The 57,091-nt window shown below is 75.3% G+C and carries 51 protein-coding genes (1 of these 51 cut by a window edge); 24 read left to right on the top strand and 27 right to left on the bottom strand.

Annotated elements, in window-relative coordinates; all coding sequences use genetic code 11:
• Window positions 1-126: 126 nt before the first annotated feature.
• Genes ACI789_RS20030 through ACI789_RS20060 form a run of 7 tightly spaced genes read left to right on the top strand, consistent with a single transcriptional unit; the run spans window position 127 to window position 7,603 of the window.
• Window positions 127-1,692, top strand: a complete 1,566-nt coding sequence (locus tag ACI789_RS20030) for a sugar ABC transporter ATP-binding protein (protein WP_457011115.1) — start codon at window positions 127-129, stop codon at window positions 1,690-1,692.
• Complete coding sequence (locus ACI789_RS20035) at window positions 1,689-2,720, top strand: ABC transporter permease (protein ID WP_457011116.1); 1,032 nt, start codon at window positions 1,689-1,691, stop codon at window positions 2,718-2,720. The genes ACI789_RS20030 and ACI789_RS20035 overlap by 4 nt, the downstream gene beginning before the upstream one ends.
• On the top strand, window positions 2,717-3,832 hold the full coding sequence (locus ACI789_RS20040) for an ABC transporter permease (protein WP_457011117.1): 1,116 nt from the start codon (window positions 2,717-2,719) through the stop codon (window positions 3,830-3,832). The genes ACI789_RS20035 and ACI789_RS20040 overlap by 4 nt, the downstream gene beginning before the upstream one ends.
• A complete protein-coding gene (locus tag ACI789_RS20045; protein WP_457011118.1) occupies window positions 3,829-4,605 on the top strand; it encodes a class II aldolase/adducin family protein in 777 nt (258 codons plus the stop codon). The genes ACI789_RS20040 and ACI789_RS20045 overlap by 4 nt, the downstream gene beginning before the upstream one ends.
• Window positions 4,602-5,306 (top strand): HAD family hydrolase, encoded by a 705-nt coding sequence (locus tag ACI789_RS20050; protein ID WP_457011119.1) that lies wholly within the window; start codon window positions 4,602-4,604, stop codon window positions 5,304-5,306. Before ACI789_RS20045 ends, ACI789_RS20050 begins: the two co-directional genes overlap by 4 nt.
• Before the next feature lie 2 nt (window positions 5,307-5,308).
• Window positions 5,309-6,703, top strand: coding sequence for an FGGY-family carbohydrate kinase (locus tag ACI789_RS20055; RefSeq protein ID WP_457011120.1), 1,395 nt, complete (start codon window positions 5,309-5,311; stop codon window positions 6,701-6,703).
• 24 nt (window positions 6,704-6,727) lie between these two features.
• A complete protein-coding gene (locus tag ACI789_RS20060; protein WP_457011121.1) occupies window positions 6,728-7,603 on the top strand; it encodes a sugar phosphate isomerase/epimerase family protein in 876 nt (291 codons plus the stop codon).
• A 245-nt stretch (window positions 7,604-7,848) separates the two neighbouring features.
• Here ACI789_RS20060 and ACI789_RS20065 read toward each other — a convergent pair whose 3' ends face one another.
• On the bottom strand, window positions 7,849-8,076 hold the full coding sequence (locus tag ACI789_RS20065) for a hypothetical protein (RefSeq protein WP_457011122.1): 228 nt from the start codon (window positions 8,074-8,076) through the stop codon (window positions 7,849-7,851).
• Window positions 8,077-8,328: 252 nt separating this feature from the next.
• Between ACI789_RS20065 and ACI789_RS20070 the strand changes: the two genes are divergently transcribed.
• Window positions 8,329-8,988, top strand: a complete 660-nt coding sequence (locus ACI789_RS20070; RefSeq protein ID WP_457011123.1) for a class I SAM-dependent methyltransferase — start codon at window positions 8,329-8,331, stop codon at window positions 8,986-8,988.
• A gap of 27 nt (window positions 8,989-9,015) precedes the next feature.
• Here the strand turns inward: ACI789_RS20070 and ACI789_RS20075 are convergent, their stop codons facing one another.
• The 5 genes from ACI789_RS20075 to rhaI form a co-directional block, all read right to left on the bottom strand.
• Window positions 9,016-9,774 (bottom strand): ABC transporter permease, encoded by a 759-nt coding sequence (locus tag ACI789_RS20075; protein ID WP_457011124.1) that lies wholly within the window; start codon window positions 9,772-9,774, stop codon window positions 9,016-9,018.
• Window positions 9,771-10,820, bottom strand: a complete 1,050-nt coding sequence (locus ACI789_RS20080) for an ATP-binding cassette domain-containing protein (RefSeq protein ID WP_457011126.1) — start codon at window positions 10,818-10,820, stop codon at window positions 9,771-9,773. Before ACI789_RS20080 ends, ACI789_RS20075 begins: the two co-directional genes overlap by 4 nt.
• 154 nt (window positions 10,821-10,974) lie before the next feature.
• A complete protein-coding gene (locus ACI789_RS20085; RefSeq protein WP_457011127.1) occupies window positions 10,975-12,456 on the bottom strand; it encodes a rhamnulokinase in 1,482 nt (493 codons plus the stop codon).
• Window positions 12,453-14,489, bottom strand: coding sequence for a bifunctional aldolase/short-chain dehydrogenase (locus ACI789_RS20090; protein ID WP_457011129.1), 2,037 nt, complete (start codon window positions 14,487-14,489; stop codon window positions 12,453-12,455). Before ACI789_RS20090 ends, ACI789_RS20085 begins: the two co-directional genes overlap by 4 nt.
• A gap of 106 nt (window positions 14,490-14,595) precedes the next feature.
• Window positions 14,596-15,753 carry an L-rhamnose isomerase gene (gene rhaI, locus ACI789_RS20095; protein WP_457011131.1) on the bottom strand — a complete coding sequence of 386 codons (1,158 nt, stop codon included), beginning with the start codon at window positions 15,751-15,753 and terminating at the stop codon, window positions 14,596-14,598.
• A 383-nt stretch (window positions 15,754-16,136) separates the two neighbouring features.
• Between rhaI and ACI789_RS20100 the strand changes: the two genes are divergently transcribed.
• The 5 genes from ACI789_RS20100 (at window position 16,137) to ACI789_RS20120 (ending at window position 21,529) form a co-directional block, all read left to right on the top strand.
• The gene (locus tag ACI789_RS20100) at window positions 16,137-17,465 is read left to right on the top strand and encodes an MFS transporter (protein WP_457011133.1); all 1,329 of its coding nucleotides are present in this window, start codon (window positions 16,137-16,139) and stop codon (window positions 17,463-17,465) included.
• A gap of 110 nt (window positions 17,466-17,575) precedes the next feature.
• A complete protein-coding gene (locus ACI789_RS20105) occupies window positions 17,576-18,619 on the top strand; it encodes a LacI family DNA-binding transcriptional regulator (protein ID WP_457011135.1) in 1,044 nt (347 codons plus the stop codon).
• Window positions 18,616-19,389 carry a (Fe-S)-binding protein gene (locus ACI789_RS20110; RefSeq protein WP_457011137.1) on the top strand — a complete coding sequence of 258 codons (774 nt, stop codon included), beginning with the start codon at window positions 18,616-18,618 and terminating at the stop codon, window positions 19,387-19,389. The genes ACI789_RS20105 and ACI789_RS20110 overlap by 4 nt, the downstream gene beginning before the upstream one ends.
• Window positions 19,386-20,909, top strand: a complete 1,524-nt coding sequence (locus ACI789_RS20115) for a LutB/LldF family L-lactate oxidation iron-sulfur protein (RefSeq protein ID WP_457011139.1) — start codon at window positions 19,386-19,388, stop codon at window positions 20,907-20,909. The genes ACI789_RS20110 and ACI789_RS20115 overlap by 4 nt, the downstream gene beginning before the upstream one ends.
• A complete protein-coding gene (locus tag ACI789_RS20120) occupies window positions 20,906-21,529 on the top strand; it encodes a LutC/YkgG family protein (protein WP_457011140.1) in 624 nt (207 codons plus the stop codon). Before ACI789_RS20115 ends, ACI789_RS20120 begins: the two co-directional genes overlap by 4 nt.
• A 4-nt stretch (window positions 21,530-21,533) precedes the next feature.
• Here ACI789_RS20120 and ACI789_RS20125 read toward each other — a convergent pair whose 3' ends face one another.
• Window positions 21,534-22,007, bottom strand: a complete 474-nt coding sequence (locus ACI789_RS20125) for a response regulator (protein ID WP_457011142.1) — start codon at window positions 22,005-22,007, stop codon at window positions 21,534-21,536.
• 229 nt (window positions 22,008-22,236) lie between these two features.
• Here ACI789_RS20125 and ACI789_RS20130 point away from each other — a divergent pair, with 229 nt between their 5' ends.
• Window positions 22,237-22,959 carry a hypothetical protein gene (locus ACI789_RS20130; protein ID WP_457011144.1) on the top strand — a complete coding sequence of 241 codons (723 nt, stop codon included), beginning with the start codon at window positions 22,237-22,239 and terminating at the stop codon, window positions 22,957-22,959.
• The gene (locus tag ACI789_RS20135; RefSeq protein WP_457011145.1) at window positions 22,956-26,177 is read left to right on the top strand and encodes a bifunctional cytochrome P450/NADPH--P450 reductase; all 3,222 of its coding nucleotides are present in this window, start codon (window positions 22,956-22,958) and stop codon (window positions 26,175-26,177) included. The genes ACI789_RS20130 and ACI789_RS20135 overlap by 4 nt, the downstream gene beginning before the upstream one ends.
• A gap of 9 nt (window positions 26,178-26,186) precedes the next feature.
• Here the strand turns inward: ACI789_RS20135 and ACI789_RS20140 are convergent, their stop codons facing one another.
• The 3 genes from ACI789_RS20140 to ACI789_RS20150 all read right to left on the bottom strand — a co-directional run bounded on the left by ACI789_RS20140 (window position 26,187) and on the right by ACI789_RS20150 (window position 30,086).
• On the bottom strand, window positions 26,187-26,774 hold the full coding sequence (locus ACI789_RS20140; protein ID WP_457011147.1) for an MFS transporter: 588 nt from the start codon (window positions 26,772-26,774) through the stop codon (window positions 26,187-26,189).
• 146 nt (window positions 26,775-26,920) lie between these two features.
• Window positions 26,921-28,354, bottom strand: coding sequence for an ATP-binding protein (locus tag ACI789_RS20145; RefSeq protein WP_457011148.1), 1,434 nt, complete (start codon window positions 28,352-28,354; stop codon window positions 26,921-26,923).
• A 73-nt stretch (window positions 28,355-28,427) separates the two neighbouring features.
• Window positions 28,428-30,086, bottom strand: coding sequence for an FAD-dependent oxidoreductase (locus tag ACI789_RS20150; protein WP_457011149.1), 1,659 nt, complete (start codon window positions 30,084-30,086; stop codon window positions 28,428-28,430).
• Window positions 30,087-30,286: 200 nt separating this feature from the next.
• Here ACI789_RS20150 and ACI789_RS20155 point away from each other — a divergent pair, with 200 nt between their 5' ends.
• Window positions 30,287-30,628 carry a UBP-type zinc finger domain-containing protein gene (locus tag ACI789_RS20155; RefSeq protein WP_457011150.1) on the top strand — a complete coding sequence of 114 codons (342 nt, stop codon included), beginning with the start codon at window positions 30,287-30,289 and terminating at the stop codon, window positions 30,626-30,628.
• Between the two features lie 133 nt (window positions 30,629-30,761).
• Window positions 30,762-31,544, top strand: coding sequence for a hypothetical protein (locus ACI789_RS20160; RefSeq protein WP_457011151.1), 783 nt, complete (start codon window positions 30,762-30,764; stop codon window positions 31,542-31,544).
• A gap of 12 nt (window positions 31,545-31,556) precedes the next feature.
• Here ACI789_RS20160 and ACI789_RS20165 read toward each other — a convergent pair whose 3' ends face one another.
• From ACI789_RS20165 to ACI789_RS20175, 3 genes are all read right to left on the bottom strand, one after another.
• Window positions 31,557-33,005 carry a carboxylesterase family protein gene (locus ACI789_RS20165; RefSeq protein WP_457011152.1) on the bottom strand — a complete coding sequence of 483 codons (1,449 nt, stop codon included), beginning with the start codon at window positions 33,003-33,005 and terminating at the stop codon, window positions 31,557-31,559.
• A 120-nt stretch (window positions 33,006-33,125) separates the two neighbouring features.
• Window positions 33,126-34,478, bottom strand: coding sequence for an MFS transporter (locus tag ACI789_RS20170; protein WP_457011153.1), 1,353 nt, complete (start codon window positions 34,476-34,478; stop codon window positions 33,126-33,128).
• Window positions 34,479-34,745: 267 nt separating this feature from the next.
• Window positions 34,746-35,420 carry a TetR/AcrR family transcriptional regulator gene (locus tag ACI789_RS20175; RefSeq protein ID WP_457011155.1) on the bottom strand — a complete coding sequence of 225 codons (675 nt, stop codon included), beginning with the start codon at window positions 35,418-35,420 and terminating at the stop codon, window positions 34,746-34,748.
• A gap of 171 nt (window positions 35,421-35,591) precedes the next feature.
• Between ACI789_RS20175 and ACI789_RS20180 the strand changes: the two genes are divergently transcribed.
• Together ACI789_RS20180 and ACI789_RS20185 are read left to right on the top strand one after the other, a co-directional pair.
• A complete protein-coding gene (locus tag ACI789_RS20180; RefSeq protein ID WP_457011156.1) occupies window positions 35,592-36,476 on the top strand; it encodes a shikimate dehydrogenase in 885 nt (294 codons plus the stop codon).
• The gene (locus ACI789_RS20185; RefSeq protein ID WP_457011158.1) at window positions 36,460-38,325 is read left to right on the top strand and encodes a bifunctional sugar phosphate isomerase/epimerase/4-hydroxyphenylpyruvate dioxygenase family protein; all 1,866 of its coding nucleotides are present in this window, start codon (window positions 36,460-36,462) and stop codon (window positions 38,323-38,325) included. The genes ACI789_RS20180 and ACI789_RS20185 overlap by 17 nt, the downstream gene beginning before the upstream one ends.
• 16 nt (window positions 38,326-38,341) lie before the next feature.
• On the opposite strand, the gene ngg is transcribed toward ACI789_RS20185, so the two are convergent.
• Complete coding sequence (gene ngg / locus ACI789_RS20190) at window positions 38,342-40,093, bottom strand: N-acetylglutaminylglutamine synthetase (RefSeq protein ID WP_457011160.1); 1,752 nt, start codon at window positions 40,091-40,093, stop codon at window positions 38,342-38,344.
• Between the two features lie 380 nt (window positions 40,094-40,473).
• On the opposite strand from ngg, the gene ctaD reads away from it, so the two are divergent.
• Window positions 40,474-42,234: an aa3-type cytochrome oxidase subunit I gene (gene ctaD / locus ACI789_RS20195; RefSeq protein ID WP_457011161.1), complete on the top strand. Its 1,761-nt coding sequence runs from the start codon at window positions 40,474-40,476 to the stop codon at window positions 42,232-42,234.
• A 158-nt stretch (window positions 42,235-42,392) separates the two neighbouring features.
• Here the strand turns inward: ctaD and ACI789_RS20200 are convergent, their stop codons facing one another.
• Window positions 42,393-43,100, bottom strand: a complete 708-nt coding sequence (locus ACI789_RS20200) for a dienelactone hydrolase family protein (RefSeq protein ID WP_457011162.1) — start codon at window positions 43,098-43,100, stop codon at window positions 42,393-42,395.
• A 73-nt stretch (window positions 43,101-43,173) separates the two neighbouring features.
• Here ACI789_RS20200 and ACI789_RS20205 point away from each other — a divergent pair, with 73 nt between their 5' ends.
• Together ACI789_RS20205 and ACI789_RS20210 are read left to right on the top strand one after the other, a co-directional pair.
• Window positions 43,174-43,350 (top strand): hypothetical protein, encoded by a 177-nt coding sequence (locus tag ACI789_RS20205; RefSeq protein ID WP_457011163.1) that lies wholly within the window; start codon window positions 43,174-43,176, stop codon window positions 43,348-43,350.
• Window positions 43,351-43,434: 84 nt separating this feature from the next.
• Window positions 43,435-44,856 carry a selenium-binding family protein gene (locus ACI789_RS20210; protein WP_457011165.1) on the top strand — a complete coding sequence of 474 codons (1,422 nt, stop codon included), beginning with the start codon at window positions 43,435-43,437 and terminating at the stop codon, window positions 44,854-44,856.
• 37 nt (window positions 44,857-44,893) lie between these two features.
• Here ACI789_RS20210 and ACI789_RS20215 read toward each other — a convergent pair whose 3' ends face one another.
• The 8 genes from ACI789_RS20215 to ACI789_RS20250 all read right to left on the bottom strand — a co-directional run bounded on the left by ACI789_RS20215 (window position 44,894) and on the right by ACI789_RS20250 (window position 52,120).
• Window positions 44,894-45,295, bottom strand: a complete 402-nt coding sequence (locus ACI789_RS20215) for an HNH endonuclease signature motif containing protein (protein ID WP_457011166.1) — start codon at window positions 45,293-45,295, stop codon at window positions 44,894-44,896.
• A gap of 38 nt (window positions 45,296-45,333) precedes the next feature.
• Window positions 45,334-46,911, bottom strand: a complete 1,578-nt coding sequence (locus ACI789_RS20220; RefSeq protein WP_457011167.1) for a DUF222 domain-containing protein — start codon at window positions 46,909-46,911, stop codon at window positions 45,334-45,336.
• A 292-nt stretch (window positions 46,912-47,203) separates the two neighbouring features.
• Complete coding sequence (locus ACI789_RS20225; protein ID WP_457011169.1) at window positions 47,204-48,232, bottom strand: ATP-dependent 6-phosphofructokinase; 1,029 nt, start codon at window positions 48,230-48,232, stop codon at window positions 47,204-47,206.
• Between the two features lie 45 nt (window positions 48,233-48,277).
• Window positions 48,278-49,075, bottom strand: coding sequence for an FAD:protein FMN transferase (locus tag ACI789_RS20230; RefSeq protein WP_457011170.1), 798 nt, complete (start codon window positions 49,073-49,075; stop codon window positions 48,278-48,280).
• A complete protein-coding gene (locus ACI789_RS20235; RefSeq protein ID WP_457011171.1) occupies window positions 49,072-49,512 on the bottom strand; it encodes an FMN-binding protein in 441 nt (146 codons plus the stop codon). The genes ACI789_RS20230 and ACI789_RS20235 overlap by 4 nt, the downstream gene beginning before the upstream one ends.
• The gene (locus tag ACI789_RS20240) at window positions 49,506-50,825 is read right to left on the bottom strand and encodes a ferredoxin reductase family protein (RefSeq protein WP_457011172.1); all 1,320 of its coding nucleotides are present in this window, start codon (window positions 50,823-50,825) and stop codon (window positions 49,506-49,508) included. Before ACI789_RS20240 ends, ACI789_RS20235 begins: the two co-directional genes overlap by 7 nt.
• Window positions 50,826-50,902: 77 nt before the next feature.
• A complete protein-coding gene (locus ACI789_RS20245; RefSeq protein ID WP_457011174.1) occupies window positions 50,903-51,271 on the bottom strand; it encodes a hypothetical protein in 369 nt (122 codons plus the stop codon).
• A gap of 324 nt (window positions 51,272-51,595) precedes the next feature.
• Window positions 51,596-52,120, bottom strand: coding sequence for a gamma carbonic anhydrase family protein (locus tag ACI789_RS20250; protein WP_457011175.1), 525 nt, complete (start codon window positions 52,118-52,120; stop codon window positions 51,596-51,598).
• Between the two features lie 123 nt (window positions 52,121-52,243).
• On the opposite strand from ACI789_RS20250, the gene ACI789_RS20255 reads away from it, so the two are divergent.
• A complete protein-coding gene (locus ACI789_RS20255; RefSeq protein ID WP_457011176.1) occupies window positions 52,244-52,492 on the top strand; it encodes a hypothetical protein in 249 nt (82 codons plus the stop codon).
• A gap of 23 nt (window positions 52,493-52,515) precedes the next feature.
• Here the strand turns inward: ACI789_RS20255 and ACI789_RS20260 are convergent, their stop codons facing one another.
• Both ACI789_RS20260 and ACI789_RS20265 read right to left on the bottom strand, forming a co-directional pair.
• A complete protein-coding gene (locus tag ACI789_RS20260; protein WP_457011178.1) occupies window positions 52,516-52,860 on the bottom strand; it encodes an STAS domain-containing protein in 345 nt (114 codons plus the stop codon).
• A gap of 119 nt (window positions 52,861-52,979) precedes the next feature.
• A complete protein-coding gene (locus ACI789_RS20265) occupies window positions 52,980-53,495 on the bottom strand; it encodes an Lrp/AsnC family transcriptional regulator (protein WP_457011179.1) in 516 nt (171 codons plus the stop codon).
• Window positions 53,496-53,643: 148 nt separating this feature from the next.
• On the opposite strand from ACI789_RS20265, the gene hppD reads away from it, so the two are divergent.
• Window positions 53,644-54,849, top strand: a complete 1,206-nt coding sequence (hppD, locus tag ACI789_RS20270) for a 4-hydroxyphenylpyruvate dioxygenase (protein ID WP_457011180.1) — start codon at window positions 53,644-53,646, stop codon at window positions 54,847-54,849.
• Window positions 54,850-54,936: 87 nt separating this feature from the next.
• On the opposite strand, the gene ACI789_RS20275 is transcribed toward hppD, so the two are convergent.
• Together ACI789_RS20275 and ACI789_RS20280 are read right to left on the bottom strand one after the other, a co-directional pair.
• Window positions 54,937-56,586, bottom strand: coding sequence for a thiamine pyrophosphate-binding protein (locus ACI789_RS20275; RefSeq protein ID WP_457011182.1), 1,650 nt, complete (start codon window positions 56,584-56,586; stop codon window positions 54,937-54,939).
• Window positions 56,583-57,091: the 3' portion of a cyclase family protein gene (locus ACI789_RS20280; protein ID WP_457011183.1), read on the bottom strand. Its footprint extends 268 nt past the window's final position; 509 of the gene's 777 nt are visible here — the last part of the coding sequence; the start codon falls outside the window, past its right edge; its stop codon occupies window positions 56,583-56,585. The genes ACI789_RS20275 and ACI789_RS20280 overlap by 4 nt, the downstream gene beginning before the upstream one ends.

A 57,091-nucleotide genomic window follows, 5' to 3' on the forward strand; every position in this document is an offset into this window, starting at 1 on the left:
CGCGCCGCCCGCCCCCCCAGCCCCCCCCCCCCCCGCCCCCCCCCCCCCCCCCCCCCCCCCCCCCCCCCCCCCCCCCCCCCCCCCCCCCCCCCCCCCCCCCCCCGCCCGGCCGCAGCGAGGAGGACCATGAGCGAGACCCGGACCAGCGGACCGGCCGAGCCGGCGACCGCCCCGCCGACCGACGCGGGGACCGAGCGGCTGTCCGTGACGGGGGTGTCCAAGCGGTACGGGGCCGTGCGGGCGATCCGGAACGCGGACATGACCGTGCGGGCGGGCAGCGTGCACGCCCTGATCGGCGAGAACGGCGCCGGCAAGTCCACCCTGATCAAGATCCTCTCGGGGGCGGCGACCGCCGACACCGGCCGGATCACCTTCGAGGGCCGGCCGGTGACCATCGGCGGCACCGCCGACGCCATCGCCCTCGGCATCGCCACCGTCTACCAGGAACCGCAGCTGTTCCCCGACCTCACCGTCGCCGAGAACGTCTTCACCGGCCGGGAGATCACCCGCCGCGGCAAGGTCGACTGGGCGGCGCAGAACGCCCGCGTGGTCGAGCTGCTGGAGCTGATCGGGCTGCCCGCGCGCTACGCCACCGTGCCGGTCAGCGAGCTGTCCATCGCCGAGCAGCAGCAGGTGTCCATCGCCAAGGCGCTGGTCGGCAACGCCAAGGTGCTCATCCTCGACGAGCCCTCGGCGATCCTCACCGACGCCGAGATCGAGGTGCTCTTCGGCGTCGTCCGACGGCTGGCCTCCACCGGCGTCGCGATCATCTACATCTCCCACCGGCTCGACGAGCTGTTCGTCATCGCCGACGAGGTCACCGTCATGCGCGACGGGCAGACCCTGGGCACCTGGCCCATCGAGGAGCTCTCGGTGCGGCGGGTCGTGGAGCTCATGGTCGGCGGCATCCTCGAGGACACCCCGCCGGCGCACACCGTCCCCGACGCCCCGCCGCGGCTGGTCCTCGAGGGCCTGTCCTGCGAGGGCGAGTACCACGACGTGGACGTCGCCGTCCGCCCCGGCGAGATCGTCACCCTGTACGGCCTGATCGGCTCCGGGGCCGCGGAGATCGCCGAGACCGTCTACGGCATGCGACGGGCCACCTCCGGCCGGGTGCTGCTCGACGCGAAGCCGATCGCGCCGCACTCCCCCCGCGCCGCCAAGAAGCTGGGCATCGCGCTGCTGCCGGCCAACCGCAAGCTGCAGGGCCTGTTCAGCTTCCAGTCGATCGCGTTCAACATCTCCGCCGGGCACCTGCCGATGCTGTCCAGGCTCGGCACCTGGATGGACCGGCGCCGCGAGCGGCAGGTCGCCCGGGACTTCATCGCCCGGCTGTCGGTCAAGACGCCGTCCGAGCGCCAGCCGGTCTCGGCGATGTCCGGCGGCAACGCGCAGAAGGTCGTGCTCGCCCGCCAGCTGGTGGAGCGGCCCAAGGTGCTGGTGCTCGCCGAGCCCACCCAGGGCGTCGACGTCGGCGCCAAGGAGGAGATCCACCGGATCGTCCGCTCGCTGGCCGACGAGGGCACCGCCGTCCTCATCGTCACCTCGGACCTGCCCGAGGCCATCCGCATCTCCGACCGGCTGCAGGTGGTCCGGGCCGGGACCACGACGGTCGAGTTCGGCCCCGGGGCGAGCCAGGCCGACGTCCTGGCCGCGGCCGCCGGCGCGGTCGACCAGGAGGAGGCGGCATGAGCGCGTCCACCCTCACGCCCCCGGGCGGCGCTCCCCCGGCCGCGCACACCGCGAAGGCGCGCGGCCGGGTCCTGCCGTTCCCGATCACCGGCCAGGAGATCGTGCTGATCGTCGTCATCGTCGCCCTGTGGGTGGCGCTGGCGCTGGCCACCCCGGCCTTCCTCACCGAGGGCTCGATCGTGCCGCTGCTGGTGGCGATGGCGCCGGTGGCGCTCATCGGCATCGGGATGACGGTCATCATCATCACCGGCGGCATCGACGTCTCGGTGGCCGGCATCGTCATGGTCTGCGCGGTCGTCGTCGCCAAGGCGATGGTCGACTCGGGGGTCGGCCTGCCCGTCGCCGTCGCGCTGTCGGTCGTGCTCGGCGGCGTGCTCGGGCTGGTCAACGGCGTGCTCATCGCCTACGGGCGCGTGCACGCGATCATCATCACCTTCGGCACCGCGAACCTGTTCAAGTTCCTCGGCCTGCAGCTGTTCGGCGGCACCACGGTCGACAACATCCCCGGCACGCTGGCCTTCTTCGGCCGCGGCGAGGCCGGCCGCACCCTCGGCGTCCCGCACAGCTTCCTGGTCATGCTGCTCGTCGCGGCGGCGGCCTGGTACTACCTGCGGCACACCGCCGGCGGCCGGCACCTCTACGCCATCGGCGGGGACGCCGACGCCGCGCGGCTGGCCGGGGTGAAGGTGCAGCGGCGGGTGATGTCGGCCTACGTCCTCACCGGGCTGCTCACCGGGCTGGCCGCCTGCTTCGTCATCGCCCGCGGCACCTCCACCCTGGCCCCGAACGTGGGCGCCGGGATGGAGCTGGCCGCGATCGCCGCGGTGGTCATCGGCGGCACCTCGATCATGGGCGGCCGCGGCTCGGTGCTGGGCACCGTCCTCGGCGCGCTGCTCGTGCAGACGGTCACCTCCGGGGTGACCCAGCTGGGCTGGCGCTCGCAGCTGTCCAGCCTGTTCATCGGCATCTTCATCCTGATCGCCGTCGGGGCCGACCTGCTCCGGCAGCGGGCGAGGAGGACGACGTGAGCACCACGGTCTCCCCCGAGGCCCCGGCGCCGGCCCCGCGCCCGGACGACGAGGACGGCGCCCGGCCGTCGCGGGTCCGCCAGCTGCCCGAGCTGCTCCTGCGGGCGCTGCTCACCCAGCGGATCGTGCTGCTGCTGGTGCTGCTCGTCGCCGTCGTCGTCACCTTCCTGACCCTGTCGGCGCGCAACTACCTGACCGCGCCGTACGACGCGTCCTACCTGTCGGCGACCCTGATCAGCGCCGTCCCGCTGGTCATGCTGGGGCTGGCCGAGCTGCTGGTGATCACCTCCGGCCGCGGCGGGATCGACCTGTCGGTCGGCGCGATCGTGTCCCTGACCAGCATGGTGTTCGGCTTCGCCTACGGGGAGTGGGGCTGGCCGCTGTGGGCGTCGATCGTGCTGGCCGCCGCGTTCGGCGGGCTGTGCGGCGCGCTCAACGGGTTCCTGGTCGCCTACATCGGCTACCCGGCGCTGATCACCACGCTGGCCACGTACTACGCGTTCTCCTCGATCGCGATCGTCATCAACGACCAGCAGCCGATCAGCACCCAGCCGATCCAGGACTTCTTCTCCGCCGCGCGGTCGGTGCCGATCGGCGGCGGCGAGGACCCGCTGCAGGTGCCGCTGGGCATCCTCACCTTCCTGCTGCCCACCACGGTGGTGGTCTGGCTGATCCTCAACCGCACCACCTACGGACGGCGGCTGTACGCCATCGGCACCAACGACGTGGCCGCGGAGTGGACCGGCATCGACGTGCGGCGCACCCGGTTCACCGCCTACCTCACCGCCGGGGTGATCTCCGGGCTGGTCGCGGTCGTGACCGTGGCGCAGTTCGCCTCCGCCCGGCCCGACGCCGGGGTCGCGGGCAGCGGCATGGCGCTGCCGGCCATCACCATCGCCGTCCTCGGCGGGGTGGCGATCACCGGCGGCATCGGCCGGGTGGCCGGCGTGGTGCTGGCGACGCTGCTGATCGTCTGGCTCAACGCCGGCATCCTGCTGGCCGTGCCGGGCAACGCCGGCTCGCAGTGGCAGCTGGCCGCGCTGGGCATCGTGCTCGTCTTCGCCGCGCTGCTCAACGGCTACGCCGGCCGCCGCTACGGCAGGACCGGGTGAGCGCCGTCTGGGACCCGGGGCTGGTGAGCGAGGAGCTCGTCGCGCTCACCCGGGCCCTGGGCGAGCGCTCCCGGGACCTCGTCGTCCTGGCCGAGGGCAACACCTCCCAGCTGCTGCCCGACGGGCGGGTGGTGGTGAAGGCGTCGGGGTCGGCCATGCGGACGGCGACGGCGGAGGACTTCGTCGTCGTCGACGTCGACCCGCTCGTGGAGCTGATGGCCTCCCCGACGGCGACGCAGGCCGACCTCACCGCCGCCCTCGACGCCGGCGAGCACGGCGGCCGTCGCCGGCGGGCCTCGATCGAGACCCTGGTGCACGTGGCCGCGCAGGCGTGCGCGCCGACGGCGTTCGTCGGGCACACCCACCCGACGGCGGTCGTCGGCCTGCTCGCCAGCGTGCATGGGCCCACCGCGTGGGAGCGGCACGTCTACTCCGACGAGGCCGTGGTGATCGGCCGCCCGCTGTACGTGCCCTACGCGACGCCGGGCATCGACCTCGGCCGGGTCTACCTCGCGGCGCTGCGGCGGTACGTCGACGAGCACGGCGATCTGCCCACCCTGGTGCTGCTGGGCAACCACGGCATCGTCGTCAACGCGCCCGGCCCGGCCGGCGTCGAGGCGGCCTCGGAGATGGCGGTCAAGGGCGCGCAGGTGCGGGTGGCCGCGTACTCAGTGGGCGGCGTGGTGCCGCTGGAACCGGCGAAGGTGGAGGAGTTCTTCGCCCGGGAGGACGTGATCGAGCGCCGCGCCCGCCTCGGCGGCTCGCCGGCATGACCCTGCCCCGGGAGCTGCGCGCGGTGTTCCTCGACGTCGGCGGCCCGGTCTACGACGACGGCAACTTCCTCGCCGCGGTGGTCCGGGCCCTCGACGAGCTGCGCGCCGAGCAGGGCCGCGGCCCGGTGGACCGGGCGGCGGTGCGGCGGGTGTACGACGCGGCGCGGGCCCGCCAGAGCGGCTCGCTGCGCACCGCGCTCGCCACCGAGCTGCTCGGGGACGCCGGGCTGCGGGGCGCGCTGCACGAGCGGACCCGCCGGCACTGGGTGCACCCGCCGGGCACGCTCTACCCCGACGTGCTGCCGCTGCTGCGGGCGCTGCGCGGCCGGGTGGCCGTCGGGGTGCTGGCCAACCAGGAGGCGACCGTCGTCGACGCGCTCACCCGCGACGGCGTCGCGCCGTTCGTCGACGTCTGGGGCGTCTCGGCGATCGTCGGGTTCGAGAAGCCCAGCCCCGAGCTGTTCACCTGGTGCCTGGAGCGGGCCGGCTGCGCCCCCGCGCAGGCCGTGCACGTGGGCAACCGGCTGGACAACGACGTCCGGCCCGCGGCCGCGCTGGGCCTGGGCACCGTGTGGGTGCTGCGCGGCGAGGCGCCCGACGAGCCCACGCCCGAGCAGCTGGCCGAGCCCGACCTCGCGGTCGCCGACCTCACCGGGCTGGCCGACGTGCTGCTGCCCCTCGTCCGCGCGGGGAACGGCTGACCGTGGCCGACCTGGTCCTCGGCGTCGACCTGGCCACCGCCGCGGTGCGGGCCACGGCCGTGCGCGTCGACACCGGGGAGCCGGCGGCCACCGCCTCGGCCCCGCTGCCCGAGCCGTCGGTACCCGGACCTGGATGCCAGGAGCAGCCCCCGGTGCACGCGTCGGTCGTGCGGTCGGTGCTGCGGGCGCTCACCGCCGACCTGGGCACCCGCGCGGCCGGCATCGGGGCGCTGGCGGTCACCGCGACGTCCGGGAGCGTCGTGGCCACCTCCCCGGGCGGGGTGCCGCGCGGACCGGTGCTGCTCTACGCCGACCAGCGCGGGGCGGCCCGGGTGCGCGCCGCGCTCGGCCGCCCGGTGGGCGCCGCCTCGACCCTGGGCCGGCTGGCCTGGCTGGCCGAGCACGACCCCGCCGGGCGCTACCTGCACGTGCCCGACCTGGTCGTCGCCGACCTGACCGGGCGGCTGGTCACCGACACCTCGCACGCGCTCAAGGCGGGCATCGACCCGGTCGCCGCCCGCTGGCCGCTCGACGTGCTGGCCGCCGCGGGTGTGCCGGTGGCCGCCCTTCCGGAGCTGGTGCACCCGGGCACGGTCGTCGCCGAGGTCCGCCCCGGCGTCGCGGCCGCGCTGGGCCTGCCCGCCGGGGTGCGCGTCGTGGCCGGCATGACCGACGGCTGCACCGCGCAGCTCGCGGCGGGTGCGGTGGCGCCGGGCCGGACCACCGGCGTGCTGGGGACGACGCTGGTGCTCAAGGGGGTCGCGGCCGCCGAGGTGACCGGCTTCGGCGGGGCCGTCTACTCGCACCTGGCCCCCGACGGCCTGTGGTGGCCGGGCGGCGCGTCGAACACCGGCGCCGGGGCCCTCCCCGGGCTGCCCGACCTCGCCGCCGCCGACGCCGACGCCGCGCGGCGGGGCCCGTCGGCGTGGACCGCCTACCCGCTCCCGGGCACCGGCGAGCGCTTCCCGTTCGTCCGGCCGGACGCGACCGGCTTCCTGCTCGGCCCGGGGACGCCGTCCCCCCGCGAGCGGCACCGGGCGGTCCTGGACGGCGTCGCCTTCGTCGAGCGGCTCGGCCTGGAGCGGCTGGCCGCGCTCGGCGTCGCCTCCACCGACCACCGGGTCGTCGGCGGCGGATCGGGGTCGGCGGTGTGGACGGCGATCCGCGCGAGCGTGCTGGGCCGGCCGGTGTCGCGGCCGGCCGAGCCGTCGAGCGCGTTCGGCGCCGCCGTCCTGGCCGCCGCCGCCCTGACCGGGGCGCCCCCGGCGGAGGCGGCGGACCGGATGGTGCGCACCGCGGAGGTCGTCGACCCCGACCCCGCGCAGGCCGGTCCGCTCGAGGAGGGCTACCGGCGGCTGCTGGCCGAGCTGCACCACCGCGGCTGGCTGGACGAGTGACCTGCGGAGATGAGGAGACACCCCATGGCGATCACCCACGGCGTCCACGCGCTGGTCTGGACCGGGGGCTGGTCCCCCGACGAGGCGCGGTCGGCGATCGCGTCGACCGCCGCGGCGGGCTACGACCTGATCGAGCTCGCGCTGATCGACCCGACGACGTTCGACGCCGACATGACCGCGCGGCTGCTGGAGGAGCACGACCTGCAGGTGAGCGGGTCACTGGGGCTCAGCGAGGACACCGACGTCTCCAGCGAGGACCCCGACGTCGTCGCCCGCGGCCGGGAGCGGCTGGCGACGGCGCTGTCGGTGCTGCGCGACAGCGGCGGCTCGGTGCTGTGCGGCGTCCTGTACTCCAAGCTCGGCAAGTACGCCGGGCCGGCGACCGAGCGCGGCCGGGCGCACTCCCAGGAGACGATCGCCTGGCTGGCCGACCGGGCCGCCGCCTCCGGCATCACGCTGGCCCTGGAGTTCTGCAACCGCTACGAGACCAACGTCATCAACACGACGCAGGAGACGCTGGACTTCATCGCGGCCGTCGACCGGCCCAACGTGATGGCCCACCTGGACACGTACCACATGAACATCGAGGAGCACTCGTTCCGCGAGGCCGTGCGGGCGGCCGCGGCGGCCGGGCGGCTGGGGTACGTGCACGTCGGGGAGTCCCACCGCGGGGCGCTGGGCACCGGGACGATCCCGTGGGCGGAGTTCTTCGGCGCGCTCTCCGAGGTCGGCTACGACGGGATCATGACCTTCGAGTCGTTCTCGTCCGAGGTCGTGCACCGCACGCTCTCCAACGACCTGGCGATCTGGCGCAACCTCTGGACCGACAACGCGGCGCTGGCCCGGGAGGCGCTGGCCTTCACCCGGGCCGGCCTCGCGGCGGCCGCCGGCCGCGCCTGAGCCCGGCGCGGCGCGGACGGCTGCCCGCGGTGCCGGGGTGGGCGCGTCGGCGAGTCCTGCCGGGGACACGCCGCCGCCTGCTGACGGCAGCCGGGCCGCCGTGGTGCCATGGAGCTCCGCCCCGCCCCGGGGGTTTCACGGCCAGGGCGGGGCGGGCGTCTCGATGATCAGGCCTCGACCGGCCGCCAGCGACACGAGGACCGCGGACGTCGGGGCCACCGCGCCGGCCCGCCGGGCGGCCGGTGCTACGGGACCGGCCGGCTGCTCGACCGTCCGTCGCTCCCGTCGCGCGACCCGGCACGCCGGTGGGTCAGGCAGGAGAGCGGCCCGACGCGCCCCGGCCGGCCGGCCCGGGCGGCGAACTCGCGGGCCAGCTCCCGCTTCACCTCGGGCCACCGAGGCACCCACCAGTAGGCCGCGACCACCGCCGTCAGCGGGATCCAGCCCAGCAGCGACCACACCCACCACGGCATCGCAGGCCTCCCCCTCCCGGCGTCGACGACGCCGGGACCCGCGCGGTGTCCGCCGGGGTCGGACGGGCGACCCGCGCCCGCCCAGGCTGCCCGGAGGACGCGGCGCCGCCCACCCCCACCGAGGGGAGTCGAGCGCACCTCACACGGGGCTGGCGCGGGTTCGACCGGCGAGCCGGTCGAACCCGCCTGGCTGCCGGAGCGGAGGTCCGGTACAGATCGGGGCGCGCAACCGGCGGCAGGGAGGCGACGACCGTGGCGGAGCACTCAGCGACCTCGAGCGGCGACCCGTTCCGGGCTCGGCGGCCGACCAGTCACGAACGGCTGTCGGGACAGCCCTGGGACGCCTCGTACCGGGACGGCCCGGCGCCCTGGGACGTCGGCCGGCCGCAGCCGGCGGTGGTGCGCCTGGCCGCCGGAGGGGGGTTCACCGGAGCGGTGCTCGACGCGGGCTGCGGGACCGGTGAGAACGCCCTCCACGTCGCCGCCCTCGGGTTGCCGGTCCTCGGCGTCGACGTGGCCGGGACGGCCGTGGCGATCGCCCGGGCCGCGGCGCGCGACCGCGGGCTCGACGCCGAGTTCGCCGTGGCCGACGCGCTGCACCTGGAGGGGCTGGGGCGCCGGTTCGCGACGGTGCTCGACTGCGGGCTGTTCCACACCTTCGACGCCGGCGAGCGGCCGCGGTACGTGGCGGGCCTGGCGTCGGTGAGCGAGCCCGGCGGGAGGGTGCACGTGCTGTGCTTCCGCGACGACGGCCCCGACCCCGGGCCCCACCCCGTCACCGAGGCAGAGCTGCGCACGGCGTTCGACCCCAGCCGCGGCTGGGACGTCGTCGCCGTCGTACCCGAGCGGATCGAGACGCGGTTCCACGACGACGGCGCCCCGGCCTGGCTCGCGACGATCACCCGGGTCTGAGCCGGGACCGGTCCCGCGGAGGGCGGGTCAGGCGTTCTCCCGCCGGAAGGTGGCGGTGCCCCACCACACCGCGAGGGTGAACAGCGCGAGGGACCACAGGCCGCCCCACAGCAGCCCCGAGGAGGCGAAGTCGCCGAGGAACGAGGCGCGGACGGCGTCGACCACGTGCCGGATCGGCATGAAGTCGCTGGCCTCCTCCAGCCAGGCGGGGCCGATCGTCATCGGCAGCAGGATCCCCGACAGCAGCAGCACCGGCATCATCACCATGTTGACCACCGGCGCCATGACCTCCTCGCTCTTGGTGGTCAGCGCCAGCGCGTTCGACGCCGCGGCGCAGGCGCCGCCGATGAGCAGGGTGAGCAGCGTCCCGAGCACGATCCCCTGGAGCGGCGCGTCCATGCCCAGCGCGTAGCCCAGGGCGATGAGGATCAGCGCCTGCGCGAACAGTTGCAGCAGGTCGCGCAGGAGCCGGCCGACCAGCAGCGCCGTCCGGCTGGCCGGGGTGACGCGCTCGGCCTCGATGACGCCCTCGCGCCACTCGCCGATGAGGCCGAACCCCGCGAAGAAGGCGCCGAACATGCCCAGCTGCACCAGCATCCCGGGCACGAAGAAGGTGTAGGCGTTGGTCGCGCCGAACTGGTCGACCAGCGGCGTGAGCAGCGGGCCGAACAGCAGCAGGTAGAGCACCGGCTGGATCGCCCCGATGATCACCCACGCGGGGTTGCGCAGGTTCATCCGGAGCTGGCGCCGGAAGACGATCCCCGACTCGCGCAGGAACGAGCTCATCGCCGGGCGCCTCCGTCCGCGGGCACGGTCTCGGTGTCCTCGGCCGGTCCGGGGGCGGCGTCGGCGGCCGCGGGCGCGGTCTCGGCGTCGCGCAGGGACCGTCCGGTCAACGCCAGGAAGACGTCGTCCAGGGTGGGCCGGTGCACCTCGATCGAGTCCAGGTCGATCGACGCGCGGTCCAGGTCGCGCAGCAACCCGGGGACCGCGCGCCCGGCACGCGGCACGCGCCCGCGGACGTGCCGGTCGTCCACCTCCACCTCGGCGCGGCCGTCGGTGAGGCCGGCGAGCTTGCGGGCGGCCTCGGGGACGTCGGCCCGGTCGGCCACCTCCAGGTCGACCAGGTCGCCGGCGACCCGCGTCTTGAGCTCGTCGGCGGTGTCGGCGGCGACGATCCGGCCCCGGTCGATGATCAGGATCCGGTCGGCCAGCGCGTCCGCCTCGTCCAGGTAGTGGGTGGTCAGGAACACCGTCGCGCCTCGTCGGCGCCGCAGGTCGCGGATGTGCTCCCACAGGTTGGCCCGTGCCTGCGGGTCCAGGCCGGTGGTCGGCTCGTCGAGGAACACCAGAGTCGGCTCGTGGATCAGCCCCATCACGATGTCCAGCCGGCGCTTCTGCCCGCCGGACATGGCGCGCGGCTTGCGGGTCCACAGACCCTCCAGGTCCAGCTGCGCGAACAGCTGCCGGCCCCGCTCCTCCACCTCCGCCCGGGTCAGCCCGTAGAGCATCCCGTGGTCGACCACCTCGTCGCCCGCGCGGGCGCCGCTGAACGCCCCGCCGGCCTGCGAGACGTAGCCGATGCTCCGGCGCACCTGCACCGACTCCGTGACGACGTCGAAGCCGGCCACCGTCGCCGTGCCGGCGGTCGGCTTCAGCAGCGTCGTCAGCATGCGCAGCGTGGTGGTCTTGCCCGCCCCGTTGGGACCGAGGAACGCGACGACCTCCCCCTCGGCGACGTCCAGGTCGACCCCGTCGACGGCTCGGACCTCGGTCCTGGCCCGCCCCTGGCGCGTGCGGAACGTCTGCACCAGTCCCCGTGCGTGGATCACCCGCTGCCCTCTCCGTGCCCGCCGGCCGGGGCACCGTCCTCGGAGGTCGGGCCCGGCTCGTGCGCGGCCCCGTGCGGACGCCGGTCCACCGGCACCCACCGCTGCAGACCGCAGCGCCCGCGGGAACTCATCGGTCGCCCGCGCGGTGCCGACCTCAGCGGGCGGGGAGCCGGGCGGCGGCGACGTCCCACGCGGCCGGCGACCCGGACGGCGTGTACGTCCGCACCTCCTGGGTGGCCCGCAGCAGCGCGCGGAGCTCGGCCAGCCCGCCGTGCAGCACTCCGGCCGCCCGGGCCTGGACCAGCGCGTTGCCCAGCGCCGCGGCCTCGACCGGACCGGCCACGACCGGCAGCCCGCACGCGTCCGCGGTGAGCTGGCAGAGCAGGGCGTTGCGCGCTCCCCCGCCCACCAGGTGCACCACCTCGACGTCCCGCCCGGAGAGCTCCACGGCCTTCCGGATCGTCCGCCGGTAGGCCAGCGCGAGGCTGTCGAGGATGCAGCGGACGGTCTCGGCCTGGCTCTGCGGCGGCGTCTGCCCCGTCTCGGCGCAGGCCGCAGCGATCCGCGCCGGCACGTCCCCCGGCGGCAGGAACCGCGGGTCGTCGGCGTCGACCACGGCCGTGAAGGCCGGTACCTGCGCGGCGGCGGCGAGCAGGTCGGGCAGGTCCGCGGGCAGGCCGGCGGCCGCCCAGGTCCGCTGCGACTCCTGCAGCAGCCACAGGCCCATCACGTTGTGCAGGTAGCGGACGGTGCCGTCCACGCCCAGCTCGTTGGTGAACCCGGCGGCCCGGCTCGCCTCGGTGAGCACCGGCTTCTCCAGCTCCACGCCGACCAGCGACCAGGTGCCGCACGAGACGTACGCGAACCGGTCCGACGACGCCGGGACGCCGACCACCGCCGACGCCGTGTCGTGTGAGCCGACCGCGGTGACCGGCACCGGGCCGGCCAGCCCGGTCTCGGCCAGCACGTCGGCGGTCAGCTCTCCCAGCCGCTCCCCCGGCTGCCGCAGCGGCGGCAGCAGCCCGCGGTCCAGGCCGAGCCGGTCGACGAGCTCCCCGGCCCACTCCCGGGTGGTGGCGTCGAGCAGGCCCGTGGTGGAGGCGTTGGTGACCTCCGCGCCGACCGCCCCGGTGAGCCAGTACGCCAGCAGGTCGGGGATGAGCAGCGCCGTCCGCGCCGCCGCCAGCTGCGCGGTGCCCCGCGCCGCCGTGAGCTGGAAGACGGTGTTGAACGGCAGGTGCTGCAGCCCGCTCACCCGGTACAGCTCCTCGGGCGGGACGACGGCGTGCACCGCCGGCACCGCGGTCGCGTGCCGGGCGTCCCGGTAGTGCACCGGGTTGCCCAGCAGCGCGCCGTCGGCGTCCAGCAGGCCGACGTCGACGGCCCAGCTGTCGATGCCCACGCCGTCGAGGTGCCCGCCGTCGGCCCGGCCGGCCTCGCGCCCGGCGGCCCGCAGCCCGTCGAGGACGCCGGCGTACAGGCCGAGCACGTCCCAGTGGAGGGTGCCGCCGAGGCGCACCGGCCGGTTGGGGAACCGGTGCGCCTCGGTGAGCTCCAGCCGCCCCGGGCCGACCCGCGCGGCCATCACCCGGCCGCTGGACGCCCCCAGGTCGACGGCCGCGAACGTGCGGGTCACCGGAGGAACGCGGCGGCCACGCCCGAGTCCACCGGCACGTGCAGCCCCGTCGTCCGGGTGAGGTCGCCGCCGGTCAGCGCGAAGACGGCGTCGGCGACGTGGTCGGGCAGCACCTCGCGCTTGAGCAGGGTCCGCTGGGCGTAGAACTGGCCCAGCTCCTCCTCCGGCACGCCGTAGACCGCGGCGCGCTTGGCGCCCCAGCCGCCGGCGAAGATGCCCGACCCGCGGACGACGCCGTCGGGGTTGATGCCGTTGACCCGGATCTGGTGCTCGCCGAGCTCGGCGGCCAGCAGCCGCACCTGGTGGGCCTGGTCGGCCTTGGTCGAGGAGTAGGCGATGTTGCTCGGGCCGGCGAACACGGCGTTCTTCGAGGAGATGTAGACGATGTCGCCGCCCATCCCCTGCTCGATCATGATCCGGGCGGCCTCGCGGGAGACGAGGAAGCTGCCCTTGGCCATGACGTCGTGCTGCAGGTCCCAGTCGGCCTCGGTGGTGTCCAGCAGCGGCTTGGAGATCGACAGGCCGGCGTTGTTGACCACCAGGTCGACCCCGCCGAAGGCCAGCACCGCCGCGCGGAACGCCTCGGCCACCGCCTCGCCGTCGCTCACGTCGGCCGCCACCCCGACGGCGACGTCGGCGTTGCCGATCTCCGCCGCCGCGGCCTCGGCCTTGGCGAGGTCGAGGTCGGCGACGACGACGCAGGCGCCCTCGCGCGCCAGGCGGTGGGCGATCGCCTTGCCGATGCCGCTCGCCGCACCGGTCACCAGCGCCACGCGGGTGGCCAGCGGCTTGGGCCTGGGCATCCGCTGGAGCTTGGCCTCCTCCAGCGCCCAGTACTCGATGCGGAACTTCTCGCTCTCGTCGATCGGGGCGTAGGTGGACACCGCCTCCGCGCCGCGCATCACGTTGATCGCGTTGACGTAGAACTCGCCGGCCACGCGCGCGGTCTGCTTGTTCGCGCCGAAGCTGAACATGCCCACGCCGGGCACCAGCACGATCGCCGGGTCGGCGCCGCGCATCGCCGGGCTGTCGGCGGTGGCGTGCCGCTGGTAGTAGGCGGCGTACTCGGCGCGGTACTGCTCGTGCAGCTCCTTGAGCCGCGCGACGACGTCCTCCACCGGGGCGGTCGCCGGCAGGTCGACGACCAGCGGGCGCACCTTGGTGCGCAGGAAGTGGTCCGGGCAGGAGGTGCCCAGCGCGGCCAGCGGCTGCAGCTCCTCCCGGGACAGGAACTCCAGGACGACGTCGGAGTCGGTGAAGTGCCCGACCTGCGGCTTGTCGGTCGAGGCGAGCCCCCGGATGACCGGCGCCAGCGCGGCCGCGCGGTGCCGGCGCTCGGCCGCGGGCAGCGGCTCGAAGCCGGGCACCACCGCGCCGAACGGCTCGGGCTTGCCGCGCTCGGCCAGGAAGCGCTCGGCGGTGCGGATGATGTCGAGCGAGTTGGCCTCGGCCTCGGCGCTCGTGGCGCCCCAGGCGGTGATCCCGTGGCCGCCGAGGATGCAGCCGATGGCCTGCGGGTTCTTCTCCTTGATGGCCGCGATGTCCAGGCCGAGCTGGAAGCCGGGGCGCCGCCACGGCACCCAGACGACGCGCTCGCCGAAGCACTCGCGGGTCAGCGCCTCGCCGTCGGCCGCGGTGGCCAGCGCGATGCCGGAGTCGGGGTGCAGGTGGTCGACGTGCGCGGCGTCGACGAGGCCGTGCATGGCGGTGTCGATCGACGGGGCGGCGCCGCCCCGGCCGTGCAGGCAGAAGTCGAACGCGGCGACCATCTCGTCCTCGCGCTCGACGCCCGGGTAGACGTCGACGAGGCTGCGCAGCCGGTCCAGCCGAAGCACGGCCAGGCCCGACTCCTCGAGCGTGCCGAGGTCGCCGCCGGAGCCCTTGACCCAGAGCAGCTCGACCGGCTGCCCGGTCACCGGGTCGGTCTCGGTGCCCTTCGCCGAGGTGTTGCCGCCGGCGTAGTTGGTGTTGCGCGGGTCGGCGCCCAGCCGGTTGCTGCGCTCGAGCAGCTCACTGACCACGGGGTTCGTCACGGGAGGTGTCCTTCCAGGGTTCTGTGCCGGCGAGATCCCGGGATCTCGCACGGGTGGAGGGGCTGGACTGTGCGAGATCGCGTGATCTCGCCGACGAGGTGGGCCGTCAGGCGCCCCAGCCGGCCTGCTGGCCGCCGACGCGCTCGCGCTCGATGCGCTCCTGGTACCCGCTGCGGGCGAAGGAGGTGTACGGGTCGGCGTCCAGGCCCTTGCTCTCCCGCAGCTGAGCCAGCAGCGGCCGGACGTCGGAGCTGAACGCGTCCATCAGCACACCGTGGGCGCCGAGCACGTCACCGGCGACCTGGGCGGCGCGGAGTGCGTCGCGGTCGACCAGCAGGGCCTTGGCGGTGGCCTCCTGGACGTTCATCACCGAGCGGATCTGGCCGGGGATCTTCTTCTCGATGTTGTGGCACTGGTCGAGCATGAAGTTGACGCCGGCGCCGAGCAGCGCGTCGTTCTGCACGATCTCGTTCATGATCCGGAACAGCTGGAACGGGTCGGCCGACCCGACGATGAGGTCGTCGTCGGCGTAGTTGCGCGAGTTGAAGTCGAACGCGCCCAGCCGCCCGACCCGCAGCAGCTGCATGACGATGAACTCGATGTTGGTGCCCGGCGCGTGGTGCCCGGTGTCGAGCACGACCTGCGCCTGCTCGCCGAGGGCCAGGCAGTGCACGAGCGACGTGCCCCAGTCGGGGATGTCGGTGGCGTAGAAGTACGGCTCGAAGAACTTGTACTCGAGCAGCAGCCGCATGCCCGGGTCGAGCAGTGCGTAGACCTCCTGCAGCGACTCGGCCAGCCGGTCCTGCCGGGCGCGCAGGTCGTCCTGCCCGGCGTAGTTGGTGCCGTCGGGCAGCCACAGCTTCAGGTCGGTCGAGCCGGTGGCCCGCATGACCTCGACGCACTGGGCGTGGTGGGCGATCGCCTTGCGGCGGACGGCGGCGTCGGGGTGGGTCAGCGAGCCGAGCCGGTAGTCGTCGTCCTGGAACAGGTTGGAGTTGATCGCCCCGATCGAGACGCCGAGGTCGGCGGCGTGCGCGGCGAGCTTGCCGAAGTCGTCCACCAGGTCCCACGGGATGTGCAGCGAGACCCGGGGGGCGACGCCGGTGTGCTTGTGCACCTGGGCGGCGTCCTCGAGCTTCTCGAAGGGGTCGCGGGCCACGCCGGGCTGGCCGAACACCTTGAACCGGGTGCCGGAGTTGCCGAAGGCCCAGGAGGGCAGCTCGATCGTCTGCTCGGCGAGTGCGGCGAGTGCGGCGGCGGTCATCGTCGATCTCCTCGGTGCGGGAGGGGGACGGTCCGGCTCTGCCTGCCGGTCCCGATTTCGTGAAACGTCTCAATCGCTACACCGGACACTAGGACGTGTCGCCGGTCACGTCAACAGTGTCCCGCTCGAACGCCGGAACGCGCAGCTCGCCGGATCCCTTCACGGGTCGTAGCGGGACCATCCGCGCTGCATCGCGGCCGTTTCGGCCGCTCACCCGCGGCCTCGGAGCCCCGGCCCGTCGCGCACGGCGGCTTGCACGGGCGGGGTGCGCCGTGCCACAGTGGCGGCCGTCACGACCTGAAACGGTTCATTGACCTGGACGAGCCGGCGGGGCTCCCCGAACGCCCCACGACGGCACCCTCCCCAGGAAGGCAGCTGCGACCATGCGCATCGGAGCCAAGGAGACCAAGGGCTGGAAGGCGACGATCTCGGTCGCCATGTCCAACTACATCGAGGCGGGGTCGATCATCGCGATCGCCACCAGCCTGGGTCTGTGGCAGGACCGCTTCGGCATCAGCAACCTCGCCGTCGGGCTCCTGGCCGCGTTCTCGGCCAACGCCTTCGGTGCCGCCATCGGGGCGGCGATCGGCGGGCCGATGTGCGACCGGTACGGCCGCAAGTTCATCTACACCTACGACCTGGTCGTCTACATGGTCGGCGTGCTGCTGGCCGCGTTCGCCGTCGGCTTCTGGATGCTGCTGGTGGCGTTCGTGCTCACCGGCATCGCGGTGGGAGCCGGGGTGCCGGCCTCGTGGACCTACATCGCCGAGGAGGCGCCGCCCGGCCAGCGCGCCAAGCACGTGGGCACCGCGCAGCTGGCCTGGTCGATGGGCCCGGTGATCGGGTTCCTGCTGGCGGTCGCCCTCGGCCCGCTGGGCCTGCTGGGCAGCCGGATCATCTTCCTGCACCTGTTCGTCGTCGCCTTCGTCGTCTGGTACATCCGGCAGGGCCTGTCGGAGTCGGCGCTGTGGCAGCAGGAGCGCGACGCCGACTTCTCCGGGGGCACCGCCACCACGCCGCGCCGGGGGCTGGGCGAGCTGTTCTCCCGCTCGGTGAACGTGAAGGCGCTGCTGGTGCTCTTCGGCGTCTACGGCTTCTGGAACCTCGTCGCCGGCCAGGCCGGCATCTTCATGCCGCGGGTCTACGAGACCGCCGGCGTGGAGAGCGCCACCGAGCAGAACCTGCTGCAGGTGCTGGTCTGGACGTGCACCGTGCTGTCCACGTACTTCGGCTTCATGCGCTACGCCGACCGCGTGGACCAGCGGTTCTTCTACCTCTTCGGCGCCGTGCTCGGCATCGTCGGCTGGCTGTTCCTCGTCTACGGCGACGGTTCCCTGCCGGTGCTGCTGGGCTACGCGGTCTGCTGGGGCCTGGCCGCGGGCATCGGCGCGCAGGCGTTCTACGCGCTGTGGACCAGCGAGCTGTTCGCCACCCCGTACCGGGCCAGCGCGCAGGGGGTGCTGTTCTTCGCCGCCCGCATCGCGGTCGGCGGCCTGTCCTACTGGTTCCCCACGCTGCTGGCCGAGCAGGGCGTGCCCTTCGTCGGCACGCTGTGCATCGGGCTGCTGCTGGTGGCCCTGCTGGTCGGCACCATCTGGACGCCGCAGACCCGCGGCAAGTCGCTGCACGAGATCGAGGTGGAGCGCTACGGCGAGCCGGTCTCCGCCCGGGCGGCGGCCGAGGCCGCGGGCACCGGCGGACGGCGGCCCTGACCGCGCTCCGACCCGGGCGCCGCCGGTCCCGGCCGCGAGCGCCCGGGTCGGCGACACTACGGAGGACCCCGGCGGCGACGCCGGGCGAGAGGCGGGGAGAGGGCGGCTCGGTGGCCAGCATCAAGGACGTCGCGCGGCACGCGGGCGTGTCGGTCGGCACGGTGAGCAACGTGCTCAACCGGCCCGACCTGGTCGGACCGGCCACCCGCGACCGGGTCCGCGCGGCGATCGCCGAGCTGGGCTTCGTGCGCAACGAGTCGGCGCGGCACCTGCGCGCGGGCTCGAGCCGCACCGTGGGCCTGGTGGTGCTCGACATCGCCAACCCGTTCTTCACCGACGTCGCGCGCGGGGTCGAGGACGTCGTCAACGCCGCCGGGCTGGCGCTGATCCTGTGCAACTCCGACGACCGGCCGGACAAGGAGGCCGCGCACCTCGCGGTGCTCGCCGAGCAGCGGGTGCAGGGCGTGGTCATCACCCCGACCGCGGAGCTGACCCCCGACCTGGCGGCGCTGCGCGCCCGGGGGGTCCCGGTGGTGCTGCTCGACCGGCGCGCGCCCGGCCCCGACCAGTGCGCCGTCGCCGTCGACGACGTCCTCGGCGGACGGCTGGCCGCCGAGCACCTGCTCGAGCGCGGGCACCGCCGGATCGCCTTCGTCGGCGGGCACTCCGACCTGCCGCAGGTGCAGGAACGCCGCGCCGGCGTGGAGGCCGCGGTGGGCGAGGTGCCCGACGCCGAGCTGACCGTCCTCTCCCCCGAGGAGCTCACCGTGGCCGGCGGGCGCGACGCCGCCGGGCGGGTCATCGGCATCCCGGCGGCCCGGCGCCCCACGGCGGCGATCTGCGCCAACGACCTGCTCGCCCTCGGCGTGCTGCAGGAGATGGTGCGCCAGCGCGTGCGGGTGCCCGACGAGTTCGCCATCGTCGGCTACGACGACATCGACTTCGCGGCCGCGGCCGCCGTCCCGCTGACCTCGGTGCGCAAGCCGCGGCAGGAGCTCGGGCGGCGGGCGGCGCAGCTGCTGTTGGCCGAGACCCGGGAGGGTCACCACCACGAGCAGCCGGTGTTCGAGCCGGAGCTGGTGGTGCGGGAGTCGAGCATGGTCCGCCGGGACGTCGGTCGAGACGTCGGGCCCGACGGGGAGGAGACGCGATGAGGGTGGCGCTGTTCGCCACGTGCCTGGTGGACACGATGGTGCCGCAGGTGGCGCGGGCGACCGCGACGCTGCTGGAGCGGCTGGGCCACGAGGTCGTCGTCCCGCCGGGGCAGGCCTGCTGCGGGCAGATGCACGTCAACACCGGCTACCGGCGCGAGGCGGTGCCGATCGTGGCCAACCACGTGCGGGCGTTCGCGGGCGCTGCGGCCGTGGTGGCGCCGTCCGGGTCGTGCGTGGCCTCGATCCACCACCAGCAGGCGATGGTCCTGCGGCGGGCGGGCGAGTCCACGCTGGCCGCGGAGGCCGAAGCGCTCGCCGAGCGGACCTACGAGCTGTCGCAGTTCCTCGTCGACGTCCTGGGCGTCACCGACGTCGGCGCCTACTACCCGCACCGGGTCACCTACCACCCGACCTGCCACTCGCTGCGGCTGCTGCGGGTCGGCGACCGGCCGCTGCAGCTGCTGCGCGCCGTCCGCGGGCTGGAGCTCGTGGAGCTCCCCGGCGCCGACCAGTGCTGCGGCTTCGGCGGCACGTTCGCGGTGAAGAACGCCGACACCTCGACCGCGATGCTCACCGACAAGATGGCCAACGTGCTGTCCACCTCCGCCGAGGTCTGCACCGCGGGTGACGCGTCCTGCCTGATGCACATCGGCGGCGGGCTGTCCCGGCTGCGCTCGGGGACGCGGACGGTGCACCTGGCCGAGATCCTCGCCTCGACGGAGGACGCCGTGACCCCTGACCAGACCACCCGACCGGCGGTGCCGGCGTGACCGTCACCCAGCCGCCGATGCACGAGTCGGCTCCCCCGCCCGCGCCGACCTTCCTCGGCCTGCCGACGGCACCCCGGGGGGTGGGCCACCTGCGGGGCGAGCGGCCCTTCCCCGAGGCCGCCCGTGACGCGCTGCGCGACGGCCAGCTGCGGGCCAACCTCGGCCACGCGACCAGCACGATCCGCCGCAAGCGGGCCGCCGTCGTCGGCGAGGTGCCCGACTGGGAGGAGCTGCGCTCGGCCGGCAAGGCGCTCAAGGCCGCCACCATGGCCCGGCTCGACGAGCACCTGGAGGAGCTCGAGCGCCAGGTGACCGCGCGCGGCGGCACGGTGCACTGGGCCCGCGACGCCGCCGAGGCCAACGCGATCGTCACCCGGCTGGTGCAGGCCACCGGAGCCGACGAGGTGGTCAAGGTCAAGTCGATGGCCACCCAGGAGATCGGCCTCAACGAGGCGCTCGAGGCCGCCGGGATCACCGCGCACGAGACCGACCTCGCCGAGCTGATCGTGCAGCTCGGGGACGACGCCCCGTCGCACATCCTGGTCCCGGCGATCCACAAGAACCGGGCCGAGATCCGCGAGATCTTCCTGCGCACCATGCCGCAGTTCCAGGGCCCGGACGCCGACCGCGACCTGTCCGACGAGCCGCGCCGGCTGGCGATGGCCGCCCGGGCCCACCTCCGCGAGCGGTTCCTCCGCGCCCGGGTGGCGATCAGCGGCGCCAACTTCGCCGTCGCCGAGACCGGCACCCTGGCCGTGGTGGAGTCGGAGGGCAACGGCCGGATGTGCCTGACCCTGCCGCAGACCCTGATCACGGTGATGGGCATCGAGAAGCTGGTGCCGACCTGGCGCGACCTCGAGGTCTTCCTGCAGCTGCTCCCCCGCTCCTCCACCGGCGAGCGGATGAACCCCTACACCTCGCTGTGGGCCGGGGTCACCCCCGGCGACGGGCCGCAGGAGTTCCACCTGGTGCTGCTCGACAACGGCCGGACCGCGGTGCTCGCCGACGAGGTGGGCCGCGAGGCGCTGCACTGCATCCGCTGCTCGGCCTGCCTCAACGTCTGCCCGGTGTACGAGCGCACCGGCGGGCACGCCTACGGCTCGGTCTACCCCGGGCCCATCGGTGCGGTGCTCTCGCCGCAGCTGACCGGGGTCGAGGACAACGCCTCGCTGCCGTACGCGTCGTCGCTGTGCGGCGCCTGCTACGACGCCTGCCCCGTGGCGATCGACATCCCGTCGATCCTGGTGCACCTGCGCGCCGAGCACGTCGAGGCGCAGGAGAAGGTCACCCCCGAGGCGGCCGCCTTCCGCGCCCTGGCGACGGCGATGTCGCGGCCGCGGCTGTGGCGGCTGGCGCAGCGCGCCGCCGGGCTCGGCCGGTTGCTCTCCCGCGGCCGGCCGACGCTGCCCGCGGCCCTGCCGCCGCCGATCTCCGGGTGGACCCGCAGCCGCGACCTGCCGGCCCCGCCGCGGGAGACCTTCACCCAGCAGTGGGCGAGGGAGCACGGGGGCCGGTCGTGAGCGCGCGCGACGAGGTACTGGGCCGGATCCGCACCGCGCTGGGCGACCGGCGCGCCGTCCCGGAGGTGCACCGGCACTACCGGACCACCGACGACCGGCCGGCCGGGACGCTGCTCGACGTCCTCACCGAGCGGCTCGAGGACTACAAGGCCTCGGTGCTCCGCTGCGGCTCCGACGACGTCGCCGCGACCGTCGCCGCCGCGCTCGACGCGGGCGTGGGCGCCGGCTGGGCCCCGGCGGACGTCGTCGTCGCGCCCGGCGTGCCGCAGGCGTGGCGGCCGGCGGGCGTGTCCGAGGACGACGGCCGGACCGCCGTCGGGCTCGCCGCGTTCGCCGCCACCGTCACCGGGGTCGCCGTGGCCGTCGCGGAGACCGGGACCCTCGTCCTCGACGGCTCGCCGCTGTCCGGTCGCCGGGCGCTGTCGCTGCTGCCCGACTGCCTGGTCTGCGTGGTCGAGGCGGGCCAGGTCGTCGGCGGCGTGCCGGAGGCGCTGGCCCGGCTGGAGCCGACCGCGCCGCTGACGATGGTCAGCGGCCCCTCGGCGACCAGCGACATCGAGCTCAACCGGGTGGAGGGCGTGCACGGGCCCCGCACGCTGGTCGTCGTCCTCGTCGCCTGACCGCTCACCCCGCGCCGGGGTCGACCTCGCGGACCGCGCGCGGGGTCCACGCCGTCCCGCCCTCGGCGAGCTCCCGGATCCGCCGCGGCAGGTCGACCAGGTCGGCGCCCTTGAGCAGGTAGCCGACGGCCCCGAGGCGCCGGGCCCGGTGGAAGTTCACCAGGCTGAAGCAGCGGGCGAGGACGACGACGCGGGTGCCCGGGGCGACGTCGAGCAGCTCGCGGGCCGCCTGGAGCGGGTCGGTGCCGGGCAGCTCCGGGTCGACCAGCACGACGCGCGGGCGGGTGCGCAGACCGGACTCCAGGAGCTCGTCGCCGGTCTCGGCCTCCGCCACGACGGTGATGTCGTCGGTGTCGTCCAGGCAGTCGGTCAGGACACGGCGCAGCACCGGGTGCGCATCGGCGACCAGGACCGTGGTGACCGGGGTGCGCGGCGGGTCGCCGACGGGCGCCGCGGGCCGGATGAGCCTCGTCGTCACGTCTTGAGAGACGCCCGGGCGTGGCCGCCATGACGACGTGCAGGCCAGGCCCGCGTGCCCGCCGCGCCTCTCACCGCCCGTGGCGGCCAGGCGGTCCCCCTGTGACCGACCGGCCGCCCCGTGTGGCGGACGCCGGTGGATGCGTTGACCCCGCCCCGGAGCAGGAGTAGGAGGGTGCGGTTCCTCCCTGGCTGGTGGGCGAGACCACCCGCGGTCCCCGGAGGGCAGCATGCGGGTCCCGACACGGACACGGGGGGGTGCACCGGGCAGCGCGGCCGAGGACGCCGGCGCGCGGCTGGCGGCCGCCCACGCCCGCACGGCCGGGTGGTCCGGGCTGGTCCTCGCCGCGCTGCTCGTGGTGGCCCTGGTCCTGGTCCGCCGGATCCCCGGGCTGGCCGACCCCGACGACACCTACCGCGCGTTCTACGACGGCGGCGGGGCCGACACGCTCACCCTCGTCGGGTTGTACGTGGTGCCGTTCGCGGGGATCGCCTGCCTGTGGCACGCGATGGCCACCCGCACGGCCTTCCAGCTGCGCCGGCCGCGGTCGTGGGCCGAGATCCCGCACTGGCTGCACCTGGCCAGCGCGGTGCTCTTCGTCTGCATGCTCTTCGCCGGGACCGCGGCGGTCGGCGCGGTCGCGCTGCTGACCCGCTTCTCCGACGCCCCGCTCCCGGGGCCGGACGTCACGCGCGCGCTGTCGTCGGCCGGCTACGCGCTGGTGTTCGTCTACGGCGTGCGGGCCGCCGGCATGTACATGATCACCACCACCGGGCTGGCCACCGCGGCCGGGGTGCTGCCCCGGCCGCTGGCCGTCGTCAGCTACCTGCTGGCCGTCTTCCTGCTGGTCAGCGTCACCTTCCACCCCGCGATCCTGCTGGTGTTCCCGGCCTGGGTGCTGCTGGTCAGCACCGTGCTCCTGGTGCGCCGGCCGTCAGGAGGCTCCCCGTGACCGCCACCATCGCCCTCGACGAGGTCCCCGGCCCGCGGGGTGTGCCCGTGCTCGGCAACGTCCTCGACATCGACACGGCCAGCCCCTTCGAGAGCCTGATGAAGATGGCCGAGGAGTACGGGCCGCTCTACCGGTTGACCGTCCCCGGCGGCACGCGGCTGATCGTCTCGGGGCCGGAGCTGGTCGCGGAGGTCTGCGACGACGCGCGGTTCGACAAGCTGGTCGGCGGCGGGCTGGCCAACCTCAAGAAGGACGCGCTCGACAACGGGCTGTTCACCTCCGACACCGACGACCCGATGTGGCACCGGGCGCACGAGATCCTGATGAGCCCGTTCAGCCTCCAGGCGATGCGCGACTACCTGCCGAAGATGCTCGACGTCGCCGAGCAACTGGTGGAGAAGTGGTCGCGGCTCAACCCCGGGGAGGACGTCGACGTCCCGGCCGACATGACCCGGCTGACCCTCGACACCATCGCGCTGTGCGGCTTCGGCTATCGGTTCAACTCCTTCTACCGGGAGACCCCGCACCCGTTCGTCGACGCGATGATCCGCACCCTCGCCGAGTCGCAGGCCCGCGCCCGGCAGCTGCCGATCCAGACCCGGCTGAAGGTCCGGGCCCAGCGGCAGCTCGACGAGGACCAGGCGTTCATGAACGACCTGGTCGACCGGCTCATCGCCGAGCGGCGCGCGCAGGGGGACGCCGCGGACACCACCGACCTGCTCGGCCGGATGCTGACCGGCGTCGACAAGAACGGCGAGCGGCTGCCCGACCGCAACATCCGCGCGCAGTGCATCACCTTCCTCATCGCCGGGCACGAGACGACCTCGGGGCTGCTGTCGTTCGCGCTCTACTACCTGGTGGCCAACCCGCGGTTCCTGGAGCGGGCCCGGGCGGAGGTCGACACCGTGCTCGGCCGGACGCCGCAGCCGACGTTCGAGCAGGTGCAGCGGCTGCGCTACGTCCGGCAGGTGCTCGACGAGTCGCTGCGGCTGTGGCCGACCGCCCCGGGCTTCAGCCGGGCGCCGTTCGAGGACACCGTGATCGGCGGCCGCTACGCCGTCCCGGCGCACACCCCGATCACGGTGCTCTCCCCCGCATTGCACCGCGCCACCTCGGTGTGGGGTCCCGACGCCGCGCAGTTCGACCCCGACCACGTCGCCCCCGAGCGGCTGGCCGCGCTGCCGCCGCACGCCTACAAGCCCTTCGGCACCGGGCAGCGGGCCTGCATCGGCCGCCAGTTCGCGCTGCAGGAGGCCACGCTCGTGCTGGGCATGCTGCTGCAGCGGTTCGACCTCGTCGACGACCGCGGCTACCAGTTGCACACGAAGACCACGCTCACGATCAAGCCCGACGACTTCCACCTGCAGGTGCTGCCGCGGGCCGACGTCCCCCTCGGCATCCCGGTCCAGCGGACCGGCCCCGAGCCCGCCGCCCGGGCCGCCGCCCCGCAGGCCGAGCCGGTGCCGACGGTGGCGCGGCACGGCACGAAGCTGACCGTGCTGTTCGGCTCCAACCTGGGCACCGCGGAGTCGATCGCCACGCGGCTGGCCCAGGAGGGCACCGAGCGCGGCTTCGACGTGACGCTCGGGACCCTCGACGACCACGTCGACGACCTGCCCGCGGGCGGCGCCCTGCTCGTCGTCTGCTCCTCCTACAACGGGACGCCGCCGGACAACGCCGCGCAGTTCTGCCGCTGGATCGGCTCGGCGCCCCCCGATGCGGCCGCGGGCGTGACCTACACCGTCTTCGGCTGCGGCAACACCGAGTGGGCGAGCACCTACCAGGCCGTGCCGACCCTGCTGGACCGGGAGCTGGCCGCCCACGGCGCCGAGCGGGCGCACGACCGCGGCGAGGGCAACGCGGCCGGTGACCCCGACGCCGGGTACCGCGACTGGCACGGCGACCTGTGGGCGACGCTGGCCGAGGCGCTGGACCTGCCCGCCGAGGTCGCCGCGACGGCCCCCGCGGGGCCGCGGCTGTCGATCACCCTGACCAACCGGCAGCTCACCAACCCGGTGATCCTCTCCTACCGCGCGCGGCCGGCCCGGGTGCTGGCCAACCGCGAGCTGCTGACGGCCGGCCCGTACGGCACCCCGGGGAGGTCCACCCGGCACCTCGAGGTGGCGCTGCCCCAGGACCAGGGCTACCGCGCCGGCGACCACCTCGGCGTGCTGCCGCGCAACAGCATCGAGCTGCTGCGCCGGGTCATGGGCCACTTCGGCCTGGACGCCGGGCAGTACGTCACGATCATCCCGAACGCCGGGTCGCACACCCACCTGCCGATCGACGAGCCGGCGCCCGTGCTCGGGGTGCTCGGCAGCTGCGTCGAGCTGCAGGACGTCGCCACCCGCGACGACCTCGAGCTCCTCGCCCGGTACACCGACGACCCGCGGCAGCGGGCGGAGCTCGAGCAGCTGGCCGGGGACGACGAGCGGTACCGGGAGCGGGTCCACGCGCCCAACCGCTCGGTGATCGACCTGCTCGAGGAGTTCCCGGCGTGCGCGCTGCCGTTCGCGGAGTACCTCGACCTGCTGCCGCCGCTGCGCCCGCGGTACTACTCCATCTCCTCCTCGCCGCTGTCCTCCCCCGACGTCTGCAGCATCACGGTCGGGGTGCTGCAGGCCCCCGCCCGCTCCGGGGCCGGGACCTTCACCGGGGTCGCCTCGGGCCACCTGGCGCAGCTGCCCGAGAACGGGACGGTGTTCGCCTTCGTCCGGGAGCCCACGATCGCCTTCCGGCCGCCGGAGGACCCGGACGTGCCGATGGTGATGGTGGGTGCCGGCACGGGCCTCGCGCCGTTCCGCGGGTTCCTGCAGGAGCGCGCGGCGCAGCAGGACCAGGGCGTGCCGGTGGCCCGGTCCCTGCTGGTCTTCGGCTGCCGCGAGCCGGGCTCGGACCTGCTCTACGCCGACGAGCTGCTCGACTTCCAGCAGCGGGGGCTGGTCCGGGTGGAGAACGCCTTCTCCCGGCAGGACGGCCGCCCGTGCCGCTACGTGCAGGACGCGATCCTCGACTGCGCCGACGAGGTGTGGGAGCTGCTGCAGCAGGGCGCCGTCGTCCTGGTCTGCGGCAACGCCGCGACCATCGCCCCGGGGGTGCGGGCCGCGCTGGTGCGGGTCTTCCGCGAGCGCACCTCGACCGGCGAGGCCGACGCGCAGGCCTGGCTCACCGGGCTGCGCAGCGCCGACCGCCTGGTCGAGGACATCTGGGGTGGCTGACCGCGCGCCTCAGGAGCGGGCGTCGTCCTGCGCGTCGTCCCGCCGGCGGGCGTGCCGCACGTCGACCACGGCCAGCACGAGGGCGGCGCCCACCCCGGCCACGGCCACCGCGAGGCCGGCCGCGGCGGCCGACGCGTAGTCCTGCCCGGTCGCGGCGAGCACGACGTAGAACAGCCCCGGCAGCGCGGCGGTGCCGATCGCGGCACCGAACCGCTGCGCGGTCTGCAGCCCGCCGCCCGCGGCGCCGGCCATCCGCACCGGGACGTCGCGCAGCGTCATCGTCACGTTCGGGGAGATCACGCAGCCGCCGCCGATCCCGCCCAGCAGCAGCGCCGGCGCGGTGGCCCACCCGACCGCGGACGGCGGGACGGTCAGCAGGACGACGGCGACCGCGGCCAGCCCGGTCATCACCAGGACCAGCCCCAGCACCGTGATGGCGCGGCCGAACCGCTCGACCAGCTGGCCGGCGACCACCGCCGAGACCGCGGCGCCGAGGGCGAACGGCGTGACCGCCAGGCCCGACTGCAGCGGGGTGTAGTCCAGGCCGGTCTGGAAGAACAGCGCGAAGACCAGCCAGATGCCCCCTCCGCCGTCCATGCTGCGCCTCGCCCGCCCCCGTCGGCCGTTGATCATGGGGTCGTTGCCGCCGGCCACGCCGCTGCCGGCGTGTCCGGGCGCAACGACCCCATGATCAACAGGGCAGGGGCAGGGGCAGGGGCAGGGGCGGCGGCAGCGCCCCGGCCTCAGCCGCGCGGGACCTCCGCGAGCGGCAGCAGCACCTGGAAGCGGGTGTCCCCGGGCCGGGACTGCACCCGCAGGTCGCCGCCGTGCCGGGTGACGACGATGCGGTAGGAGACGTCCAGGCCCAGGCCGGTGCCCTGGCCCACCGGCTTGGTCGTGAAGAACGGCTCGAACACCCGGCGGCGGAGGTCCTCGGGGATGCCCGGGCCGGTGTCGGCGACCTCGACCAGGGCGCAGTCGCCGTCCCGGCCGGTGCGGAGGGTGAGCGTCCCCTCCCCCGCCATCGCATCGAGGGCGTTGACGACCAGGTTGGTCCACACCTGGTTGAGCTCGCCGGCGTAGGCGGGCACCAACGGCAGCGACCGGTCGTAGTCCTTCACGACGGTCACCCCCGGCGGGATCTTGGCGCTGAGCATCACCAGCGTGGCGTCCAGGCCCGCGTGCAGGTCGGTGGGCTGGTGCGGCGCGCGGTCCAGCTGGGAGTACTGCCGCGCCGCGTCCACCAGGGCGGAGATGCGGCCGGTGCTGTCGGTGATCTCGCCGATCAGCGTCTCGGTCTCCACCGTGTAGGCCAGCCAGCGCACGGCCGACTCCAGCGCGGCGGGCTCGACGGCGTCGGCCACCCGGTCGAGGTCCGCGGGCCCCAGCCCGGCGGGCACGAAGACGCCGGCCAGCTCCCAGGCCCCGCCGATCCCGTGCTCGTCGAACCAGTCGCCGAGCTCGTCCTCCCGGTCGGCGCGCTCCAGCGCGCCGAGCTCGGCGGCGCTGCCGACCCGCGCGACCAGCTCCTCCTGCAGGTCGGTCAGCGCGCGCAGCACCGCGGCGTCGAGCTTGCCGGTGGACAGCAGCGCCAGCTTGTGCCGCATGCCGGCGAAGCGCTCCCGCAGCGAGGCCGCCGCCCGGGACGCCGCCGCGGCCGGGTTGTTCAGCTCGTGGGTGAGGCCGGCACTGAGCTTGCCGAGGGCGAGCAGCCGCTCGCGCTGGCTGACCAGCTCGGCGATGTTGCGCTGGCCGAAGAACAGCCCCTCGAGCAGGTGCACCGCCATCGGGTACCAGCGCCGGAAGACCGCCTCGAACTCGGCGGCCGGCAGCGCGAGGAACCGGCAGTCGGTCACCGCCCGGACCGTCCCCGGGTAGGTCTGCGCGATCCGCTCCCCGATGTAGAACTGCACCGCGCCGGAGTACACGCCGCGCTGCGAGGTCCGGATCGTCTCGACCTCGCTGCCGCCGACGAACCGGACCATGGTCATCTCGCCGTCCAGCAGGACGTAGAAGCACGTCGCCGGCTCGCCCTCGACCGACACGTCGGAGCCGGCCGGGCACTCCACCACGTCACCGTGCTCGGCCACCCAGGCCAGCTGCTCGTCGTCGAGGTCGGCGAAGAGGAACAGCTCGCGCAGCTCCGCCGGGCCCAGCCGGCTCGCCGCGGTGGTCACTGGTCCTCCTCGCTGGCGCTCGTCGAACCCGTGCCCAGAGGTGCTCTGCCTCCGGATGACCTCGCGAGCTCGGTCATCTCTCCCCCAGGTACCGGTGCACCAGGGTCACGGCCATCGCGCCCTCTCCCACCGCCGAGGCGACCCGCTTGACCGAGTCGGCCCGGACGTCGCCGGCGACGAACACCCCCGGGAGGCTGGACTCCAGCAGGTACGGGTCGCGGTCGAGCGACCAGCCCGGCGGGCGGTGGCCGTCCTCCAGCAGCGCCGGCCCGGTCGGGATGAACCCGCGGTCGTCCCGGTGGACGACGCCGTCGAGCCAGCCGGTGCGCGGCGCGCCGCCGATGAACACGAACAGGTGGCTGGCCGGCAGCGTCTCGGTCCCGCCGCCGCGGGCGTCCTGGACGGTGATCGCCTCCAGGTGCCCGTCGCCGTGCGCGGCGGCGACGGTGGTGCAGGTCCGCACCGAGATCCCCGGGATCCCGGCCACCTGCTCGATGAGGTAGGCCGACATCGACGCCTCCAGCGACGGCCCGCGCACCAGCAGGCACACCGACTTCGCGTACCGGGAGAAGAACACCGCGGCCTGGCCGGCGGAGTTGGCGCCGCCGACGACGAACACGTCCCGGTCGGCGCACTCGGCGGCCTCGGTCATCGCCGACCCGTAGTAGACGCCCCGGCCGGTGAGGTCGTCGACGCCGGCGACGCCCAGGCTGCGGTAGGAGACGCCGGTGGCCAGGACGACGGCGTGCGCGGCCACGGCGCGGCCGTCGTCGAGCCGCAGCACCCGCTTGGGGCCGTGCGCCTCCAGCGAGACCACGTCGCGGGCCAGCAGCAGCTCGGCGCCGAACTTCACCGCCTGCCGGCGCGCCCGGTCGGCCAGCTGACCGCCGGAGACGCCGTCGGGGAAGCCCAGGTAGTTCTCGATCCGGCTGCTCTGCCCGGCCTGCCCGCCGGTCGCCTCCCGCTCGACCAGGACCGTGCGCAGCCCCTCGGAGGCGCCGTAGACCGCCGCGCCGAGACCGGCCGGCCCGCCGCCGACGACGATCAGGTCGTAGAAGTCCTCGCGCGGCTCGGTGTCCAGGCCGGCGACGCCGGCCAGCTCGGCCTCGCTGGGATGCCGCAGCACCCGTGCGTCGGGGGTCACCACCACCGGGACGTCGTCCGCCCCGGCCCCGGCGGCGGACAGGATCCGCTGCCCCTCGGGCTCGTCGGCGCTGTACCAGCGGTAGGGCACCGCGTTGCGGGCCAGGAAGTCCCGCGCCCGGAAGGACGGCGCCGACCAGCGGTGGCCGACCAGCTTGACGCCCTCGAACCCCGCGTCGGGAGCGGCCCGCCAGGCGTCGATCATGCCGTCGACCACCGGGTAGAGCTTCTCCTCGGGCGGGTCCCACGGCTTGAGCAGGTAGGCGTCGACGTCGACGAGGTTGATCGCGGAGATCGCGGCGTCGGTGTCGGCGTAGGCGGTGAGCAGGGCCCGGCGGGCGCGGGGGAACAGGTCCATGGCCCGCTCGAGGAACTCGATGCCGTTCATGCCGGGCATCCGGTAGTCGGCCAGCAGCACCGCCACCGGGTCGCCGCGCAGCTTCAGCTCGCGCAGCGCCTCCAGGGCCTCGTCGCCCGAGCCCGCGCGGAGCACCCGGTAATCCTCGCCGTACCGGCGTCTCAGGTCGCGGGCGACGGCGCGGGAGACCCCCGGGTCGTCGTCCACGCTGAGCAGGACCGGTCTGGCCATGACGCCCTCCTGTCCGTCGCTCCCCGGCGCACGCGAGAGTCGGGTGGGGGGAGCGGGTGCGGTTCGGCGCCGGCGAGACGACGTCGGTCGCCGGAGCTGCCGCGGGCCACGCTAGTCCGCACCCGCGCCCTCGGGACACCCGTTTCGGGTACGGGGCGTCCTACGGTGGACGCCCGCCGCCGGACGAGGAGGACGCCGCCATGACCGCAGGGATCGACCCGTCGGTGCCGCCCAGCGGCACCGGCTGCGTGGAGTGCGACGCCACCGGCGGCTGGTGGTTCCACCTGCGCCGGTGCGCGCAGTGCGGTCACGTCGGCTGCTGCGACTCCTCGCCGTCCCGCCACGCCCGGGAGCACGCGGCCACCACCGGGCACCCCGTCGTGCGCAGCTTCGAGCCCGGCGAGGGCTGGTTCTGGGACTTCCCCTCCGAGCGGCAGGTGACCGGTCCGGAGCTGGCCCCGCCCCTCGCCCACCCCGCCGACCAGCCCGCGCCCGGGCCGCGCGGCCGGGTGCCCGCCGACTGGCGGTCCCGCCTGAACTGAGGGCGCGGCGCGCCGGGCGCGACGCGCCGGGGTTCCGCTCGTTCCCGTTCCGCGCACGGCCGTCCCGTGCGCCCGCCGGCCCTACCCTCGAGGTGTCGGGCGTCTCCCCGCGCCCACGTCGTCGGAGGCACCGGTGACCGAGCCCCAGCAGCTGTCCGCCCGCTCCGCCGCCCCTGCGCCGCGCAGCCGGGACCCGCTCCCCCCGCCCACCGTCACGCACGACGGGACGACCCGGCCGCTGTCGGTGCCCGAGGACGCCGGCGCCCCGGGCGCGGCCGACACCGAGCCGGCCGTCCTCGGCTTCCCCGTCGAGCCGCCCGAGGACGCCGGCCCCGAGACCCCCGGCGCCGAGACCGTCGGCACCGGGACCGTCGACGCCGGGGCGGCGGCCGGCGGGTGGTCCGGAGCCGCGGTCGCCGAACCCCCCACGGGGGCCACCGTCGCCGAGCACCGGCTGGTCGTGCTGCGCCGCGCCGACCGGGTCGCCGGGGCCGCGCTGGTGCTGGCCGGTGTCGCCGCGGGCCTGGGCATCTGGCTGCCCTGGGGGCAGGACGTGGGGACCACCGGCCTGGTGCGGGTCGTCGAGGGCGTGCGCACGCTCGGCTCCGGCGTCGCCGAACTGGCCGGCAGCGACGCGTGGCCGGCGCTGGTGGTGGCGGTGGGCGGCGGCGTCCTGTTCCTGCTGGGCCTGGTCCTGTTCCGCCGCGCGCGCACCCACCGCGTCGTGGGCGTGCTGGCCCTGCTCGTCGCGGAGGCCGTGACCGTCGCCGTCCTCGTGGCGCTGGCCGCCGCCGGGTGGGACCCCGCCCGGCTGGGCGCGGGCGCGTGGTGCGCCGTCGCCGCCGCGGTGCTGGGTCTGTTCGGGGCGCTCAAGGCGACGCTGACCGCGCCGAGCGTGACGGTCTCCCCCGGCTGACCCGCCGGCCGGTCAGCCGCCGACGGCCTCCCAGGCGCGGCGGCGCTCGCCGTCGGGGTCGGCGACCACCCGCGGGACCGCGTCGAACAGCGCCGCGCAACGGGCGGCCGGCTCGTACGGCGGCCACTGCTCGAGGACGCCGGCGGCCGGCGTCCCGCCGCGCACGACCGACAGCACCGAGTCGTGCAGCGCCGCGGTGACCGCGCGGTCGGCCGGGCTCATGTCCCCGGCCGGGCGGGCCAGCAGCGGCCGCTCGACGAACCGCGGCGGGTGCGCCCACAGACAGGCGTTGTCCGCGCCGTGCGTGGGGCCGAGCCGGTCGAACGGCGGCAGGGACGGCGCGGCGTCGAAGCGGCTCAGCCAGGCGCGGCCGCCGGCCGCCGCCTGGGCCTGCGCCAGCCGGACCGCCGGGCGCACCCACATCTCGTCGGTGAGCAGCGCCTGCAGCGGGTCCTCCCCCGGCCGCGCCGTCCGCCGGTACACGTCCAGCAGGGCGTCGAACGCCGGGTCGCCGACGTGCGAGCGCGCCACCGCGGCGGCGTCGTCCGAGCCGCCCTGGAGCATCACGGTCATCTCGTCGCGGCAGGAGGCCAGCCACAGCGGGGTCCCCCGCAGGTCGCCGCGGGCGACGACGTCCAGCGGGCTCTCCGGCAGGACGACGCCGTCGCGGACGGGGCCGAAGAGCACGCCGCCGAGGTACTCCCGCCGGCTGCCCGCGGCCGCCCCCCGGGCCGCCGACAGCACGGCCTCGACCGGCAGGTCGCGCAGCCGCGCGAGGTCGGTGCGGGGCACCCCGAGCCGGGCCAGCACCCGGCCGGCGACGTCGGCGCTCTCGGCCGGCTCCTGGGGGAACCCGCCGATGGAGAAGGCGATCGCGGCGCGGGCGCGGCGCCCGGCCGGCGTGGCGAGCAGCGCGCACACCAGGCTCGCCCCGGCCGACTGGCCCACGAGCGTGAGCCGCTCGGGGTCCCCGCCGAAGGCCGACACCTCCCGCTGCACCCAGTCCAGGGCGGCGAGCAGGTCGGTCATCGCCGGGCTGGGCTCGGGGTCGTCGGCGGTGCCCAGCTGCAGGAAGCCGAGCGGGCCGAGCCGGTAGGAGACCGCGACGACGACCGCCGGCCCGGCCGCGGCCAGCACCGACCCGTCGTAGTCGGCGGCGGCGCCGGTCTGGAAGGCGCCGCCGTGGACCCAGAACAGCACCGGCAGCGGGCCGTCGGCGCCGTCGGGTGCGTACACGTCGAGGGTCAGGCACTCCTCGACGCCGACGAGCGTCCCGTTCGGCAGGTACTGGACGCCGACCGGGCCGGGTGCCGTGGCGTCCCGGGGCGCGCGCCACGGCGGGACCGGGGCGGCCGGGCCGAATCGCTCGGCGCGGGCGTACGGGACGCCCCGCCAGCTGCGGACGCCGTCGGCCGACCGCCCGGCGACGGGCCCGGTCGTGGTCTCGACGAGGACGGACATGCAGACCTCCGGGGAACAGGCCTGCGGGCCCCGGCCGGAGAGCCGGGGCCCGCAGGTCGGTGGCCCCGCTGCAGGGTCCCGCCCCGAGCGCGCGAGGGGTGGGGGCAGCGGGGTCCTCTCTCAGGCGCCGACGAGGGCGCGGTCGCGCGGGGTGGCGTCCTTGGAGCCGAGCTGCTCCAGCGGCACGTGCGCGCTCTCCCGGGCGGTGAGGGCGCACAGGCCGGCGACGACGGCGGCAGCGGCGGTCAGCACGGCCACCGGCACCCAGCCGCTCGGGCCGTCACCGACGATCGCGGCCGCGATGAGCGGCGAGAAGCCGCCGAGGGCGAAGCCGATCTGCGTGCCGATCGCCGTGCCGGAGTACCGGACCCGGGTGTCGAACATCTCGCCGTAGAAGGAGGGCCAGATGCCGTTGGCCGCCGAGTAGGTGACGCCGGAGATGAGGATGCCGAACACGAAGACCAGCGCGACGTTCCCGTTCTGCACCGCCCACAGGAAGGGGAAGATCGCCACGGCCGAGCCCAGGGCGCCGAAGACGAACACCGGACGGCGGCCGATCCGGTCCGACAGCCGGGCCCACAGCACCAGCGTGCCCAGCGCGATGGCGTTGGCCACGACGATCATCCACAGCAGGGTCGACCGCTCCATGCCGATGGCCTCGCTGGTGCCCTGCGCGAGCGCCCAGGTGCCCACGATCGTGCTGACCACCGAGACCAGCGCGCACAGCACGACCCGCAGCACCGAGGCCCAGTGGTCGCGGAACAGGACGGCGACGGGCAGCTTGGCGACCTCGTGCTCCTCGCTGGCCCGCTCGAACTCCGGCGTCTCGGGCAGCGACCGGCGCACCCAGTAGCCGACGGCGACGACGGCCGCGGACAGGAAGAACGGGATCCGCCAGCCCCAGCTGAGGAACTGGTCCTCGGGCAGCAGCGCGAAGGGGATGAAGACCAGGTTGGCCAGGATCAGGCCGGCCTGCGTGCCGACGAGGGTGAAGCTGGTGAAGAACCCGCGCTTGCCCTCGGGCGAGTGCTCCAGCGTCATCGAGTTGGCGCCGGCCTGCTCACCGGCGGCCGACAGCCCCTGCAGGATCCGCATCAGGACCAGCAGGATCGGGGCGGCCACGCCGATCGCGCCGTACGAGGGCAGCGCGCCGATGAGGAAGGTCGAGGCGCCCATCAGCAGCAGGGTCAGCACCAGCATCTTCTTGCGGCCGACCTTGTCGCCGAAGTGGCCGATGACGACGGCGCCCAGCGGCCGGGCGACGTAGGCGACGCCGAAGGTGGCCAGCGACAGCAGGATCCCGGTGCTCGGGTTGCTCTCGGGGAAGAACACCTGCGGGAAGACCAGCCCGGCGGCCGCCCCGTAGATGAAGAAGTCGTAGTACTCGAGCATGCTGCCGACGAAGCTGGCGACGGCGGCCTTGCGGGGCGTGTGCTCGTGCGTGGTCCCACCGGGTGGTGTGGTCGTGCTCATGTCGGTCTCCTGAGGAGGCGCGGCGGCAGCGATCTCGTCGTGCCGGAGGGCGTCCGGGACGTACCCGGGATGGTCGGCGGTGCGGTGCTGCGGGCGGCGGCCGGGATCCCCGGCTCCCCGTGCCGCCCTGGGCCCTGGGTGCGGGGCCGGTGCGGTGCTCCCAGCGGCTTATGTACCAACTGGTTACGTACCAGATGGTGAGGTGACCGCCGTCACCGTGTCAAGCCGCCGGGGCCAGTTCGTCCGGCGGCGACGGGGAGGCGCAGGTCAGCGGGCGGTCAGCCAGTCCACGACGAGATCGCCGAGCAGCCGGCGCTGGTGGTCGCGGCGGGCCGGGTCGAGCATGTCGCGGCCGAAGATGGCGCCGAAGGTGTGCCGGTTGGCGGTGCGGAAGACGCAGTAGGCGCTGATCACCTGGTGCACGTCGAGCGCGTCGACGTCGTCCCGGAACAGCCCGGCGTCCCAGCCCCGCTCGAGGATCCGGCCGAGGACGTCGAGGGCGGGGTTGGCCAGCGTGGAGAGCACCTCGGAGCGGGCGATGTGCTCGGCCCGGTGGATGTTCTCGATGCTGACCAGCCGGATGAAGTCCGGGTGCGCCTCGTGGTGGTCGAAGGTCAGGCCGGCGAGCTCCCGGATGGCCTCCACCGGGTCGAGGTGCTCCACGTCGAGCTGCTGCTCAACGCCGCGGATGCGGCTGTAGGCCTGCTCGAGGACGGCGACGTAGAGCTGCTCCTTGCCGCCGAAGTAGTAGTAGATCATCCGCTTGGTGGTGCTCAGCTTGTCGGCGATCTCGTTGATGCGGGCGCCGGCGTAGCCGCGGTCGGCGAACTCGGCCGTGGCGACGGCGAGGATCTCCGCCCGGGTCCGGTCGGCGTCCCGCGTGCGCTCGGGTGCGCTCCCCGGGCCGGAGAGGGGCTCGTCCTCCGAGTACTGCGCAGCCACTCCGGACCCCTCCCGCTCCGACGACCCGTTCCGTCCCCGGAAGCCTAGGTGCCGCCTCCGGCGGCCTCGCCGCGGTGCCGTGGCCCGGATCACGGCAGGGGCTGGCGGGCGGCCGCCGGATGTGGTCCCCTGTAACAACTCACCAGCTGGTACATAGGCAGGAGACGGTCCATGACCTCCGGCGCGCAGAGCTTCCTGGTCGGTCTGGTCGGCAGCGGCATCGGCCCCTCGCTGACCCCTCCGCTGCACGAGCGGGAGGCCGACGAGCTCGGCATCCGCTACCTCTACCGGCGGCTGGACCTCGACGTCCTGGAGCGGCCGGCCACCGCCATCGGCGAGATCCTGGCCGCCGCCCGGCTGGCCGGCTACGACGGCCTGAACGTGACCCACCCCTGCAAGCAGCTGGTGCTGCCGCACCTCGACGAGCTCTCGCCCGACGCCGAGGCGCTGGGCGCGGTCAACACCGTCGTCCTCCGCGACGGCCGGGCGGTCGGGCACAACACCGACTGGTCCGGCTTCGCCCGCGCCTTCGACCGCGGGCTGCCCGAGGCCGCGCTGGACCGCGTGGTGCTGCTGGGCGCCGGCGGGGCGGGGGCGGCGGTCGCGCACGCGCTGCTCACCCTGGGCACCCGCCGGCTGACCGTCGCCGACGTCGACCCGCAGCGCGCTGTGGAGCTGGCCGGCGCGCTGCGCGAGCGGTTCGGCGACGCCCGCGCCACCGGCGGCGACCTCGCCACCCTCGAGGGAGCGCTGCGCGACGCGGACGGGCTGGTGCACGCCACCCCGACCGGCATGGCCGCCCACCCGGGCCTGCCGGTGGACGCCGGCCTGCTGCGCCCCGGGCTGTGGGTCGCCGACATCGTCTACCGCCCGCTGGAGACGCAGCTGGTGCGCACCGCCCGCGAGCTCGGCTGCCGGGTGCTCGACGGCGGCGGCATGGCCGTCTTCCAGGCCGTCGACGCGTTCCGGCTGTTCACCGGCGTCGAGCCCGACGCCGAGCGGATGCTGGCGCACTTCACCTCGCTGGTCTCCGGGCCCGATGTCCGCATCCGCTGAGCGCCCGCGGCGGGCCATCGCGACCGTCTGCCTCTCCGGCACCCTGGAGGACAAGCTCACCGCGGCCGCGGCCGCCGGGTTCGACGGCGTCGAGGTCTTCGAGCCCGACCTGGTCGCCTCGCCGTGGTCCCCGGCGGAGCTGGCCGCGCGCTGCGCCGACCTGGGCCTGTCGATCGACCTGTACCAGCCCTTCCGGGACCTGGACTCCGCCGACCCCGACCGCTTCGCCCGCAACCTGCGGCGGTTCGACCGCAAGCTCGATGTGATGGCCGCCCTCGGCGTGGACACCGTGCTGGTCTGCTCCTCGGTGGCCCCGGACGCCGTCGCCGACCCCGACGCGCTCGCCGAGCAGCTGGCCGCCGCCGCGGCGCGCGCCGGGGAGCGCGGCGCACGCATCGCCTACGAGGCCCTGGCCTGGGGCACGCACGTGTCGACGTGGGAGGCGTCGTGGGACGCCGTCCGCCGGGCCGACTCCCCCGCCCTCGGGCTGTGCCTGGACAGCTTCCACGTCCTCTCCCGCGGCGGGGACCCGGCCGGCTTCCTCGACGTGCCCGGCGAGAAGCTGTTCTTCCTCCAGCTCGCCGACGCCCCGCAGCTGCGGATGGACGTCCTGCAGTGGAGCCGCCATCACCGGCTCTTCCCCGGTCAGGGTGCCTTCGACCTGCCGGAGTTCCTCGGCTGCGTGCTCGCCGCCGGCTACACCGGGCCGCTGTCGCTGGAGGTCTTCAACGACGTCTACCGGCAGGCGGACCCTGGCCGGACGGCGGTCGACGCCATGCGCTCGCTGCAGTGGCTGGAGGAGGCGCTCGCGCTGCGCTCCCCCGACGCCGGGCTGCCCACCCCGCCGCCGGCGCCGGCGCTGTCGGGCTGGTCGTTCACCGAGCTCGCCGTCGACGGCGTCTCCGGGCCGCAGGTGGCGGCGGTGCTCGGCACGCTCGGGTTCACCCACACCGGGCAGCACCGCTCCAAGCCGGTCCAGCTGTGGGAGCAGGGGCAGGCGCGGGTGCTGCTCAACGCCTCCGTCGTCCGCCCGTCGGCCACCGGCGTCGCCTCCGTCGCGGCGCTCGGCCTGGAGAGCGCCGACCCCGGCCGCTCCGCGGCGCGGGCCGAGGCGATGAGCGCGCCGGTGCTGCCCCGCACACGGGGGGCGGCGGAGGCCGAGCTGTCCGCGGTCGCCGCGCCCGACGGCACGCAGGTGTTCTTCACCCGCACCGGACCCGACGGCTGGCCGGCCGACTTCCTGCCCACCGGCGCGACCGCCGGCCCCGGCGCCGGCCTGACCCGGGTCGACCACGTCGGGCTCACCCAGCCCTTCGACGCGTTCGACGAGGCCGGGCTGTTCTACCGGGCGGTGCTCGGGCTGGAGCCGCAGGAGGTGACCGAGCTGGCCGCCCCCTTCGGCCTGGTGCGCACCCGGGCGGTCACCGGGCCGGACCGGGCGGTGCGGCTGGCGCTGTCGGTCTCGGCGCTGCGGCGCGGCGGGTGGGCGCCCGGCGTCCCGGAGCCGCAGTACGTCGCCTTCGCCACCGACGACATCGTCGCCACCGCGCGGGCGCTGCGGGAGGGCGGCGCGCCGCTGCTGCCGGTGCCGGCCAACTACGCCGACGACGTCGAGGCGCGGCTCGACCTGCCCGGCGACCTGCTGGCGGCGGTCCGCGAGCACGGCCTGTTCTACGAGGAGGACGCGCACGGCGGCTACCTGCACCTGGCCACCGAGGTGCTCGGCGACCGCGTGTTCGTCGAGGTGGTGCAGCGGCTGGGCGGCTACGACGGCTACGGCAGCGCCGACGCGCCGGTCCGGATGGCGGCGCACCGCCGGCTGCGGCAGGCCGCCGTCCTCCCCCGGTAGCGGGCGCGGCACCCCGCTACCGGCGGCGGGTCTCCGGGAACAGCAGGTCGACGAAGCGCTGCGCGGTCGGCTGCGGCTCGTGGTTGGCCAGCCCGGGGCGCTCGTTGGCCTCGATGAACACGTGCTCGGGCCCGTCGAGGTCCGGCACCATGAAGTCCAGGCCCGTGACCGGGATGCCGATGGCCCGGCTGGCCCGGACGGCGGCCTGCGCGATCTCCGGGTGCAGCCGCGCGGTCACGTCCTCGATCGTCCCGCCGGTGTGCAGGTTCGCCGTCCGGCGCACGCGGATCCGCTCCCCCGCGGGCGGGACGTCGTCCATCGCGTACCCGGCGGCGGCCACCACCTCGGCGGTGACCTCGTCGAGCGGGATCCGCGACTCGCCGCCGGTGGCCCGTTCCCGCCGGCGGCTGGTCTCGCGGACCAGCGCCGTGACGTCGTGCCGCCCGTCGCCCACGACCTCGGCCGGACGGCGGACGGCGGCGGCGACCACCTCGTGGTCGATGACGACCACCCGCAGGTCCTCGCCCGGCACGCACTCCTCGACGAGCACGTCGGGGCAGTGCCGCAGGGCCAGGTCGACCGCCCGCTGCAGCCCGGCCCGGTCGGTCACGCCGACGGTGATGCCCTTGCCCTGCTCACCGCGCGCCGGTTTGACGACCACCTCGCCGACCTCGCCGAGCAGCGCGAGCGCGGCGGTCAGGTCCCCGCCGGTCACCTCGGCGCCGCGGGCCACCCGGACGCCGGCGCCCTGCAGGATCCGGCGGGTCACCCGCTTGTCGTCGCAGCGGCTCATCGCCACCGCCGTCGTCAGCTCCGACAGGCTCTCGCGGGTCAGCAGGCTCCGGCCCCCGAGGGACAGCCGCAGCTCGCCGAAGGCGGCGTCGGTGACCTCCACGCGGATGCCGCGGCGCAGTGCCTCGTCGGCCACGATGCGGGCGTAGGGGTTGAGGTCGTCGAGGCCGGGCGGGCCGGCCACGAACAGCGGCGCGTTGATCGAGTTCTTCCGCTTGACGGCGACCGCCGACACCGGACGGAACCCGAGCTTGCGGTAGAGCGCGATGGCCCCGTCGTTGTCGTGCAGGACCGACAGGTCCAGGTAGGCCCGGCCGCGGGCGAGGTGGCGCTCGGCGAGCACCCGCACCAGCGCCTCGCCCGTTCCCGGTGGCGCGTTGCGCGGGTCCACCGCCAGGCACCACAGGCTGCTGCCGCCCTCCGGGTCGCCGAAGGCCAGGACGTGGTCCACCCCCGTCACCGTGCCGATCACCTGCCCGGTCCGGCGGTCCTCGGCGACCAGGTAGGTGATCGTGCGGCCGTGCAGGTTCCGCCACGTCGTCGCCCGGTCGCCGGTGACCATGCCGGTGGTGCGGTGGATGCGCTCCATCTCGGTGACGTCGCCGGGGCAGGTCACCGTGCGGACGAACACCGCGTCGATGAGGTCACGGCGGGGGCGGTAGCGGTGCAGGTCCAGCCGGAGCGTGTAGCTCGGGTCGACGAACAGCTCGTCCGGGGCCAGCCCGACGAGCACCTGCGGGTCCCGCGGGTAGAGGCAGATGTCCCGGCGACCGGGGCTCTCGTGACGCAGCACGTCGACGATGCCGTGCAGGTCGGCGAACGTCTGACCGAACACCAGTCGCCCCCAGCCCAGGTCGAGGGCGACGCCGGGGTGCACGCCGCGCAGCTGGTGCTCCGACGGCGGTCGCCAGGGGTGGCCGGTGAGCGGCGCCGGGGCCACGCCGGACGGACGGCGGCGCACCTCGGGGCGCGTCACCACGGGACACGCCCGGGGGCCGGGAGGGGCAGGTCGGGGACCCGCGTGCTGACGCGCATGGGGAGCCATCCCTGGGGAGACGGGTCCGCACCCTCGGGACGCGGACCGCCGGATGCGCCGCGCGGCGTTCCCGCGCGAGCAGTCCTCCGAGTCCACGGCGAGTTTCTGCACCGGGCCGGGCCGAGGGGGCGTGCCCCGGCCGGCCTCCTCCGAAACACGCCCGTAACAGAAGGGGCTCCGCCCGGGTGTCGCCGGCGCCGGGGTGGGGCCATGATGGGGGCGCCCGGAGCCCCCTGGGCTCATCCGCCGCGGCCGGCGGCCTCCTGCAGGGACGCATCCATGAGCTCTCGCCCTCGCACCCCCCGTCCGGGACCGACCCCGTGACCGCCATCGCGCCGCGGCCGATCGTCAGCCGCCCGAGCGCCGCGCCGCAGGCGGCGAAGGGCTCCCGGCTGTCGAACCTGCTGCGCACCACCGACCACAAGACGATCGGCCTGATGTACCTGGTCACGTCGTTCGTGTGGTTCATCGTCGGCGGCTTCATGGCGATGCTCATCCGGGCCGAGCTGGCCCGGCCGGGGCTGCAGTTCCTCTCGCCCGAGCAGTACAACCAGCTGTTCACCATGCACGGCACGGTGATGCTGCTGTTCTTCGCGACGCCGCTGTTCTTCGCGTTCGGCAACCTGATCATGCCGCTGCAGATCGGCGCGCCGGACGTCGCCTTCCCGCGGCTGAACGCCTTCTCGTACTGGCTGTTCCTCTTCGGCAGCACCATCGCCGTCGCGGGGTTCATCGCACCCGGCGGGGCGGCCGACTTCGGCTGGTTCGCCTACACGCCGCTGTCCGACGCCACCAACTCGCCCGGCGCAGGGCCGAACCTGTGGATCGCCGGCCTGGCCGTCTCGGGTCTGGGCACGATCCTCGGCGGGGTCAACTTCGCCACGACGATCGTCTGCCTGCGGGCGCCGGGCATGACCATGTTCCGGATGCCGATCTTCACCTGGAACACGCTGGTCACCAGCCTGCTCGTGCTGGTCGCCTTCCCGATCCTCACCGCCGCGCTGATGGCCCTGCTGGCCGACCGCCAGCTGGGTGCGCAGGTGTACGTCGAGGAGAACGGGGGCGCCATGCTCTGGCAGCACCTGTTCTGGTTCTTCGGCCACCCCGAGGTCTACATCATCGCGCTGCCGTTCTTCGGCATCGTCACCGAGATCATCCCGGTGTTCGCCCGCAAGCCGCTGTTCGGCTACAAGGGCATGGTCTTCGCGACCCTGGCGATCGGCTTCCTGTCGCTCACCGTCTGGGCGCACCACATGTACGCCACCGGCGCGGTGCTGCTGCCCTTCTTCGCCTTCCTGACCTACCTGATCGCCGTGCCCACCGGGATCAAGTTCTTCAACTGGATCGGCACCATGTGGCGGGGCCAGCTGACCTTCGAGACGCCGATGCTGTGGTCGATGGGCTTCCTGGTCACCTTCCTGCTCGGCGGGCTGACCGGTGTGCTGCTCGCGTCGCCGCCGCTGGACTGGCACGTCTCCGACAGCTACTTCGTCGTCGCGCACTTCCACTACGTCGTCTTCGGGACCGTCGTCTTCGCGGCCAACGCCGGCATCGCCTTCTGGTTCCCGAAGATGTGCGGCCGGATGATGGACGAGCGGCTGGGGAAGCTGCAGTTCTGGATGACGTTGATCGGCTTCTGGGGCACGTTCCTGGTGCAGCACTGGCTGGGTGACGAGGGCATGCCGCGCCGGTACGTCAACTACCTGCCCTCCGACGGGTTCACCACGCTGAACACGGTCTCGACGATCTTCTCGTTCGTGCTGGGTGCCTCGGTCATCCCGTTCCTCTACAACGTCTTCAAGTCCTGGCGGTACGGGCCGCTGGCGCTGCGCGACGACCCCTGGGGCCACGGCAACTCGCTGGAGTGGGCGACCTCCTCGCCCCCGCCGCGGCACAACTTCACCGAGATCCCGAGGATCCGCTCCGAGCGGCCGGCGTTCGAGGCGCACTACCCGCACCTCGTCGAGCGCCTGGAGCGGGAGAAGCACGTGGGCAGCCGGCACGAGCCCTACGCGGGGGTCAGCGAGGTGGGCCTCACCGGCGGCGGGCGCCAGGGTTCCCGGGACCCCGACCCGACCTGAGCCGGCGCCGTGACCTCGGCACGGAGGGCGGGGCGTCCCGCGTCCGGAGCGGCTCGCCCCTGGCCGGAGCGGCCCGCCCCCCGGCCGGAGCGGCCCGCCCCCCGGCCGGAGCGGGAGCACCCGGCGGTCGGGCCGCCCGGCGGAACCGACCCGGGCCGTCAGCCCCGCAGGTGGGTGTCGAGGAAGCGCAGCATGCGGGCCCAGGCGTCCTCGGCCGACGGGTGGTGGTAGCCGAACCCCGCGATCCGCTCGAGGACGGCGAACGGGCCCACGTTGTGCCGGTTGAGGAACGAGTGCCCGGCGTCGGGGTACTCGTGGACGTCGTGCGGGACGCCGTGCCGGGTGAGGACCCCCTCGAGCCGCTCGGCCGCTCCGCGCAGCGCCCGGTCACGCCGGCCGAAGCTGGCCACGACCGGGCAGGCACCGGCGAGCACCTCCTCGGCGTCCTTCGGAAGCAGCCCGTAGTTGGGTGCTGAGACGTCGAAGCCGCGGGTGGCTGCCAGCAGCGCGAACCCGCCGCCCATGCAGAAGCCGACGATCCCCACCCGGCCGGTGCCGTCGGGCCGGTCGGCCAGCCACCGGCGGGTGGTCTCCAGGTCGCCGAAGGCCGGGCCGTCCTGCCGGAGCAGGTCCCCGAACGTGCGCTTGAGACAGCGCAGCCCGCCGGCGGTGAACAGGTCCGGGGCGACGGCGAGGTACCCGGCGGCGGCGAGCCGGTCGGTGTGCGCCCGGACGTCGTCGGTGAGCCCGAACGCCTCGTGCACGACCACGACCCCGGGCCACGGACCGTCCCCGACCGGCGGCACGGCCAGGTGGGCCCGCAGGTACGGGGCGCTGACCGCGCCAGGGATCGTCGTCTCGGGCACCCTGGGTCTCCCTCCGCCGGGAGACGGACGCTACCGACCCGACCGGGTCCCGGCAGGTCGCAGAGGAGGACCCGTGCGCACCGCCCGATCCCGTTCGTGGAGGCGCGCGGCGACCCTCGCGACCGGCGCGCACCTGCTCGTCCCGGTGCTGGTCGGGGCGCAGCAGCGCGAGTACCGGCGGCTGCTGGCCCAGGCCCGCCACCGGCCAGGATGGTGGAACCGCAGGCTGCAACCGCGCGCCGGGTGCTGAGCCGCGGGCGCGCGCGGGGGGCTTCCCCCGGCCGGCCGACGGCGGGAAGGTCGGTGTTCCCGTGCCGCCACCGGAGGACCGACCATGAGCTCAGCGACGGGCACCACCGACCCCACCTTCTACCGCAGCGCGGCCGAGGCCATCGCCGCGCCGACCGAGCAGCTCGCGTACGTGGTCGCCTTCGACCGGGCCGGCCAGAAGCCGGACGCGCTCACGGTCGTCGACACCGACGCGGACTCCCCCACCTACGGGCAGATCGTCGGCTGGGCCGACCTCCCCACCGTGGGCGACGAGCTGCACCACTTCGGCTGGAACGCCTGCTCCAGCGCGCTCAAGCACGAGGGCCACGACATGGGCCACGACGGGCTGCAGCGGCGCTACCTGCTGCTGCCGGGGCTGCGCAGCTCGAACATCCACGTCTTCGACACCCGGCCCGACCCGCGCCGGCCCACGCTGCACAAGACGATCGAGGCCGAGGAGCTGGCGGAGAAGGCCGGCTACTCCCGGCCGCACACGCTGCACTGCGGACCGGACGGCGTCTTCCTGACCTGCCTGGGCGGCGCGAGCGACGGCGACGGGCCGGGTGGCATCGCCCTGCTGGACCACTCGACCTTCGACGTCCTGCGGGCGTGGGAGACCGACCGCGGGCCGCAGTACCTGGCCTACGACGCCTGGTGGCACCTCAACCAGAACACGCTGGTCTCCAGCGAGTGGGGCACGCCGAACATGGTCGAGGACGGGCTGGTGCCCGAGCTGCTGCTCGGCGGCAAGTACGGGCACCAGCTGCACTTCTGGGACCTCGCCGAGGGCCGGCACGTGCAGACGGTCGACCTCGGCGCCGAGCAGCAGATGGTGCTGGAGCTGCGGCCCTCGCACGACCCCGAGGCGACCTGGGGGTTCGTCGGCGTCGTCGTGTCGACGGCGGACCTGTCGGCGTCGGTGTGGCGCTGGTTCCGCGACGGCGACGAGTGGAAGGCCGAGAAGGTCATCACCATCCCGGCCGAGCCCGCCGACCCCGAGGACCTGCCGCCGGCGCTCAAGCCGTTCTCCGCGGTGCCGCCGCTGGTCACCGACATCGACCTGTCGGTCGACGACCGGATGCTGTACGTCTCCTGCTGGGGCACCGGGGAGCTCAAGCAGTACGACGTCTCCGACCCGGCCGCGCCCCGCGAGGTCGGCTCCATCCACCTCGGGGGCGTCGTCCGCAAGACGCCGCACCCGGCCGCACCGGAGAAGGCGCTGGCCGGTGGCCCGCAGATGGTGGAGATCAGCCGCGACGGCCGGCGGATCTACCTCACCAACTCCCTCTACGGCGCCTGGGACGACCAGTTCTTCCCGGCCGGCGTCGGGTCGTGGATGGCGAAGATCGACGCCGACCCGCAGTCGGGTGGGATGACCCTCGACGAGCGCTTCTTCCCGCACGGCGAGGACTGGCGGGGTCTGCGGCCGCACCAGGTCCGGCTGCAGGGTGGCGACGCCTCCTCCGACTCCTACTGCTACCGCTGACCCACCGGACGGCCACCGCCCTGCTGCTGCCGCCGGCTCAGTAGGGCGGTGGTGTGGTGACCGCGGTCAGGCCGGTGGGGGTGGTGACGGTGAGCGTGCCGTCGGGCGCGAGGGTGTGCCGCCAGCCGGGGGCCTGGTGTTTGCCGCGGTGGTCGGGGGTGCAGTAGCCGGCGAGGTTGGCCGCGGACGTGGGCCCGTCGGGATGGGGCCGGTTGTGGTCGAGTTCGCCGCCGGCCGGCACCCGGCGGCGACAGCCGGGAAAGCGGCAGCGGCGGTCGCGGGCGCGGACGAACCGGTCGAGCGCGGCGTCGGGCCGGTAGCCGGCGGTGGGGCCGGGCGCTCCCAGGCCGGGCCGGGCAGTGAGGTCGTGGTCGCAGCGGTCCGGGCGGCGGCGGCAGGTGGGGCGGCCGCAGTGCGCGGCGCGGCGCAGCCCGGGCACGTCGGTGAGCGCGGTCAGGGCGCCGGTGAGCGCGTCGGTCAGGGCCAGGCGGGGCCGGTCGGCCAGCCCTCCGCCGGCGGTGGCGGCCAGCAGCGCGGCCAGCTCCTCACGCTGGGCGTCGCTCGCGGCGGCGAGTGCGGCCAGGCTGTCGGGCGTGGCGGTGAGCCGGCCGGCCGGGCCGGTGTGCCAGGCGGCCTCGTCGGCGGCGTCGGCCGCTTCGGCGGTGCGCAGCAGCCGCCGGGCGTGGCCGAGCGCGAGCGTGGCGGCGTGCACCGCCGCGGCCGCGTCATCGACCGCCCGGTCCGCGTCCGCCCACCAGCCGCTGGGCGGTGGCGGCTGGGTGCGGTCGGCCAGTGGATCGGGATCGGCCAGCGCCTCTGCGTCGGGATCGGAGTCGGCGCTGCCGAGGTCGCCCGGGCCGGCGTCGGGCCGATCCTCGGGTGGGTCGGAGTCGGCGCTGTCGGAGCCGCTCGGGTCGGTGACGGACCAGGCATCCGGGGGGGTTCGGGTTCGTCGTCGAGCTCGTCGGCGAGCACCCGGCGTTCCATCTCCGCCCACCAGCGCGCCAGCTCGGCCTGCTCGACCTCCTCCCACGGCCGGTCGTCGGCAGCGGCCGCGGCGGGCCTCGGAGTGGCCGCCGCCGGAGGTTGCTCGTCGACGGCCGCGAGATCGTGGCCGGTGAGGCCGCGCAGCAGGTGGCGGACCATCTCGGCGGGCACCACGTGCCCGTCGACCTCGCCGGGCGCGTCCCCGCCGAGCAGCGTGGCCACGGAGGCCACCACGGTCAGCAGCACCTGCACCGGCGGCAGATCGCCCTCGCCGGGGCGCAGCACCAGGTCCAGCAGGCAGTCGACCATCTTCTGCCCGCGGGTCCGCTCATCGCCGGGTTCGGCGTCCAGGGCGTCGGCGCAGGCCCCCAGCGCCCGGTGCAGCGCCTGCGCCTCGGGCATGGTGCACACCACGGTCAGCGCGGCCATGCCCGCGGTCCGCTCCGGGCGCAGGCTGATGCCCCGCTGCCGCAGCGCGCGGGCGAGGTCCTGGGCGGCGTCGCGGGCGTTGTGCCTGGCGACCACGCGGCGCACCCGATCCCCCAGCTGCGCGGGGGTGGTGACCCGGTGCCGGGTGTGCACCCAGGCGATCAGCTCGTCCAGGATCCGGGCGCGCAGCGCCGCGTCACTGATCGGCGCGACGTGCTCGAGCAGGCACCACAGGTGCCCGACGTGCAGCACGCCCGCCTCCAGCGCGGCCAGCGCCTCCGGCAGCCGGTGCACCAGGGTCAACGAGCGCTCCAGCTCGGCCTCGGCCTTCGGGGTGCTGAGGTTCAGCGCGATCGCCAGCTCCGGCGCCGCCCACTCACTGACCGCCCGCAGCACCTCGGACCGCGCCGCCCACCGCTCGGCGCTCATCGCCCCCGGCTCACCCTGCGGCCGGTCGACCGAGGAGGGCCGGGTCGCGGCGAACGCCGCCACCGCCCGCGCCCGCAGTGCGGTCTGCCGGGCGACCTCCCGATCCGCGGCCTGCACCGCACCCAGCGGCCCCGACGCCCAGCCCACCGCCGGCGGCGGCGCAGCGGAGAGCGGCGGGCGCTCCGCCTCCGCTGTCGTCTCCACCGTCACGGATCGATCGTATGTTCGAACGAGCGGCTGGCACAAGAGCTGTGGACGACGAAAGGCCAGGTCAAGGAACGGTCAGGGCCTCCGGGAAGGGATGCGGCGAGGGTGATGGTTGAGGCGGTTGGGGGGTCGGGACAGCAACAGAGCTGGGCCCGGCGGGGTGGGCTCTGTTGGCGCCGGTCCGGCAGGGGTCGTCAGCCACGGCCGCCACGCGGACGGGGCTGCCGACGGCACGGGCGCGCGAGTCGTCCCACCGGGCGCCGGTGAGGCGATCCGGACGCCCGAGCCCCCGTGCTCAGCCGGTGAAGGCGCCGGTCTCGGCCAGCCGCGCCGGGGTCACCGTCTTGAGACGCGCCACGGCGTCGGCCAGCGGGACCAGCTCGATCTCGGTGCCGCGCAGCGCCACCATCTGACCGTGCCGGCCCTCGTGCGCGGCGATCGTCGCGTGCAGGCCGAAGCGGGTGGCCAGCACCCGGTCGAACGACGTCGGGGTGCCGCCGCGCTGGACGTGGCCGAGCACGGTCGTGCGCACCTCCTTGCCGGTGCGCCGCTCGAGCTCGTCGCCGAGCTGCTGGGCCACGCCGGTGAACCGCTTGTGGCCGTACTCGTCGATGCCGCCGTCCCGGACGAGCATCGTGCCGGGGATCGGCGAGGCGCCCTCGGCGACGACGCCGATGACGTGCGTGTCGCCGCGGGCGAACCGGTCCTCGACGATCTTGGCCACCTCGGCGACGTCGAAGGGCTCCTCGGGCACGAGCGTGACGTGCGCGCCGGAGGCCAGCCCCGCGTGCAGCGCGATCCAGCCGGCGTGCCGGCCCATGACCTCGACCAGCAGCACCCGCTGGTGGGACTCGGCGGTGGTGTGCAGCCGGTCGATGAGGTCGGTGGCGATGCTGACCGCGGTGTCGAACCCGAAGGTCAGGTCGGTGCAGTCGATGTCGTTGTCGATCGTCTTCGGGATGCCGACGACCGGGACCCCCGCCTGCGAGAGCAGGTGTGCCGCGGTGAGGGTCCCCTCGCCGCCGATCGGGATGAGCACGTCGACCCCGTGCGCGGCCAGCACGGCCTTCATCTGCGGCAGGCCGGAGTGCAGCTTCTCCGGGGCGACGCGCGCCGAGCCGAGCGTCGTCCCGCCGCGGGTGAGCAGGCCGTCGACGGCGGCGACGTCCAGGGGCGTCGTCCGGTCCTCCAGCAGCCCGCGCCAGCCGTCGCGGAACCCGACCACCTCGCTGTCGTAGTGGGCCGTCGCCGTGCGGACGACGGAGCGGATGACCGCGTTCAGGCCGGGGCAGTCGCCCCCGCCGGTCAGGATCCCGATGCGCACCGGCGTCTCCTCGTGTTCGTGGGCCGGGTCGCCGTCGACGATACGTCATGACGACATGACGACACGCCGATGCGGGGTCACATCGGTGTGAAGAACACGAGTGCTCCTGCCGTCGGCCCACACGACCAGCCCGGTGCGCCCGGGGCGGGTGCCCAGCCACCGGGCGGCGTCCAGGCCCCGGGCGTAGGCGGCGGTCGCGTCGACGTCGGCCTCGGTCAGCGTGGCCGCGACGACGGTCACGCTCGCCACGCCCTCCGGGGGCCGGCCGGTGCGGGCGTCGACCAGGTGCGCTCCCCGGTGAGCGGTGCCGGAGGTGGCCACGGCGCCGGTCCGCACCGGGACGACGGCCAGCACCCGCCGGGGGTCGTGCGGGTCCTCGATGCCGACCCGCCACGGCGGCGCCTCGGGGTCGGCGGTCCGGCAGAGCAGGTCGCCGCCCGTGGAGAGGCACACGTCGGTGTCCGGCAGCGCGAGCAGCGGGACGGCGGCCCGCTCGGCGGCCCACCCCTTGACCACGCCGCTGGGGTCGAGCACCGGCGTGCCGTCGGGGCCCGGACGGCGGACGGCGAAGGCTCCCCCGGAGTCGCGCTCGGCCTCCTCCCCCAGCGCCAGCACCTCGGCGACCTCGGGCGGGCAGTCGGCGAGCCCGATCTCCCCGCGCCCGAGGCGGGAGACGGCCGAGTCGGGGCGGTACGTGCTGAAGACCGCGTCGACCTCGCGCAGCACGGCCAGGGCGGCGGCCCACGCGGCGTCGGCGCGGGGCCCGGTGGCGTGCCGGCCGCGCAGCGCCAGGCTGACCGGCATCCCCATCACGTGGGCGACCCGGCGCTGCGGTGGACTCACAGTCCGGCCTCGTCGAGGGCGGCCTGCAGCGACTCGACGTAGCCCTCGCTGGTCACCGTCGCACCGCTGACCATGTCGATGTCGGCGCCCTGCGCGTCGAGGGTCTCCTGCACCAGCCGCGGGACGGCGTAGGCGTTGATCTGCCGGTCCTTGCCGTTGCCGGTCGGGTACTCGACCACCTCGACGTCGGTGAGGCGGCCGCCGGAGACGGTGACCTGCACCTGCACCGGCCCCCACCGGGTGTCGACGGCCGGGCCGGTGACGACCGTGCCGTCGGCGACCGAGGCGTCCGCGCCGGCCTCGGCGGTCGAGGCGACCACCGACTCCTCCGCGGTCACCGCGGGACCGGAGGTCGAGGTCTGGTAGCCGAACAGCAGCACCAGCGCGGTGAGGGTGCTCATGAACCACAGGACGACCCGGCGCACCCCCGTCACCACCCGAAGTCCTCGACGTGCACCCGGCCGGTGGGGACGCCGGCGGCCGCGGCGGCCCGCCGGACGTCGTCGGCCCACCCCTCGGGCCCGCAGACGTAGACGTCCCGTTCGGCGACGTCGGGCACCCAGTACCGCAGCGCGGAGACGTCGTCCGCGCTGCCGACGCCCTCGCCCAGCCACGAGCCCTCGGCCCGGCGGGAGCCGGGCAGGAGGACGACGTCCAGACCGCGCTCCCGGGACAGGACGGCGAGCTCGTCCGCGAACAGCGGCCGGTCGGCGAACCGGTAGAGCAGGACGGCGTCGCCCGGCGCGTAGTCCAGCCCCTCGGCCAGCGCGCGCAGCGGGGTGATCCCGACGCCGGCACCGATGAGGGCCACCCGCCGCCGGGTCCGGGCCCGCGCCGACAGCCGGCCGTAGGGCCCCTCCACGAGCGCCCGGGTGCCGGGGCGCAGCGCGCGGAGGGCGCCGCTGCCGTCGCCGAGGTCCTTGACGGTGATCCGCAGGCTGCGCCCGTCGGGGGCCGCCGACAGCGAGTACGGGTGGGCGCGGGTCCAGCCGGGGCCGGTCAGGAACCGCCAGGTCAAGAACTGCCCGGCCTCCGCGGGCAGGCGGTGCAGGCCGCGGCCGGTCAGGTAGACCGACACGACGCCGTCCCCCTCCGGCACCACCGAGGTCACCCGCAGCCGGTGCCGGGCGCTGCGCCACAGCGGCAGGCCGACCCGCCAGACCAGCACCGCGCCCACCGCCGCTCCCCACAGCCCCCACCAGAAGACGGTGGCCGCCGGCGAGGCGAGGAACTCCTGGCCGGTCCACAGCTGGTGCGGCAGCGCCAGGCCGGCACCCAGGTAGGCGTAGAGGTGCAGCAGGTGCCAGGACTCGTACCGCAACCGCCGGCGAGCGGCCCGCACGCTGGTCACGACCACCATGACCAGGCAGGCGGTGCCCGCCACGGCCAGCAGCATCCCGGGGTGGTCGGTGGTGAGCTCCCAGATCGTCGCCGGCGTGCGGGCCAGCTCCCCGGCGGCGTAGCCCCAGGTGATCAGCACCAGGTGGGCCACCAGCAGCGTGAAGGAGGTGAAGCCGACGACGCGGTGGGTGCCGGCGAGGCGATCCTGGCCGAAGGCGCGCTCCAGCACCGGCACGCGCGCCATCAGCAGCACCTGGACCAGCAGGAGCAGCGAGGCGACCAGCCCGGTGAGCCGGCCGACCGAGGTCAGCCCGCTCTCCCACCCGGTCAGCTCCGAGACACCGCCCCCGGCCGCCCACCAGTAGGCGACCAGCAGCACGCCCAGCCACAGCAGGACCGCCGCTCCCACGCGCACGGCTCCGTCGGTCCGGGCGCGACTGCCCGGCGGGGCCGCGGGCGCCGGCGCGACCGCCACCGCGAGGGCGCTCACGCCGGGTCGCCGTCGTCGGTGGTCCCGCTCCCGTCGTCGGTGGTCCCGGTCCCGTCGTCGGTGGTCCCGGTCCCGTCGTCGGGCGTCGTCCCGCCCTGGTCCCCGCCGAGACCGGGCGGGACGCCGTACGCGCCGCCCGGCGGGAACCCGCGCCCGCCGTCCCGGCCGGAGAAGCCGTCCGCGTCGTCGCCCTGAGCGGGGACGCCGCTCTGGGTGATCGCGTCGTCGGAGCCACCGTCCCCGGCGGTCATGGCCCCGACCGCGAAGCCGCCGAGCCCGCCGGCGAGCACGAGGCCGGTGGCGGCCGCGGCGACAACCAGCCCGCGGCGGCCGGCCCGGCGCGGGCGCGCGGCGGCGGGCGGCACAGCGCCGGGCGGCGGTCCAGCGGCGGGCGGCGGCACAGCGGCCGCCGGGAGGCCGACGGTCCCGGGCGGCTGGGGCAGCTCGGCGGTCGACGCCTGGTCGGGCGCCCCGGTCGCACCGGCTGGAGGCTGCGGGGGCGGCGGCGCTGCCTCAGCGGGCGCCGGCGCGGGCTGCCCGGCGGGCGGAGTGGGGGCCGGCTCCCAACGGGAACCGCTGTGGGCGTGGTCGGGGTGGGTCACGGTCTCCTCCGGTGTCGGGGTGAGTGCCCACCGTGACCGGCTCGCCTGTTCCGAGCCCGTGCGGTTCCTGTGCGTTCGCTGGAGGCCTCAGCCGACCTCGGTGACCCCCGCGGCGTGCCGGCGGGCCAGTTCGCGGTAGATCCCGGGGTTGCCGTCGACCCAGCGCGCGGCGCCGGCCGACAGCGGTCCCCGCACGCGGGCCGGCGCACCGAGGGCCACGACCTCGTCGGGGACCTCCATCCCGGGCGGCACCAGGCTGTGCGCGCCGACGAGGGCCCGGCGGCCGATCCGCGCGCCGTCCTGGACCGTCGCGCCGTTGCCGATCAGCGCCTCGGCCCCGATCACGGCGCCGTGGACGACGCACATGTGGCCGACCGTGGCGCCGGGACCGACCTCGGTCTCCGGGTCGGCGCCCCCGTGCAGCACCGAGTTGTCCTGCACGTTGGCCCCGGCCCGGACCACGATCCGGCCGAAGTCGGCGCGCAGCACGACGCCGTACCAGACCGACGCCCCGGCCTCGACCACGACGTCGCCGACCAGGGTCGCGGTCGGCGCGACCCACGCCTCCGGGTGGACCTGCGGGCTGCGGCCTTCGAAGGAGAACAGCGGCACGCGGGGCAGCCTAGGCGGGGCTCTCCCGCGCCGCTGACCAGGCTCGTTGCGATCGGAGGACGCTCCGGCACACACGCGCCCGGCTACGCGCCGGCCCCGGCGAGGAACGGCAAGGTCGCGGACGTGACGTCGTCGGTGTGGGTCCAGTCCGTGCACGACCTCCACTGCCCCCGGTGCGGCACGCGGCTGGTGCAGCGGGCCGGCCGGTACGACCTGCCGCACCGGCCGGCGCCGGTCTACGTCGGCGACGTGGAGACCCTCACCTGCCGGTCGGGGCACGCGCTCCCGGACCGGAGGGTCCTCTACGCGTACCGGGAGCGCCGCGGGCTGCCGCGGCAGACGCCGGTCCGGGAGGTCGCCCCGCCGCGGTGAGGCCGCCGGTCAGGGACGACCCGTCAGGAACCCCAGGGGTCCTCGAGCACGAACATCGGCGTCAGGCCGGTCAGCTCCAGCACCTGGCAGAACCGCGGCCTGGCGCAGCGGAGGACCGCCGGCCGCCCGGCGCCGGCCGCCTGCCGGGCCCAGCGCACCAGCATCGCCAGGCCGGAGGAGTCGATGTAGCCGAGCTGGTCGACGCAGACCGCCACGACGTCCCCGATCCGGACGCCGTCGGCGTGCATCTGCGACACCAGCGGTGCGTCGACGTCGCCGCACAGGTACAGGACCGGGCCGACGGCCTCGTGCACCACCTCGAAGGAGCCGCTGGGCGGCTCGTGCTCATCCCCCCGCAGGACTCCCACGCCGCACACTGTGGCGTCCCGCCGGTTCCCGGGCAAGGCCTCGGGAACTGCAGTGTTCCGCAAACGGCCCGGCCACGCACCGGGCGCCGTCCGGAACGCCGGCGGAGCGGTGCGGCCGGTCACGGCGCGGCCGTTCCGCGGTAGCCGGGCGCGCGGCCGGCGGGGCGGGGCTCCCCGGCCGACAGCAGCGGCAGCACCCGCCTGGGCACCAGCTCGGACAGGGCGACGACGCTGGTCGAGCGCACCACCGACGGCGAGCGCCCCAGCCGCACCAGGGTGTCCTGCAGCGCGCCGTGCGACTCGGCGGCGACCCGGCACAGCACGTCGCCGGAGCCGGTGGTGGCGTGCGCCTCCAGGACGCCGGGGATCGCGCGCAGGTCGGCGGTGACCTCCTCCAGCGCGCCCTGGGCGATCTCCAGCGTCACGAACGCCTGGACGCCGTAGCCGGCGGCGGCCAGGTCGACGTCCGGGCCGTAGCCGGTGACCACCCCCGACTCCTCCAGCCGGCGCAGCCGCGCCTGCACCGTCGCCCGCGCCACGCCCAGCCGGCGGGACAGCTCCAGCACCCCGGCACGGGGCTGCTCGGTGAGGGCGGTCAGCACCGCCAGGTCGAGCGCGTCCAGCCGCTGCTCCACCGCCACCTCCGGATGTGCAGAACGGACAGCTCACCGCCCGTCGCGGGCGCCGAACTGCCCGGATCGACCAGCCCGATCGAGACATCTTGCCCACTCCGGGGCGCGGAGGTGAGCTGGACCACCACCGGAGGAGCGACGGGAGCGCGCCATGAGCCTCGAGCACACGCTGACCGACGACGAGAAGCTCGCGAGCCTGACCCTGGAGGAGCTGCGCCAGCTGGTCGGGCTGGTCGAGCACGACCCGGCCACCGACCCGTTCCCGGTCAGCGGCTGGGACGCGCTGGTCTGGGTCGTCGGCAACGCCACCCAGACCGCGCACTTCTTCCAGTCCGCGTTCGGCATGGACCTGGTGGCCTACTCCGGGCCGGAGACCGGCAACCGGGAGTCGCGCAGCTACGTGCTGACCTCGGGCGCCGCCCGGTTCGTCGTCCAGGGGGCCTACGACCCGGCCAGCCCGCTGGCCGACCACCACCGCCGCCACGGCGACGGCATCGTCGACATCGCCCTCGCCGTCCCGGACGTCGACCGGTGCGTCGCGCACGCCGCCGCCCAGGGCGCCACCGCGCTGGAGCAGCCGCACGACGTCACCGACGAGCACGGCACGGTCCGGCTGGCCGCGATCGCCGCGTACGGCGACACCCGGCACACCCTCATCGACCGCTCGCGCTACGCCGGCCCGTACCTCCCCGGCCACGTCGCCCGGACGTCGTCGTTCGTCCGGCGGCCGGGCGCCCCGAAGCGGCTGTTCCAGGCGATCGACCACGTGGTGGGCAACGTGGAGCTCGGCGCCATGGACCGCTGGGTGGACTTCTACAACCGGGTCATGGGCTTCACCAACATGGCCGAGTTCGTCGGCGAGGACATCGCCACGGACTACTCCGCGCTGATGAGCAAGGTCGTCGCCAACGGCAACCACCGGGTGAAGTTCCCGCTCAACGAGCCCGCCCCGGGCAAGAAGCGCTCGCAGATCGACGAGTACCTGGACTACTACGGCGGCCCGGGCGCGCAGCACGTGGCACTGGCGACCAACGACATCCTGGCCACCGTCGACGCCATGGCCGCCGAGGGCGTGGAGTTCCTCGCCACCCCGGACTCCTACTACGAGGACCCCGAGCTGCGCGCCCGGATCGGCGAGGTGCGGGTGCCGGTCGAGGAGCTGCAGCGGCGCGGGGTCCTGGTCGACCGCGACGAGGACGGCTACCTGCTGCAGATCTTCACCAAGCCGACCGGCGACCGGCCCACGGTCTTCTTCGAGCTGATCGAGCGGCACGGCTCGCTGGGCTTCGGCAAGGGCAACTTCAAGGCGCTGTTCGAGGCGATCGAGCGCGAGCAGGCCCGCCGCGGCAACTTCTGACGCCCTCCATCGGGCGCGATCATGGCGCCGAGACCACCCCGGGACGGCTTCCCGTGGTCACGGCGCCATGATCGCGGGAGGGATGGCTCAGTGGCCGCGGAAGGCCTCCTCGAGCCACCACGACGGCTCGTCGGCCACCACCTTCGCGTCGAGGAACAGCGGCGCGGTCCGCGGCCCCGCCAGCCACTGGGCCACCGCGGCGAGGTCCTCGACGGCGCGCACGGTGACCGCCTCGAAGCCGTGGCCGCGGGCGATCGCGGCCAGGTCGGCGTCGGGGAAGCGCACCGTGTCCAGCGGGTGCCCCTCCGGCCCGAAGTGGTGCACCTCCGCGCCGTAGGCCGCGTCGTCGTAGACCACGACCACCATGGGCAGCCCCAGCCGCACGACGGTCTCCAGCTCCGCGGCGCCCATCAGCGCGCCGCCGTCGCCCAGTGCGGCCACCGGCAGCCGGTCGGGGCGGGCCAGCGCCGCGCCGATCGCCGTCGCCAGCCCCAGCCCGACGGACTGGAACGCCTGGGTGAAGCAGGAGCCGAACTCGTCGGGGACGTCGAGGAACATGCTCGGGTACCCCATGAAGTTGCCCGAGTCGACGGCGACCACCCGTTCGGCGGGCAGCAGGTCGTCCAGGGCGATCGTGAGGGTCCGCGGGTCGATCCGGCCCGGCCGCTCCCCCGGGGTGAACGGGACGTCCCGCCAGCGCACCCGCTCGGCGATCGCCTCCCCCACCGCGGGCGTGCGGTAGCCGGTCGCCGCGCCGGCGCCGAGCGCGGCCACCGCCGCCTCCGCCGTCGCCCGCACGTCGCCGGCCACGCCGAAGGTGAGGTCCCGGTGGACGCCGAGCGCCGCCGGGTCGTCGTCCACCTGGACCACGACCGCGTCGTCGGCGATCAGCCGGCCGTGCCGCATCGTCCACATGTTGAGCGCGCAGCCCCAGCCGACGACCAGGTCGGCGCCGGCGATGAGCTCGGCGGCCAGCGGGGAGGCGAAGCCGCCCGAGACGTCCAGCGACCACGGGTCGCCGTGGAAGAGCCCCTTGGCCACGGCGGAGGTGGCCAGCAGCGCCCCGGACCGCGCGGCCAGCGTCTGCAGCGCCGCCCGGCAGCCGGGGCCGCGCGCGCCGCGGCCGGCCACGAACACCGGCCGCCGGGCGTGCTCGAGGGCGTGCACCAGCCGCTCCACGTGCTCCGGCGTCACCAGCGGTGCCGGCGCGGGCGGCAGCGGGGGCGGCCCGGCCGGCACGGGCAGGACGTCGACCTGCACGTCCAGCGGCAGGTTGAGCAGCACCGTCCGCCGGCCGTGCACCGCGGTGCCGACCGCGGCGGCGACCTGGTCGAGGGCGTCGCCGGCCGAGGTGACCCGCATCGGCACCGCGCCCACCGCCGTGGCCAGGGCGACCTGGTCGACGGCGAAGTTCGACCGCGGCGAGGTCGCCTCGGCGGCCAGGACCACAAGCGGCGCCCGGCTCTTGGCCGCCTCGGTGATCCCGGTCAGGGCGTTGGTGAGCCCGCAGCCCTGGTGCACGCTGAGCGCCACCGGCCGGCCGGTCATCCGGGCGTGCGCGTCGGCCATCGTCGCCGCCCCGCCCTCGTGCCGCGCGGCGACGAAGCGGGCACCGGCGGCGACCATGGCGTTGGTGACGGCGAAGTTGCCCGAGCCGACGACGCCGAAGACCGCCTCCACCCCGCAGCCGACCAGCGCGGCGCCGACCGCCTCGGCGACCGTCGTGCGGGGCGTCATCCCCTCTCCACCAGGGCGACCACCCGGGCCGGCGAGCCGGAGCCGGACACGATCGGCAGCGGCGCCGCCACGAGCACCGCGCCGGTGGGCGGCAGGGCGGCCAGGTTCTGCAGCTGGGTGAGCCCGTACTTGCCGCTGCCCATCAGGGCGGCGTGGCACGGGAAGGGCGGGTCGAAGGAGTGCGCGGCGCCCGCGTCGGTGCCCACCGTCTCCACGCCGACGCCGATCACCGGCGCCTCCTCGGCCAGCCACCGGGCGCAGGACGGGGCGATGCCCGGCGTGTGCGCCCCGGTGTCGTCGGCGTTGAGGAACTCCTCCTGGGAGCCGCTGCGGACGTCCCAGCCGGTGCGGTAGAGCAGCCACCCGCCCTCGGGCAGCGGCCCGTGCTCGGCCTCCCAGGCCCGGACGTGGTCGACCTCGAGCAGGAAGTCCGGGTCGGCGGCTGCCTCGGCGGAGAAGTCCAGGACGGCGGCCGGGCCGATCAGCCGGCGCGCCGGCACCGACG

The organism is Geodermatophilus sp. SYSU D00965 (assembly GCF_054050075.1).

What these genes read in the sequence shown, in the direction of transcription:
- ACI789_RS20030 (WP_457011115.1), top strand. Translation starts at nt 127, where the DNA reads ATGAGCGAGACCCGGACCAGCGGACCGGCCGAGCCGGCGACCGCCCCG.
- ACI789_RS20035 (WP_457011116.1), top strand. Translation starts at nt 1,689, where the DNA reads ATGAGCGCGTCCACCCTCACGCCCCCGGGCGGCGCTCCCCCGGCCGCG.
- ACI789_RS20050 (WP_457011119.1), top strand. Translation starts at nt 4,602, where the DNA reads ATGACCCTGCCCCGGGAGCTGCGCGCGGTGTTCCTCGACGTCGGCGGC.
- ACI789_RS20060 (WP_457011121.1), top strand. Translation starts at nt 6,728, where the DNA reads ATGGCGATCACCCACGGCGTCCACGCGCTGGTCTGGACCGGGGGCTGG.
- ACI789_RS20065 (WP_457011122.1), bottom strand. Translation starts at nt 8,076, where the DNA reads ATGCCGTGGTGGGTGTGGTCGCTGCTGGGCTGGATCCCGCTGACGGCG.
- ACI789_RS20075 (WP_457011124.1), bottom strand. Translation starts at nt 9,774, where the DNA reads ATGAGCTCGTTCCTGCGCGAGTCGGGGATCGTCTTCCGGCGCCAGCTC.
- rhaI (WP_457011131.1), bottom strand. Translation starts at nt 15,753, where the DNA reads ATGACCGCCGCCGCACTCGCCGCACTCGCCGAGCAGACGATCGAGCTG.
- ACI789_RS20100 (WP_457011133.1), top strand. Translation starts at nt 16,137, where the DNA reads ATGCGCATCGGAGCCAAGGAGACCAAGGGCTGGAAGGCGACGATCTCG.
- ACI789_RS20110 (WP_457011137.1), top strand. Translation starts at nt 18,616, where the DNA reads ATGAGGGTGGCGCTGTTCGCCACGTGCCTGGTGGACACGATGGTGCCG.
- ACI789_RS20130 (WP_457011144.1), top strand. Translation starts at nt 22,237, where the DNA reads ATGCGGGTCCCGACACGGACACGGGGGGGTGCACCGGGCAGCGCGGCC.
- ACI789_RS20140 (WP_457011147.1), bottom strand. Translation starts at nt 26,774, where the DNA reads ATGGACGGCGGAGGGGGCATCTGGCTGGTCTTCGCGCTGTTCTTCCAG.
- ACI789_RS20150 (WP_457011149.1), bottom strand. Translation starts at nt 30,086, where the DNA reads ATGGCCAGACCGGTCCTGCTCAGCGTGGACGACGACCCGGGGGTCTCC.
- ACI789_RS20155 (WP_457011150.1), top strand. Translation starts at nt 30,287, where the DNA reads ATGACCGCAGGGATCGACCCGTCGGTGCCGCCCAGCGGCACCGGCTGC.
- ACI789_RS20165 (WP_457011152.1), bottom strand. Translation starts at nt 33,005, where the DNA reads ATGTCCGTCCTCGTCGAGACCACGACCGGGCCCGTCGCCGGGCGGTCG.
- ACI789_RS20170 (WP_457011153.1), bottom strand. Translation starts at nt 34,478, where the DNA reads ATGAGCACGACCACACCACCCGGTGGGACCACGCACGAGCACACGCCC.
- ACI789_RS20180 (WP_457011156.1), top strand. Translation starts at nt 35,592, where the DNA reads ATGACCTCCGGCGCGCAGAGCTTCCTGGTCGGTCTGGTCGGCAGCGGC.
- ACI789_RS20185 (WP_457011158.1), top strand. Translation starts at nt 36,460, where the DNA reads ATGTCCGCATCCGCTGAGCGCCCGCGGCGGGCCATCGCGACCGTCTGC.
- ACI789_RS20210 (WP_457011165.1), top strand. Translation starts at nt 43,435, where the DNA reads ATGAGCTCAGCGACGGGCACCACCGACCCCACCTTCTACCGCAGCGCG.
- hppD (WP_457011180.1), top strand. Translation starts at nt 53,644, where the DNA reads ATGAGCCTCGAGCACACGCTGACCGACGACGAGAAGCTCGCGAGCCTG.
- ACI789_RS20275 (WP_457011182.1), bottom strand. Translation starts at nt 56,586, where the DNA reads ATGACGCCCCGCACGACGGTCGCCGAGGCGGTCGGCGCCGCGCTGGTC.